This is a genomic window from Gluconobacter sp. Dm-74 (genome assembly GCF_018256135.1).
GTDB lineage: Bacteria > Pseudomonadota > Alphaproteobacteria > Acetobacterales > Acetobacteraceae > Gluconobacter > Gluconobacter cadivus.
The window spans coordinates 1-57,671 of sequence record NZ_JAERLX010000005.1 but is presented as its reverse complement, the minus strand read 5'-3'; the positions used below and the strand labels follow the sequence as shown (position 1 = coordinate 57,671).

Genomic DNA, 57,671 nt, shown 5'->3' with positions numbered 1-57,671 from the left:
GCGTTCCGATGGATCTCATCGAACTTATCCGCGGCAAGAAGGTGATGGTCGGCGCCATCGACGTAGCCACCAGCACCGTTGAAACACCAGAAGACGTCGCCAACACGCTGCGAAAGGCCCTTCAGTTCGTCGATGCGGACAAGCTGTATCCGTCGACCAACTGCGGAATGACCCCGCTGTCCCGCCAGGTCGCAACGGGAAAGCTAAACGCCCTGAGCGCAGGTGCTGCAATCGTTCGGAAAGAACTTCTGGGCTGACCTGTCTGACGGAGTGGAGGTCGGCATAGCGGCCTCCACTCCACGTCCTGTTTTACGGGATCAGAACGTCCTGATCCCCGGGACTGGCCGCAAATTTTATGAAATTGGTGAGATACTGGACATCCTCATCCGTTTCGCGCCGTCCCAGAAAAATCTGCTTGGCAATGCCATGTTTGCCAATCCTGATGGCGTGCAGATCAAATCGTGTGGCGTATTCCTCCACCAGCCATCGGGGAAGAACGGCCACGCCCCGGCCATGCGCGACCATGACCAGCATGATATCCGTCGTTTCGATCTGCTTCTGCTGACGCGGCGCAATCCCGGCGGGCTGTAGAAACTGCGTGTAAATATCCAGTCGTTCCGTCGGCACCGGGTAAGTGATGAGGATCTCATCCGCCAGCTGCTCGGGTGTGACACATTGTACATCCCGCAGCCTGTGGCCGCTTCCAACCACAAGCACGAGTTCATAGTCAAAGACGGGTGTGAACTTCAGTTCCGGCTTGTAGAGCGGATCCGGCGTTACGAGGATATCAATCTCGTTGCCCAGCAGCGCCCCAATCCCCCCGAACTGGAATTTCTGCCTGACGTCCACATCCACTTGCGGCCAGCGTTCCAGATACGGCGAGACAACGTTGAGCAGCCATTGATAACACGGATGGCACTCCATCCCGATCCTCAGCGTGCCGCGCTCTCCATTAGCAAACTGCACCAATCGTTCTTCAGCCAGAGAAAACTGTGGCAGGAGCCGGTTCGCAAGCGAAAGCAGCCACTGCCCCGCCTGCGTCAGAACCAGCGACCGCCCCTCGCGGCGCCAGATCTTCACGCCAAGCTGGATTTCAATCTTGCGGACCGCATGGCTCAGGGCAGGCTGCGTCAGGTTCAGCCGCGCCGCAGCCGCCGTCAGCGACCCCTCCCGGGCGACTTCCTGAATAATGGTCAGATGATTGCGTTCGAGAATGGCCATACCCTGTCAGTCATATGCACAAAACTCATATGCCGACAGGGAAATGTTCTTCCTGAAGCTCTGTGCTTAGTAGAATTTGAGCGTGTCGGCCTGAAGCCACGCGGTCGTTCCCGGAGCACAGGAAAGACCGATCTCCAGATCGGTGATGTCCCGGCCTGTCCAGGCCCTGTGATGCGGATTGTCCACGCTGGTCAGACTGGTGAACGGAACCCGGATCGTCTGCCAGTGCCCAGACAGCGGCAGGGATGCGCTCCAAGACGCTCCGACCGTTCCATTGGCCGTCATGCGCGCATCGCAGGACGATCCACGCACCTCAACGGAAATCCCATGATAGGCCGAGACATCCACGGGCAGGATCGCGCCGGTCGAAAGCGGCACGGAAACACCCGCGTAAGGCGTCTTCTGCTGTGCCATGGTCGCCGTCATGAACAACACATGCCCTTTGCCCGCCTCGCGCGGCATGACTCCGGAGACCTCGACCGTGCGGTCCGGTCCGCGATCCATCGTATCGGTCCGCAGCGTATCCAGCGAGGAACGCCCATCCGTCCGCTCAAAATCATCCACAAGTTTCGCGGCAGGCACCGGCGCAGGCCATCCGGGCCGCCCGTCGGCAGGCGGAGCTTCAAGCCCGTAGAGCGGCTTTCCATCCACCATGGTCATTGCCACATGATGAATGTCGGAAATCGTCTCCCAGGGCCGTCCATCAAAAACCGTGATATCCGCCCGCAGACCCGGCGCGATGACACCGCGGTCTTTGTCCTGCCCGATCAGGACCGCACTGGAATGCGTTGCCGCCGTCAGAGCCTGCGCCGGCGTCAGACCGGCACGGACCAGAAGTTCAAGTTCATGAAGCGTTGAAAGACCATGCGGCGTTGCGGGCATTCCGGCATCCGTGCCCACACCGATCACCACACCGGCGCGGAAGAGCTTGCGGACATTCCGCAGCGCATTGTCGAACAGGACGCTGTTCGCAACGACCTTGTGATCGGAAGAATGAACCCATTTGTTTGGATCGAAAACTGAGAGGGTCGGGATTTCACCCATCCCGCTCTCCCGGATGACGCCGACTTCGCCATCGGTCAGCACCCGGTCCTGAAGACCATGCGCCAGCGAATCAACCTTTGCCCGCGCCGCAATCAGCCCCCGTTCGACGGTCAGGGTATGGGTCATGACTTTGAGACCCTTGACGTGAGCCTCCGCCACGGCCGCCGCCAGCGTGGCTTCGTTCATGCTGGTGTTGTCGGGCATGCGATTATAGCGCCAGCCATCCGAGAAAATCTTAATCAGATCCGGATGATACGCCACCACCGCGTCAATCGCTGCTTTCGCGCTGTCCGGAGAACTGATCCAGCGCGTCGTGTTCTGGTCCGCCCAGTCTGCACCATGGCCGCCCGGCGTGCTGATCCGGGCCGCAAAATTGACATGCGGCGCATCGAGCTTCGCCAGCCACGCCTGCAAGGGCGCATAGGCTTCCGGCGCTTCGTTGAAATCGCTGACCGTCGTCACGCCCGAACGCAGATAGGCGGCGGCGATGGACGGAAAATCAGATGGCTCACCTGCCACGGTCCAGTGCGTGTGAAGATCGAAAAGTCCCGGTGTGACAGCCATGCCGTGCACATCAATGACATGCGCATCGGAAGGAATGGCGATGTCCTTTCCAACCTCCGCAATTCTGCCATCACGGATCACAATGGTCTTCCGCGCCACCGGAGCGCCCGTGCCGTCAAAAACGACGCCTCCTACGATTGCAGTCGTCTCCGCCATCGCCGCCGGAACAGTAGCGCACAGAAACGCTGCTCCAAGGCTCGCGGTCATCAGGGTTCGTTTCATCATCTGCGTTTCTCAGTCCTGGCGTTCAGTCTGGCTCGGAAATGGCCGGTTTCAGATTGGGGCATCTTCCGAAAGCCACCCTCCTTCGCCCCCGCCAATGGGTGTTCCGGGCGGAATATTGGCGGCTGGCCGCGTTGTTTTTAACGCCTCGCGCCCCAGACGTGCCTGATCATGCAGCAGGACACTCATTTCCTGACACCAGACCGCTTCATCCCCCTGCCCTTTGAACGCTGCGAAATTCCCGGCCACCTGCCGGATAGCCCCGGAAAGAGCCAGCGCAACATCCGGCGAGATATGCGGGTCATCGCGCGTCTGGGCCATGCTGAGAATGGTCCGATAGGCAATCCGCCGCTCCAGAGCCGTCTGATGCCGGGACGCGACATCAGCCGTCAGCCTGTTCAGCAGATCTCCAAGACCGGGCAGCGCAGGATCGCGGGCATGTTGCAGAACCATCCGCTCCAGACGGCCCGGCCCGAGCAGGGAATGCAGCGTGATCTCGGCCGCCGTCTCCGCCGCATTGAGCGGATCAAACGTCGAAGATCCGGCCATCCGGAAGACTTCGGTATCGTATTGCGGATCAGAATTGCCATTCACGCCAGACGACAACATGAGCGTCAGCGCTGGCGAGACGCTCAACACTTTCGGAGACAGTGTCTCCAGCAGGGCATCCATCGCCGCATGCTGCCGCTTCGCATCAACCGAGACCGGCAGCGGACTCTGCCCGTCAACAACGGCATAGCGGTAATCCAGCCCGCCGATCAGCTTGCCGACAGCCTCGACGTCATAACGATGCACCAGCCAGAGCGGAACGAATTTGCGACGCAGGTCGGACAGCCGCTCTCCCGGATGCAGGACATGAGGCCCAAAATGCGACAGCGCGATCTCACGCACCTTCAGCATCTGCCGCAGATCGTCCGGCGTATCGCCGCCATCCGTCCACATATTATTGCCAGCGAGTGCGGAATCGCTGTCCCGACCGTCGATATCGGTTCCGAAACGCATGCCCTGCGCCTCAATGGCTTTGGCCTTGAGCGCGGCTGCTTTCTCCGGATCCTCGCCCGGTTTCGGCTGGCCGTACAACCAGTCGATGGCATAGCGGTCCCAGGAGCCGACACCCTTCGCATACGCATCGGAAAAATCGAGCTTATCGCCCGTTATCCCGATCCGGGGGCCGGGATAATCCATGACGGAAGCCCGGTCCTGCGTGCTGGCATAAAAATTATGCACAAGGCCAAGCGTATGACCGACCTCATGAACGCCAAGCTGCCGCAGTCGGTCCAGCGAAATCCGGACAGGATCATCGGCCCGGCCGGTATTCTCGTCCTCAGTCCCCGCCAGCGCCTCGAAGATGATGAGATCCTGCCGAAGCCGAAGCCCTTCCAGCACGACGTTTCCGCGCAGCACTTCGCCCGTCCGCGGATCAATCACACTGATCCCGTAGGAATAGCTGCGGGTCTGACGCTCATTCCAGTTGACAATGTTATAGCGGATATCCTGCGGATCGACGCCCGGCGGCAGAATCTTCACCTGAAACGCGTCAATATACCCCGCAGCATCAAACGCGTTGTTCCACCAGGCGACACCCTCGGCCAGAGCAGTCCGCACAGGCTCGGGCGCAGCATTGTCGATATAATAAACGATCGGTTTTACAACCCGCGAGCGCGCTGCGGATGGATCGGTTTTGACCAGACGGAAACGGTTGGCATACTCGATCAGAACATTCTGTCCCAACGGTGCCCCGAAATCATAAACCGCTGTCCCATGACTGCCCGAGCGGATATCCAGCCTGCGCGGCACATATCCCGGCCCCGGAAGACGCACGAGCGAATGATGGACAATGAAGCTGATCTGATGCGGATCTGGGGAAAGCTGGCTGACTTCCTTTCCCGGAGCGTCGGATGCAAAGGTCAGAACGGATTCCGCCTCGATATTGTCCGGAAACGCCTTGACGCTGGCTGAGTCCACCTGACTGAGGGCGGCAAGCTGATGAAATCCCTTTCCCCCGGCCTCAACCGTATCCGGCAGCTTCATCCCTCCGCCATTGAGCGTTTCGGCAATGGCCATCGTGTCATGGGTATAAAAAGGCGTGAGATCGACCACCGTATGCCCGGCCTGATCCACCGAAACGATATCCAGCATCGCAATCACGCTGAACGGAAAGCTTCTCTTGACCCCTTCCCGAACGTCCGCATCCCCTTGGGACATGAATTTCGGATTTTCAAAAATTACCGCAACCCGCGAGCCGATCCGGCGAAAAGCCAGAATATGCGTCGGCCCGAGCATCCCGTGATCCAGCCGGATATTGGCCGACCCGATCCCTGTCCGCAGCGCACTGGCATAAAGATAGCGTCCATACAGCCCATCACTGTCCGGCGCGGGAAGCGAAACCAGTATTTTTCCGTTATGGGCATCGACACGAACAGCCAGCAGTGGCGCCTCTTTCGCCTCCTGACCAGACGCCGACACCCCGATCCCCAGACCCGCAGTCGCAATGGTGCTCACAAGAAGCAGAAAACGGAAATTTCGTGACGGGTGGAAAAATTTCAAAGGCAACATGAAGACTTCCTGCTTTCTCCGGGAAAGAGCGAAGAAGTTCAGGAGACCATTCCCGAACACAATCCGCCCTTTTCCGGAGGCGATAAACGGCCTGTTTTCAGAAATTCGCAGTAACGGCGACGCGGAAAACCCTTCCCAGATAATTGTAGAGGGACTCATTGGTCTGGGCATAGGCAGGCACGTTGTTTCCGTCAGGCCCGCTCCCGATCAGAACCGGTTTCGAATTGAGCATGTTGTTCATGACGAACGTCGCTCTGACAGGGTGGTTATAGGCCGTGAAATCATAGGCGATGGACGTATCGAAATAGACAGCACCCTTGATGTGGTTGTTGTTGATCGTCCGATGCTGCGGCGTCGAAACCGGGCAGTTCGTGGTGCACTGGACATAGTCGTTGCCATAAACACCCGAGCTGAAACCACGCGCCACAAGATTGAACGTGTAGTTGTCCACCTTATAGAAAGAACTGATCCGGTAATTCCATTTCGGTGCGCTGTAATCGCCCGCCAGACTGCCGCCATTCACGCCAGCATAGTTGATCGGATAGACGTTGTTATCAACCGTATTGGAGATGTAGTGCGTGATTTCGCCATGGACCGAGAATGTCCCCGGCAGCTTCTTCCAGATCTTCGCAAGGCGGAACCTGTAGCTCGCCTCGATATCCAGCCCCCGCTCCTTCTGGCTGGCAAAGTTGAACGGCTGCAACAGGATGCTCTGCAACACGCCATTCGAATAATGAATGTTGTTGCACCAGGCCGTTCCGCCGGAATAGCAGAAATCAACGGCATTCTGGCCCGTGACGGTCCCGATCGCATTACTGATATTGATGCTGTAATAATCAACCGACGCCATGAAACCGGGCAGGAAACGCGGACTGAGAACTGTTCCCACGGTCCAGGTGTTCGAGGTTTCCGGTGAAAGATTGGTATTGCCAGTCCGGATCTGCGTGAAAGGCTGTGAACCTGGATCAGGGGAATTGGCCGGCAGAACCACGGTATTGTTCAGCGATGTTCCCGCAGCATAAAGCTCGTTCAGATTGGGCGCGCGGATATCATGGCTGTACGTCCCACGAAACTTGATGTCCTGAATAGGCGCATAAGTCGCACCCGTCTTCCAGGTCTCGACACTTCCGGATGTGGAATAATCCGTATAACGCCCGGCACCATTGATATCGACGCCCTTCAGAACCGGCAGATCAAGCTCAACATAGCCTTCCTTGACGTTATAGGAGCCTTTGTTGGCCAGGAAGTTCCCGTACTGCCAGCCTGACTGATAGGCGGAGTTCACATAACCCGACACCGACTCACGCCGCCAGTCGCCCCCCATGGCAATGGCTGCATTTCCGCCCGGCAGATGGAACATGTCCCCCCCGATATCGAAGGAGGCGACATGCTGCTGAAGCACCTGCTCACGCGCTGGCTGTCCCGTCTGACCACCATAAATGTAATTCAGCGCGGCGGCAGACGGCCCGCTCGTGCCAAGACGGTCAATCGGCACACAACCATTGCCGGGATTACTGATCGTCGAACGGCACATGATCTGGCCGTTATGCATAACGGCATCCTGAGCCAGAGCCATCCGCGACACATTCCAGGTATTCTTCAGCCGGATATCATCCAGCGTCCGGCCATACTGGTAATACCAGTCCCAGTGCCAGTTATTTCCCGCAAACTTGAACTTCCCGTTCATCCCGCCGACATAACGAAACACCTGACGGCTCACATCGCTTCCCGGCACCGGAAAGCCCGCATTGCTCGTTCCCATATTGAACGAATTCAGACCGGCCGCAGCCATCTGGCTGGCGACCTGTGAATAATCGCGATTCAGATAGGCATTGTCGCGGTTGATCGTAACCCCGGTACTGGGCGTCTGCTGGTAATAGCTGCTCCCGATATACTTGTTCCAGGAAAACTGGCCGAAGATCTCGGTATGCTCGCTGATGTCGTAGGACGTGCGGTTAAAGACGCTGATACGTTCCTCGCTCGGGGTCAGCGAGTTGGTCCCCACATGCCCTTTCAGCGTCTCCTCCGTATCCCCACCAATCATGTAAGGGCTCGAAGCCGAGCTTCTCACACCATATTTGAGCTGCCCGGTCTGACCCGGTGCTCCAAAATACGTTCCCGCAAGCGGCCCCGAACTGATCAGACCACCCGAGGTATAGGTCGAGGGACCAAACCCTGACCCCACAAGCCGCTGGGGCTGACCATTGGTTGCGGTATAGGCCGGGTTGTTGATCTGGAAATATCCGCTGTCGTTCCAGGAACGATCAATCGTATCCACACCGAACTGCTGGTAATACTGCGCATCCAGCAGCACATGGAGCTTCCCGTTCAGGAAAGTCTTTCCCATGGTTGCGTTGAGCGTGTAATTCGGATCATCCGCATAAGTCGTAAAACCGGTATTGGCCGAGAGCTTCACGCCCGAGAACTTCTTGTTCAGAACAAAATTGACGACACCGCCCACCGCATCGGAACCATACTGCGCGGAAGCGCCCCCTGTCACAACTTCCACACGTTCAACAAGGTTCTGCGGAATGGTGTTGACGTCCACCAGCCCCGTGATGGACGACGGCACCGACCGCTGACCATCAATCAGGATCAGCGTCCGGTTGGCCCCCAGACCGCGAAGATTGACGGAGTTGATCCCGGCCAGCCCCGAAGACAGAAAGCCCGAACTGGTCGCAGACGTACTCCCCTGCGTCACCGCAGGAAGCTGGTTCACCAGATCGGAGATATTTGCCGGAACCTGGGCAGCGATATCCTCATGTCCCAGCACCGTCACCGGCGTGGGAGAACTGAAGCCGTTACGGACAATATGGCTCCCCGTAACCGTCACCTGTTCCGCCGCGCTGCTTTTGACAGACGTGACTTTCTGCAATTCCTTCTTTTTTGCAGAAGCCTTTACGCTCGCCCCAGAGGACGATCTATGTTCGGTTCCGGAACGTTCTGAGGAATTTTTTTTGACTTCTGCTGAAGGCGTTGCAGCATCTTTCACATCAGCCGCACACACAGCCGTCATCGGAAAAACACACAGGATCGACGTCGACAGAAGAGAGCGGGAAAAGCGGCCCAGCGGAAACTCTGTTTGTGCCATTCTAAGACATCCTGTGCGGTATTATGAAAAAAACTTTTACGAAAGTTACCCGATTGAAACAAGAAATTTGTCAGATATTCGCGCTTTGTATTATTTAGAACACTACCAGAACGTCTTTTCCCACAGACTGCAGGTCTCCCAGACATTCTGGCAGGTGCCTAAAAAAGGGCCTTAAAGCTGTAGGAGCAACTCGGTCAGCAGGTTCCATCTCACAGGGATACTGGAGATTTCTATATATTCCTGAAGGGTGTGTGCCCCATCTCCCACGATGCCGAGCGCATCAAGGGTCGGAACTCCCATTGCGGCCGAAAAATTTCCGTCCGAGCCGCCACCCGTAGACAGGTCAAAGAGTGTCTGACCGTCCGAAATGGAAATGGCTTGCGCTTTTTCAACCAGCGCGGCAATTCCAGCGCTTTTCACATATCCGGGGCGGTTGATCTCGCCTTCGACAACGAAACCAACATCCGGATTAACCGCTTTGAGGCCTAGAATACGCTCATTCATTTCTATGCCAGTCGCGGCATCCGGAACACGCAGATCAACGACCGCAGACGCATGTTCCGCCACAACATTGGCGCCTGTGCCTCCGGAAATGAGACCAACATTGACAGTGATGCCCCGGCTTTCATCCGTCATGGCTTCAAGAGCCAGAATCTGATGAGCCAGTTCACGGATTGCACTGCGGCCTTCAGCATGCGCCCGACCGGAATGAGCGGGGCGGCCATGACATGACAGGAAGTACCGCCCAACGCCTTTTCGACCGCTCACGATGCCATTTCCCGGACGTCCCGGTTCCGTTACAAGCACATATCTGGCTTTGGAGGCTTCCTCTTCGATCAATTGACGCGATGACGGGCTGCCAATTTCCTCATCCGACACAACCAACATTCGTATGGGCAAAGGCGACTGCCGTGACAGTCTGGCCAGCGCCCGGAACCCCAGAAGAACGCCCGCTTTCATGTCAGCAATACCCGGCCCGTACAGCCTGTCTTCTTCCTGTTTCCAAGGCAGATTATGGGCAAGAGTACCGATGGGATGGACGGTATCGATATGACTGAGCAGCAGAATACCTTTTTCATTCGACATCCGTTCGGGATCGAAAAGAACGAAATGATCCCCTAGCGGAACACCACGGGTGTCCATATTGCCGCTGTGAATTTCAGCCGCCAACCCGACATCGCGGGCGCTGGACATGATCAGTCGCCCCAGTTCGTTTACCTTGTCAGGATTAGTGGTCGGCGTCTCAATACTGACCCATTCTTTAAGTTCCGCAAGAAACGACGACAGGTCTTCAGATGACATCTTCATAAAGAAAACTTTCAGAGAACTGGAAAATCAGGGCGTATTGAGGCCAGTCGCCAAAGAGACAGGCCTATCGCGCAGGCGCTTTCTCATCCACAGAAAAGGAACCGTGGACAGCAGGGCCATGACCACCACATAAAAACACCATGAGACAGAACTGCCTGTCCGGTTGATAATCACGGTGAAAATGGGCTGGGCCGATCCGCCAAACACAGTCACGGCCAAAGAATAGGCACAGCCCACCCCCACGGTTCTGACAGGCATTGGAAACAGCCGCGTGAGAATTCCAGTTCCCGTTCCCGAGGCCGCACCATGGAAAATGGCCAGAAATCCCAGAAGCGAAAAAACGACCGGAAACCCTGCGCCATGAGAAAACAGCATGAAAACCGGAACAATCGTACAGGCCAGAATGACACGGCAGGTCACGACGATCGCCGTCTGCCCGAAAGCTGAAACCAGATACCCACTGGCAATCGCTCCGAATGCCGTACCGGCACCGATCGCAATATTCACCGACAGGGCCGGAAGCGCATGGAAATGCAGGTTTTTCCCGGCAAACAGGGCACAGTAGAGAAAGAAATACTGAAGCACCGTCCCACCCGCCGTAATCAGCATGCCTGACAGAACCTCCACAGGCATTCCGGTGAAAACGGACAGGATATGGGGCGGCTTCTGCTGCCCCGGTTCGGGAACAAGGGTTTCCTCCAACGCACCCCGCAGCCAGAGCCCGATCGGCCCGATCATGGCCCCGATGGCAAACGGAATGCGCCACCCCCAACTGGCAAGCTCATGATGGGTCAGCACAAGGCTGAGCAGGGCTCCCAGAAGTCCGGAAGCGATGGTCGCAAAGGACTGGCTCGCAAGCTGCCAGGACGCCGCTCGCCGCGAGGTTTTCGTATCCGGTGCGGACTCCACCAGAAACGCCGTGGCAGGCCCCATCTCTCCGCCGACTGAAAAACCCTGAAGCAGTCGCGCCACAAGAAGCAGGGCCGGTGCGGCAATCCCGATCGTTCTATAACCCGGCAGAATGGCAATCAGCAGAGACCCGACGCACATAGAAAGCAGCGTCAGGGTCATGGCGGCTTTCCGCCCGCGCGTATCGGCATAATAGCCGATCAGCAGAGCCCCCAGAGGCCGCGCGACGAAACCAAGACCGAACACGGAAACCGCCTGCAAAACGCGGACGTAATCATCCGTACTGCCGAAGAAATAATCCCCGATATAGGCCGCATAAGCCGTAAAGACCGTAAAGTCGAAGAACTCCAGCGCATTGCCGACAGTCGCGGCGGCGATCGTTCGGGCGGTTTTTCTGCCTGTCATACATGCTGTCCCTTTTGGGCTGTAACGACGTTCGGCATCATCAGAAATTATAATTCAAACGGCCACCGACAAAACGGGGCGGCCCTGAAATCGCTGTCTGCACATTCGTGGCCTGAGAGCGCGTCAGATCATATTTCCGGTCGGCCAGATTGGTCGCATAAACCGTAGCGGACCATTTTCTCGAATTGGGCTCAAACGTCAGGAACGAGTTCAGAAGGAAATAGGCAGGGACAGTTCGGTAAGGCGGGTTGCCGGGAATCAGACCTTCTGCACCACGATAGGAATAATCAACATCGAAGAGAAAATGATAATGCGGAAGCACATGAATGGTATAAACAGCAGATCCATTCATTGAAATCTTGGGAATGCCACTGTCAACACCATGATAGTTGCTGTAAAACGCCTGCCAGATACCGGTCTTGGCATAATAGGCGTTCACCTGTGCCGCATTGATCGAATGGAACTGGTCATAAACGCCCCGCTGATATCCCACGACCTGCGTCAGGGTCAGATCCCGCGTGGGATGCGCCTCCATGGAACCTTCAACGCCCCAGATGGTCGAGCGCGGCACGCTGACATAAGACCCCACAGACCCATAACTGGGAACAACAATGTTCCCGAGTACCTGCTGATCACGATAATCATAATAAAAGGCCGCGGCATTCAACCGTAGACGGTGGGCGAAGAAATCGTTCTTCGTCCCGATCTCATAGGCCAGAATTGTTTCCGGCTTGATGGGCTGTGCCTGCTGCGCCACGACTGTATTATTGGCCGTAAACCCTCCGGGCTTCATGCCTTTGCGAATATCCGCGTAAAACAGACTGGTCGGCGTTGCCTGATATTCAATCCCGACCTTCCCGGTAAACTGGTTGGCGAGCGCACCATGCGTTCCGAAATTAAGGTCGTTATGCCCAAAGTGAATTGTCGTGAGATCGACAAGCTGCCGGGAGTCCGATTCATGTGAGATACTGCCAACAAAACGCAGGTTTTTCAGAACCTTGTACCCCAGCGTGACATACTGGTTGAACGTCTCTTGCGGCGAACTGAACCTCGTTTCAGACATGTACCCACGCAGGGCGTAATCCGAGAAATCATAATAGTTGTTCTGCTTCTGCATGATCCGGTTGTAATAAAGACCGGCATCCCAGCTGAATCGGCTCGTACTGTCTTTCAGGTTGTGAAAATTGACTTCCTGCGTGAAGGAATTCGCAACCTGAGTGCGATAATCATCTGCCGTGGCATACGGCATACCGTCCTGATCCTGATATTCATGAAGCTGAACGGCATCGTAGGCGCTTGAAATGTCGAGTTGCCCGAACCGGAACCGATGCGCCATCGCCAGATGGAAGCCCCAGTTCAGATCATTGAACTGGGGCTTGGTGTCATGATAGCCGATCAGCTTCGCAAACGCCGGCTTGATGTCCCAACCCGTCTGGTAATAGCCAAGATCGCGTCCATATTGCCCCGCGAAAGCCGAGAGATTGTTATTGATCCTGAAACCCGGAGCTTCCGAGCGGTTCAGGGACCAGTATCCGGTCAGATTGACGTCCGTCTGTTCATCCGGCTGCCAGGCGAGCTTACCGCGGATCGCCCCGGTATGCTGGTCTCCGAGAGACTGTCCGGTATCGCGATTGGTATAGAAACCGCCGCCTTCAAGAAGTTCGGCCGCCAGACGATACTGGAGGTTATGCGTCATGGAACCAGTGACAAACGCATCGGTTTTGCTTCTATTATAAGATGCGAAGTCTTCAGCAATCCCGGCATGAAACTGTTTTTCCGGCGCCTTGGTCGTAATCCGGACTTCGCCGCCCGTCGTGGTCTGGCCATGCGTAAAGCCGGACGGTCCGGGATCAACCCCAATACTTTCGATATCGAACAAAGGCCCGGATGTCATGGACGAAATCGGATACGCCACGCCATCAATATAAGGCATGACCGAAGGCGTATTGTTCATGGTCAAATCATTGAAACCGACACCGCGAAGATGAAAATTCAGCGCACTCGAACCGTACTGGGTTTCAATCTGCAGGTTTGGCGCCAGTTTCTGAATATCTGTCGTGGTGATGACTGCGCGTTGCTGAAGCGTTTCCGAGCTGATCATTGTCGTTGATGAGCCCACATGCTGCTCCGTATTGAAGCGCGTCGGGAGCTTACGCGTCGTAACCTTGATGGTTTCGGCGTCCGTAGCCATTCGCGATGTTGCATGACCCGCATTCTTATGACGCCCTGACGGACTGCCTACGCCCACCGCATGTTTGACGGAATGGGCAGAATGCGTCGGCGCGGCTTCAGCAGGACCAAGAGTTGCGCCAACCGTACCGAATGCCAGCGCTGTTGTGAGTTTACAGCTCCGGGAAAGAACGCGCAGCACCATGAAAAGCTTCCTTGTAGGGGCCTGTCTATAACGTAAGAGCGAATTGCAGGACGGCCCGAATGACAGCGGGGAGAGCCCTACTCGTTTCTTAAATGAAATATTAAAAAACCAATTGAATCCATGCTGTAACATCGACAAGAATGTTGCGTTCAATGCAACGGAGTAACGAAATGTTTGGGGGGCATGAATTAAGCGAACGAACCCTGCAATACCTGGACGCAGTTGCACGTTTTGGCAGCATCCGCTCCGCAGCCACAGCCATCGGTGTCAATGCGTCCACCATCAGTCGTCAGATTGCGGCCCTTGAAGACCAACTGGCCCTCAGCCTGCTCATGAAGCGCGGTCGCGTCACGGCCCTGACGGAAATGGGGGAGGTCGTCTGCAATTATGGACGCGAACGCGCACGTCTGACCAAGCGCTTCCAAAGCAGTCTTCAGGAATATCGCACGCTGGAACGCGGACATGTCACGATCGGAAGTGGCGAAGGCATTGTCAGCGTTCTGATCAAGGCCGTTCTGCACCGGTTCGTCGCCAGTCATCCCGGCATCACCATTGAAATCCGCACCGCTCCCCTGCCCCAGCTTGTCCAGATGGTGCGTGATGATGAAGTCGATGTCTGTATTTACGCTGGCACAGCGCGCGACCCCATCCTGAACGCCCGCCCGTTCCAGACCGAACCGTTATGCGCGATCCTGCCAGCCACACACCCACTGGCTACGAGAGACACCGTGACCATGGAAGATATCGTGGATAGTCCGCTGATCTTCTTTCAGTCCCACTTTGCCGCACAGACCTATGTCGATGCCATTCTGGAAGATCGGCAGCTTAACTGTTTCCCGGCTTACCGGTGCGATCTGTTCGGAACGGCTTTGTCCCTTGTCGCGCATAATCTGGGTATCGCTTTCATGACCAAAGGTGCCGCACAGGATTATATTGATCTCAATCGCGTCTGCGCCGTTCCTCTAGACCATCCTATTGCGAAATCCTTTGAACGTTATGCCGCCGTGCGCGCCGGCCGACGTCTGATGCCAGCGGCATTCGACCTGTGGCGGGATATTCTGACTGCCAATTCAGGAGTGTTCCAGACTCCTGCCTGACTCGTAATCGTTGCCTCTTAAAAACATTTGGCATCACCATTTTGTCAGAGCGAACAAGAAATAGTCATTTCCATTATTGGCGAAAACTCAGGAAGAAAGCGCATCACACATCACGCTATTCCTTGAGGAGAGCGCCATTGGACACATTCTCTGATCCCAATCCGGTTTCGGCCACGCTCTCTCGCAGGCGGCTTCTGGCCCTTTCCGGTGCCTGTCTGACGGCAGTTGCCATAGGCTCGGCAAAAAAAAGTTCTGCTCAAGAAATAGTGTCCTCAAATCGTGATGGCATTTCCGACTTCATGCAGCTTTCCACCTTTGCAACCGGCCATAAAAACCTGGATCTCGGTGTTGGATCGGCACTTTTCCTGGCTTTTGAGGCTCAGAAACCGGATTTTCCAACGCAGGTCGCAGCCCTTCGTGAGCGTATTGCGAAAAACGGATATCCGGATGTCGAAGCGCTGGAGGCAGCCCTCACCGGTGATCCTCTGCACGCCACGCTCCTCCAGATTATTCGCGGCTGGTATTCTGGCGTCATTGAAAGCGGAACGAATGCCAAGGTTTACGCCTTCGAAAAAGCGCTGATGTATCAGACATCCCGCGATGTCGTCGTCATCCCGACCTATGCTCATAACGGGCCGAATTACTGGGTTGCAGAGCCCGCTTCCGTCGCTGTCATGCCGGAATTCTAAGGGAATTATCTCAGTGATCATGCGATATTTTCGTCCTCTGTCCGGCACAGCCCTGACGACTGTCCTGCTCCTCGCCGGAACGTCCGCTCTGGCGCAACCGACAGAGCCGACACCCGCCTCAGCCCATCGTCCCTCCATCAGCCGCGGTCACTATCTCGCGATCGCAGCGGACTGCGCAGCCTGTCATACCAACGGACGGAATGGTCAGTTTCTGGCTGGCGGATATGCCATTTCCTCCCCAATGGGGAATATTTATTCCACAAACATTACACCATCGAAAAAATATGGCATCGGCAATTACACGCTCGAGCAGTTTTCACAGGCGTTGCGGCACGGTATCCGCGCCGATGGAGCGCAGCTTTATCCGGCCATGCCATATGACGCCTATAACCGCCTGACGGATGAAGACGTCAAATCGCTCTACGCCTACATCATGAATGAGGTGAAGCCTGTAGACGCTCCTTCGCCTAAAACGCAGCTTCCCTTCCCGTTTTCCATCCGCGCCTCTCTGGGGATCTGGAAAATTGCCGCACGGATCGAAGGCAAGCCTTATGTTTTCGACCATACCCATAACGACGACTGGAACCGCGGCCGTTATCTGGTCGATGAACTGGCCCATTGCGGCGAATGCCATACACCTCGTAATTTCCTCCTCGCCCCGGACCAGTCCGCCTATCTCGCCGGTGCGGACATAGGCTCCTGGCGCGCACCCAATATCACCAATGATCCCCAGAGCGGCATCGGCGGCTGGTCGGATCAGGATCTCTCTCAGTATCTGAAAACCGGCCAGACAGCGCATGCCCGTGCGGCTGGTCCAATGGCTGAGGCGGTCGAGCACAGCCTGCAATATCTGCCGGATTCGGACATTTCGGCAATCGTGACCTATCTCCGTTCCGTTCCGCCCAAGACCGAAGCCGGAGAGACCGTCGCCAATTTCGCACATTCCGGCCGTCCATCCAGCTACAGCGTGGCGGACGCCAATGCGCGCCGAAACCACAGCACTCTGGCCCAGACCACAGACGGCGCTGCACTCTATGAAGCGGTTTGCGCGAGTTGCCATCAATCCAACGGCAAAGGATCGCCTGACGGATATTATCCCTCCCTCGTGGGAAACACGACGACGGGTCAGCGCAATCCGAACGACCTGATTGCCAGTATTCTGTATGGCGTGGATCGTACGACGGAAAATCATGAAATCCTGATGCCCGCTTTCGGCCCAGGCTCTCTGGTTCAGCCGCTGACGGATGAACAGATCGCGACAATTGCAGATTACGTTCTCAGCCACTTTGGCAACGCACAGGCCACCGTTTCCGCTGAGGCTGTCAAACAGGTCCGTATGGGCGGCAAGCAGGTTCCGCTCGCCCAGCTCGCAAATCCGGGCGTGATGCTCCTGTTCGGGGCCGGTGGTGTCCTTGGGATCATCATCGTGGTGGGTGGCATCTGGTGGCTGGTCAGCCGTCGCAAACAGCGTGTCGCTCAATAGAATTCAAGGATCATATCATGTCTGGTGAAACGCTTTCGGCTGATGTCGTCATCATTGGTGCAGGAATCTGCGGCTCCCTGCTTGCCCATAAACTCGTCCGCAACGGACTTTCCGTTCTGCTGTTGGATGCCGGTCCGCGCCGCGACCGCTCGCAGATCGTAGAGAACTGGCGGAACATGCCGCCCGACAATAAATCCCAGTACGATTACGCAACGCCTTATCCCAGCGTTCCGTGGGCTCCGCATACCAACTATTTTCCGGACAATAATTACCTGATCGTCAAAGGACCGGACCAGACGGCCTACAAGCAGGGCATCATCAAGGGCGTTGGCGGCACGACATGGCACTGGGCCGCGTCGAGCTGGCGCTACCTGCCCAATGATTTCAAACTGCATTCCACCTATGGCGTCGGACGCGACTACGCCATGAGCTATGACGAACTCGAACCCTATTATTATGAGGCCGAGTGCGAAATGGGCGTCATGGGGCCGAATGATGAAGAAATCATCCCTTCAGCGCCCCGCAAAAACCCCTGGCCCATGACCTCCATGCCTTATGGCTATGGAGACCGCACTTTTACCGAGGTGGTCAGCAAGCTCGGCTTTTCAAACACGCCCGTTCCACAGGCCCGTAACAGCCGCCCCTATGACGGGCGCCCCCAGTGCTGCGGCAACAACAACTGCATGCCGATCTGCCCGATTGGCGCGATGTATAATGGCGTCTATGCCGCCCTGAAGGCTGAAAAGCTCGGCGCGAAGATCATCCCGAACGCCGTCGTCTATGCGATGGAAACGGACGCGAAAAACAAGATCACTGCCATCCGCTTCTACGACCCCGAAAAACAGTCTCATCGTGTCGTTGCCAAAACATTCGTCGTGGCGGCCAACGGAATCGAAACCCCGAAGCTGCTGCTTCTTGCCGCCAACGACCGCAATCCCAACGGCATTGCCAACTCGTCCGACCTCGTCGGCCGGAACATGATGGACCATCCGGGCATCGGAATGAGCTTCCAGTCCGCAGAGCCCATCTGGGCGGGTGGCGGATCGGTCCAGATGAGTTCCATCACCAACTTCCGAGACGGCGACTTCCGTTCGGAGTATGCCGCAACACAGATTGGTTACAACAATACGGCCCAGAATTCGCGCGCAGGCATGAAAGCCCTCTCCATGGGGCTGGTCGGCAAGAAGCTGGATGATGAAATCCGCCGTCGTACGGCGCATGGTGTGGACATCTATGCCAACCATGAAGTTCTGCCCGACCCGAACAACCGCCTCGTTCTTTCGAAGGACCATAAGGACGCTCTGGGTATTCCACACCCCGAAGTGACTTATGATGTGGGCGAATATGTGCGTAAATCGGCTGTTATTTCCCGGCAGCGTCTCATGGACATTGCCAAGGCCCTTGGCGGAACGGAAATTGAGATGAGCCCGTATTTCACGCCCAACAACCACATTACCGGTGGCACCATCATGGGCCACGACCCGCGCGATTCCGTCGTAGACAAGTGGCTCAGAACCCACGATCACGCCAATCTGTTTCTTGCAACAGGTGCCACGATGGCGGCCTCGGGAACGGTGAATTCGACTTTGACAATGGCTGCGCTCTCGCTGCGCGCCGCAGACGCCATTCTCAATGATCTGAAGCAGGGATAGGTCTTTTGAAAACAATGTTCCAACGCAGGACCACGGGCGTCGTCCTCAGTTTTCTCATCGCAACAACAGGCTTTGCATCAGCGAAGGATCTGACAGTGAATCTGACAACTTCCAATACTCTGATCGAGCAGGCCAAGAAGCTGGCTACGGCCAGTCATAACCGCGTGGCCATAGCGATTGTCGATGCAGGCGGAAATCTGGTGGCCTTCCAGAAAATGGACGGCACACAGCTCGGCAGTATCGAACTGGCTATCCGTAAAGCCAAGACAGCCGTGTCTTTCGCTCGCCCCACCGCCGACATGGAACATGCCCTCAACAGCGGCAACTACATGATCAGCACGCTGCCCAACGCGCTTCCCGCAGGTGGCGGTTATCCGATCGTGGTGAACAACGAACTCGTAGGCGCCCTTGGGCTGAGCGGTGGCGAGGGCGAAACCGACGCCCATCTCGCCCAGTCCACAGTCACCACGTTCCTGCAGGCTTCAAAGGCAAAGAGCACTGAATGAAAACCCGACGTCTCCTGCACAGGAAAAAACTCGCCGGGTTTTTCCTGTGCGCGGTTCTGGGGATCATTGGCCCCGGCCGTCAGGCACTCGCACAGAGCGAAACCTCCCAGAACCTTGCGACACCTGACTCCTACAAGTCCCGCGCTTTTGCCATGGAAGGCGTGGGCACATTCACGGTTGGCCCACTCGTGCCATCGCTGTACGGCAACCCTCATCTGTTCGGAGACTGGGGCGGAGCCCAGACATGGCTGACAAAGCACGGCATGTATCTCAATGTCGCGCTCAATGAAGAATACATGGGCAATGTTACCGGCGGCCGGACGCGAGATAACGTGCTGGCCGGTCAGGTAGCGGCCGAACTGGATGTGGACTGGCAGCAACTTGCAGGCGTCAAAGGGCTCTGGACGCATCTTCTCGTGATTAACGGACATGGACGCAGCTTCAGCCACACTCTGGGCGATTCTGTTACAAATCCAGAACAGATTTATGGCGCACGCGGTAACGTCATCGCGCATCTTGTCTCCATGTATGCGGATAAATCCTTCCTGAACGACCGGATCATCCTGTCTCTTGGCGACATTCCGACAGGAAGTTTCTTCGCTTTTGATTACGTCGCCTGTTCCTTCATGAACGTTTCGGTGTGCAGTAACTTTGCTCCCGGTAAATATGTTCCCGGCGGACGTGACTGGCCGTCAGGGAATCTGGGGGGCGTGTTGCGCCTGCGACCGACAGAGCAGACCTATATCATGGCGGGCGTTTTCGCGGTGTCTCCACACAGCTATAACGGCGGCATTTCAGGCTGGGCCCTGGCCCAGAGCGGCCTGGGGAAAGTTTCGTCACAGATCGAAATCGGCTGGATGCCCTCTTTTGGCAAAGACAAATTGCGGGGCAATTACAAGCTGGGAGCCTGGTACGACAACTCGCGCTATCCGAACCTCTACGAAGACATCCACGGCAACTCCTTTCAGGCCACGGGTCTGGAACGCCGTTATGAAGCCGGGATGACATCAGCCTGGTTCATGTTCGACCAGATGCTGGTCCGCAACGGACCAGGCGTGACAGACGGACTGATCGTGATTGGTGGCGTCGGATATGCGCAGGGCAATCTTGTTGCCATGCGCGACCACGAATGGATTGGTTTCGTCGAGAGCGGAACTCCATGGCATCGAAGCGGCGATCAGGCCGGTATCATGTTCCAGCACATGGACATGAGCCATACCGTGACCCTTCAGCAGGAATCGTCACTGGCGCTCGGACTGCCCTATCTGGCCAATCAGTGGGGCCCTGTTTACGGGGTGCAGCACTGGGAAAATGTCTATGAGGCCTTTTACAGCACCCACATCATGCGGGGCACAACCCTGCAGGCTGATTTCCAGTACCTTCAGCGCCCGGGAGCCACAACGACGTTCAAAGACGCCGCCGTCATCGGCGGGCAGTTAACGTCGAATTTCTGAGATCCTCCTGCAAAAGAGGATCTACAGAATTCCCTCAGCGGTCCGTCAGAGTTTTGAGAAACGCAATAATGGCCTCGCGATCATGCGGGGTCATGGCGGGCTGCTCGCCGGGTTTGCGATCGAATGGAGCGTCGGTCGTGTCCAGATTGGCGCGATACTGGGCCGGGAGATCGTTGTACGCCTCGACATCTCCGGTCTTTGAAACCGGATAGAAGCGTTTGGGTTCAAGATCGCGCAGGGCGTAGAAATCAAGTACGTCCTCTAGCGAACGAAAAACCCCGTTATGGAAAAAGACCTTGCGGGTAGCCACGTTGCGCAGCGTCGGCGTGGTGAACATCCCGCAGTAAAGACTCAGAGCCGTTCGTCCGTCAGGCTGACGATCACAGACCCCGAGATCATAGGAAGACGGGTTGTGATTGGCCTTGAGCGCCATGTTGCGCGGCGCTCCCAGAGCTTCGTACTGGTGATCCGTGAACAGTGGCGGCAGGCGCGTGCTGGCGACCGTATCGACATGACATGCCGCGCAATTGCCTTTTGCGAAATCATTGAACGCCAGATATCCCTCCCGTTCCAGAGGGGAGAATTTTTCATGCCCTTCGAGCCATCCATCGAATTTACTGTTGTAGCGATGAAAGGCCGGGTCTTCGATCTGATACCGGGCCATGGCAAAAATCGCCTCGGCCAGCAGGAGCGAAGAGGAGGCGTGGGCGCCAGCACCCGCAAGCTGTTTCAGTGTGTCCGAATAAGGCGCATGGATGACGCGATCCGTCACCTTTTCAGGCGTCGATGCCATTTCGGCGGGATCGTAAAGCGGGCCGAGAGCCTGCTCCTGCAAGGTGTCGGCACGACCATCCCAGAACAGGCCACCCTGCGGTACCATGTTCGCTGATGCAGCGCCCGGATTGGCCGCATTTTTTCCGCCACGCTGCGTAGCCGCCGCATTGGCCACGATGGCGGGCGCGGCTTCGCTGGTCGGATTATCAGGACCGATGCTGAAATTGGGGCTCCGCTCGGCATAGGTCAGGGTCGGAATAGAGCGCCGCCCCTGAAGATCCAGATGCGCACCACCCAGAAAAACAGGTGTTGCAGCCGAGGATGCGTAATGATTTCCGGGTTCATGGCACGACGCACAAGACAGTCGTCCAGACCCGGAAATCAGAGGATCGTGAAAGATCTGTTTCCCGATTTCCGCCATCTGCGAGAGCGGATGAACATCCGGTCGCCGCAACGGCACAGGACAGGGATTGCTGCCATCCTCTGCGGGAAGGCAGGAGCCAGTCTGCTGCGCCAGAGCACTTCCCGTCCAGAGAAGTGCGAGAAGAGTGATGCGACCCAGAACGGGCCGCATCCGATGGTGAAAATCGGGCATAAAGATCAGAGGTAGCGTGAGAACATGGAGAAGATCGAGGACAGCAGGGAGGAGAAATAACCCTGCGCGTTATCGTTGGACGCCGTGTCACCCGAGTGATGGCCGAACGGTGAGTCATCATGCCCGAAAGAATGATGGCCGCCGCCATGATGCGGGTGACGGGTGGCAACGATATCGCCCGTGTTATCGTCGAGTTCAAGCGTTTCCGTGTTGGGGTCGTGACGGAAGTCGAACAGATCGTCGATCTTGCCAGCCGTGGCATCGAAGGACCCCTGCCCCAGACGCTTGCCGCCGAGCCAGTTGTCTTCAATGAAGCGCGCGATGGACGCCTGGGTCGTCAGGGTATGGCTGACGAAGTTCTGCTTGGCCCAGGGCGAAATCACGATCAGCGGGATACGCGTGCCGGGTCCGCAACGACCATTGACCGGCTTTCCGCCAACACCTGTCGGAGCCGTACCGGTACCGCAGATGCCCGCGCCACCCAGCTGGTCCGCAGCAGCATCGAAAGAGCCATGTGTCGGCGCGACATAAGCATGGTCATACCAGCCGTCGGAGTCATCATAAGCGATCAGGATCGCCGTATCCTGCCATTCCGGCAGCTTCTGAACGGCATTGACCACATCAACCACACCAACCTGCTCGTCCAGCGGGTCAGAATAGCCGGCATGACCGTCCTGATAGGCCGGGAGCTTCACGAAAGACACGGCAGGCAGGTTGCCGGCTTTCACGGCGGCGTAGAAATCCTTCAGATCATATTCATGATTTGCCGGTTCCTTTTTCGCGGTCCCCGGAACGTAGCTGTATCCGATGGAGCTGACCGATGCCGGGCGTGCATGGGTCGGATTGGACGTGCTGAGGTAATACTGGAACCAGTTGTGATGAGGGATGTAGTCCGCAACATTTTCGGACACGATGCTGGAATATGTCGTGCGCGAACAACCCGTGGACCCGTCCGTATTGGAGGCGGTAAGGTCAAAGCCTCCCATGAAGCCGCCCCAGGTAATGCCACGCTCGTTCAGCAGATCGCCGATATTACGACCCGTCATCATGCCCTGATTGGTCGTGGAGGAGCAGGCGTCGTAGCCAGGGTCGATGTCGTTGACCATCGTCCAGCCACCCTGTCCGTCAGCCACATACGCGGACGACTTGGCAACGGTGGACGGCTTCTGCGTGGTCGCCAGCAGCTTCAGACCATTCGTCTGACCGGAAACGACTTCAAGCGCACCCGGCGTCGAAGGGCCATAGGTGTCGGTGTAGGAATTGTCGCTCATGGCAAAGCGCTGTGCATAACGCCAGTACGCCGTGACCGTGTTGCCATCGTAATAGCCGAGAACCTGCCCCTTGGTGCCGAAAGCACCAACGCCGCCGGATGTGCCCTTACCCGTGTAGAGCGGGAACAGGTCCGCCTTGCCGTTGTCATAGGCCATCTGTTCGGCCGTATAGGCGTGATTCTGGTCAGCCGTGCTGGCCTGCGTACGATCCAGACGGAACGGAAGCGCTGCGTCAGATCCGTTGGCCGTATTGGTGTTGGGGTTCTGCTCCAGCAGTCCCTGCGAAAGCAGGTTGTTGACTGTCGGCGTACCCGGACGCGCCCTAAAGCCTGGCTCTCCCGTGGGGTTCGCAGCCTTCGGATAGGTGGCGAAGTAATGATCGAAGGAGACGTTCTCCTGATAGATCACCACCAGATGGCGAATGGGCGTCTTTGTTTCGGACCCATGCTGGAATGAACCCTGATTCTGGTTCTGTCCCTGATCGTTCCAGGGATTCCAGCCACGGGCCTGGCTGAGGGCAGGAGCGGCAACGGACAGGGAGAGAAGAACGGACAGTGCAATTTTGGTGCGCTTCGCAGACACGTCGCGGAATCTTTCATGATGCACGGCATGACCGGAGCAGGGTGCCAGAGGTTCGGGCGAACACCATCTTTACCGGCCCACGCCAACACAGTGGATGAGACAGTGCGTTAACTAAATGAAAGCCTTTGAAAGAAGTGTTATGGTTTCGTGAAAAGCGATATCGTTTGACACATCACTGTCACGGAGCCTCTCCCGACGCCGGATCGAAATGAAACGTCGGCTTTGGCTGCCCCGAAATGGGGGGAGCCGACGGAGCGACCGGTGGCGTAACCGGCGCCATTGTCCCCTGCGGCTGGGGCGCAGTCTGAAAAGGATGTTTCGTAAAAACCGGGGCAAGGCGCCGCACACTTTGCCCACGTCTGAGAATCACCCCGGTCGCGCTGATCTCCGCAACACTCCAGTCGCCCACTTTGTCCCCGACAGCCACGACCTTGCCGCGACTGCCAGAAGCGCCGGTCCGGACGATCGCCCGCCATCCTCCCGGATGGCCAGAAATCCCCACAACCTGCGGCTCACCCGCCTGCACAGCGCCTCGTCCCTTTGGCTGGCGGTCAGGCTCGAACAGGGGGCGCGCCAGAATAGAATCGACATCAACCTTCTGCGGCTCCTTTGACGGTTGGGCACAGGCCTGCCCCATCAGCAGGAAGCTCCCGAACAGACCAACCTGAAACCGTCGTACCAACATCATCATGGAACGCCTCTTCCCTGAACAGACCGCATTTTCTGCCCTCATATCCTCACTCTCCCGCCGGAGCGGCGAGCAGCGGGCGCACCAGAATGGCGGGCCAGAGTTCCCGCCCGTCGATGCGCTCCATTCGGATGCGGACCAGCAGGGGAAGCACCCGGCTTTCCCATGTTTTCTGCCAGACATAGTGCCCCTCAACGACGCCGTAATAGGAAAATTCAACGCGCCCCACGTCGCGGGCCAGCGTTTCTTCGTGCGGAACTTCAGGTTGCAGGGCGCAGTCCGCCCGGCGGAACCGCCGCCAGCGCAGAACCAGCCGTTTGCCCGCATCCACGCCAAACGCCACCTGAACCTGCTTGCCGTAACCGCCCTGCTCCGGAAGCCACGACACGAAACCGAGCCGCTCCGAATCTCCTGAAAAAACGGAGCCTCCCCGGACATCGGGAGTCTCCGCGCGCTCGATCAGACGGCGCAGAGAATCCTCCCCCCCCTGAAACGTCGCTTCGTCTGCATAACGTCGCTCCGCCTGCGACCAGCCCCGCGTTCCCACTCCCACACCCTGCCAGAGGGCGACGGACAACAGCCCGAACACGACCGTCACGACCAGAATTTCCAGCAGCGTGAAACCGTCTTCTCCAGAATCTGGATTCATTCCTGCACCGCAGCCCCGACTGCCCTCCCCGACAGGGATACAGACCGCGCCGCGCCGTCTTCCCACACCCGCACCTCGACGGAAAACAGCCCCAGTGGTGACCGCTCCCCCTGTGCGGGAGACGCCGCAATCTGGCGGATGTCCACGCTGGAATGATAATGCGGCGGAACGTCATAGGTCTGCGACCCCGGCCGGAAAGACGGCATGGCCAATGCACCATCCAGTTGCGACCGGGCCACAGAGAGCAGACGCAGACCATGATCCGCCCGTCCCCCACCCGCCAGTCCGGCTTCGATCGAGCCCAGCATGGCCGCCAGAGCAAAACCCGCAATCATCAGGGCAACGATAACTTCCAGCAGCGTAAAACCCTGATCTTGGCGCAAAGTGCGAACCGGCCGTTCAGCGCTCATCGATCTGAATCCGTCCCGTCACGTCACTGAAGCTGACAAGGGCGGCATGATGCCCCAGAACAACCATCAGCGGCGCCCCCGTCACGCGCCCATCCGCCATGAACCGGTAAGACGCCCGCGCCATCATCCCGCCCGAGACCGTCGGAACAAACACCCGCGCAGGCTTGTGAATGCGCGTCGTCCGGAGTGTGTGCCCCTCAACCGTCAGGAACGTTCCCTCCGCGCTGTCCAGCAGAACCGTCACGGTTTCACCGCGGGTTTCAGACAGATCCTGCGCTTGATGCAGAAGATCCACGACCTGCCGCCGCGCCACGGAAAAGGACAGGGCCTCACTGCGCAGCGGTCCCCGCTCCAGCGCAACACCCAGCAGGATTCCGGCAATGGCCAACACCACCATGATTTCCAGAAGGGTAAAACCGGCCTCCCCCCGGCTCTGTGCGTCAATGGGCAAGATCATTGAGGCTCAGCATCGCCAGAAGCAGCGCGGAGACGATCCCGGCGACCAGAACGCCCATGATGATGGTGATCGCCGGGACAAGAATGGCCAGAAGACGCTGGATGATGACGCGGCTTGCATCCTCGTGAATATCTGCGGACCGCAGGGCAATGGCCGAAAGCTGTGCCGTTTCTTCACCCACGCGCAGAAAATGGATCATGGTTTCGGGGAAAACCTTCGTCCGCTCCAGGGAATAGGCCAGGCCCCGCCCCTCGCGCATGTCCCGCGTGGCCTCGCTCACACACGCCGCGCCCACCGTATTGCCAATCACCCCTTCCGTGATTCTCAGAGCCCCCACAATGGGGACACCGTTCTGCATCAGAGTGCCGAGCGTGCGGGTAAACTGGGCGGCCATGATCTCCAGCAGCAGCGATCCGAGGATCGGAACCCGCAGCAGAAAACGGTCAAAGGCAAGCCGCCGCTCAGGCTTCCGAAGTATGGCGTGAATACTGACGCCCGCAATTCCGAAAGCGGCCAGCAGCAGCAGCCCCCAATGCGTCAGGAAACTGCCCGTCGCAATCACGATCCGCGTTGCCAGCGGCAGAGTGGCGCCATTTTCTTCAAACAGAGGCACGAACTGCGGCAGCACCTGCGTCAGCAGAAGCACGATCGAGAACACGGACGCCACGACCAGAACCGCCGGATAGATCATCGCGGACTGGATGGTCGCCCGGAGCTTTCTCTCCCGTTCGAGCAGCTCCGAAAGATGCAGCAAAGCCTCTCCCAGCGCGCCCCCCGCTTCCCCGGCCCGGACCATGCCCACATAGAGTTTTGGAAAGACAGAGGGCATGGTCTCAAGGGCCTCGGCAAAGGCCTCACCATCCCGCACGCGGTCCCGCAACGCGCCGATGACCCGACCATTGCGCGGTCCCACGGCCGTTTCCCCCAGAAACCTGAGAGCACGGTCCAGATCAAGCCCGGCGGCTAGCATAGTTGCCAGTTTGCGAGTAAAATCCGCAACCTCCGCAGGCCGCAGCCGAAGCGTATGGCGTCGCCCCAGCAGCATCCGCACACCGCCCTGCACGGCGCCGCCCCGCGTTGCGGGTGCAACCTGCACGACCATCAGTTTCTGCCGTTGCAGCCGCTGCATCACCTGCTGTTCGGTGCTGGCAAGCATGTCTCCATGCACCAGCCGTCCGTCCGGGCCAACCGCGCTGTAGTGCCACGTCTCGGAAGGACCCGATTCCGCACTCATCCGTCATGCCCAATGATGCGCGAAACCTCTTCAAGGGACGTCTCGCCTTCAAGCGCCAGTCTCAGACCCGCCTGAAACAGCGTTTCCATTCCTGCCGCAACGGCGGCCTGTTCGATCTCGGAATGGTCCGCCCCTGCCATGATGAGGCGAGAAATCTCCCGCGATGTCGGCAGGAATTCCGCCACGGCACTGCGGCCGCTATAGCCGGTCTGACGACACTCCGCACAGCCCACCGGATGCCACAGCGTGTGCGACGCCCCCGGATCAAGACCCAGGCGCTGCGCCAGTGCCGGATCGACAGCTTCGGGACGGCGACAGTGTCCACACAGCCGCCGCACAAGCCTCTGCGCCAGAATACCGCGCAGAACGGCCGTCATGAGATAATCTTCCAGCCCCATGTCCCGCAGTCGCGTCACCGCCGCCGCAGCCGAATTCGTATGCAGCGTGGACAGCACGAGATGCCCGGTCAAAGCCGCCTGAACGGCGATCTGGACGGTCTCGATATCGCGGATCTCACCGACCATGATGACATCCGGATCCTGACGCAGAATGGCGCGGAGCAGACTGGCGAATGTCAGCCCGATGGCCGGTCTGATCTGAAGCTGGTTGATCCCCGAGAGTTGATACTCCACCGGATCCTCGACCGTCATGACATTGCGCTCGGTCGCATTGAGCCCGGCCAGTCCGGTGTAAAGCGTTGTGGTCTTGCCTGAACCCGTCGGCCCCGTCACCAGAACAATCCCGTTGGGCATCTCCAGCGCAGAGCGGAATGCCGCGATGACGGAGGGCGCAAGGCCCAGACGGCTGTAGTCGAAACTGACGGTCGTGCGGTCCAGAACACGCAGGACAACCGTCTCCCCATGCAGCGACGGAACGGTCGAAACCCGGAAATCCACCTCATGCCCGCGCACGGCCAGCTTGATGCGCCCGTCCTGCGGCAACCGGCGCTCCGCAATATCCAGCTTGGCCATGATCTTGATGCGCGACACGATCGCAGCCGCCAGACGCGGGCTCTGGCTATCCACCTCATGCAGCACGCCGTCATAACGATACCGGACCACAAGCCGGTCCTCGAAGGGTTCGATATGAATATCCGACGCCCGCGTTTCCACAGCCTGGAAAATCAACTGGTTCACCAGCCGGATGATCGGTGCTTCGCTGGCGAGATCCTTCAGCCGGTCCGTATCGTCCTCCGCGGCAGACCCTTCCGCGTCGAAAGCACCCTGCCCTCCGGAGCCGTCCGCGCCGTCCTCAGGATAAAGCCGGTTCAAAATCGCTGAAATATCCGACGGCCGCCCCACCTCACGCCGGACCTCACAGCCCGTAGCAAGCTGAACAGCGGCCGAAGTATAATCATCCAGCGGATCCGCCATGGCCAGACGCAGCGTACCCTGCGCATGGTCCAGCGGAACGGCCCGTGCCTGATGTAGGAACCGTGACCCCAGATCGTCAGGCAGGACCGGTTCCTGAACGGCAGCCAGATCCTCCGGCGTCAGAACGGTTCCGTCCAGCATGGCCGCATAGGTTGCGGCCAGATCGCCTTCGCTGACCAGACCGAGCTGGAGCAGAACAAGCGCCAGAGACTGCCCGGTCTCAGTCGCGACGTTCCGCGCACGTTCCAGCGCGCGACCTTCGCAGACGCCACGCTCGCTCAGAGCAGCCTCAAGGCGCGCATCAGCCGAAACCATGCAAAACCCCCGCGGTCTTACGAGACAGACGGACGCTTCTCATGAGCTTGTCGTGCAACTGCAAATCCGCCAGTGTCCCATCGCCATGACCGTTTCCCTGCTTGTTGCCGTTTTCCTTCTGGCCCCGGTTGCGGGGAGTTTCCTGGGCGTGCTCATCCGCCGGATCCCAAGAGGGGAAACCGTGGTCTCCGGCCGCTCCCATTGTGAAAGCTGCCATGTTCCGCTGTCTGCCCGCGACCTGATCCCGATCCTGTCCTATGTGGCGCAGAAGGGGCGGTGCCGTCACTGCAAGAGCCGGATTGCCCCAGAGCATCTGTGGATCGAACTTGCAGCGCTCACCGTGCCCGCCATGGCCCTTCTGGCCCGCGTGATCGCCGGTCATTTTCAGGATCTTCCCTTCCAACTGGCCGACTGGGACGCGCTGCCCTTTGTAGGAGACTGCATCCTTGGCTGGGGGTTGCTGGCCCTGTCCGTGATTGACCTGACCTGCCTGCGGCTTCCCGACATGCTGACGCTGCCGCTGCTTCTGATGGGGCTTGTGGAAGGATATGCCACAGCCGGAACGGACGGCGTGCTCGACCGTGCGCTCGGCAGTGCGGCGGGGTGGCTGATCTTCGCGCTCATTGCCGCCGGATACCGGATGATCCGTCACAGGCAGGGTCTCGGGGGTGGGGACGTCAAACTACTGGCCATGGGCGGAGCCTGGGTCGGGCTGGGCGCGCTGCCTGTCGTCATCGGTGCGGGTTCGGCCTTGGGTATCGTGCTGGCTCTGGCAACGGCCATGCGCTCGGGGCGCTTCAACATGACGATCCTTGTTCCCTTTGGCCCGTGCCTTGCCGCGGCGATCTGGCTGGCGCGTCTCATGCTGTGTCGTTCGTGATCCTGCGATGACTTACCCGATGCGCTTGTGAAGGGACCAGAGAGGTTTTCGAACTGTCATGAATTTATAATATTCCAGCCCTGTCATCGTGCAGGGGTGGAATGATATTGCCTCGCGAAGCTTTTCATTGCCTTTCATGTGGACCGTTTCATCAGGTGGCCCCTCCCCGCTTTTTCCATGTTCTGTCTTAACGCATGATCCTGTCGATACCGGGGCCTGAGGCTGTTTTCCGGTGGTGGGTGAGCCGTATGGCGGAGCTCCTGCCTGCCGCCCTGAGGCGGGACCAGCGGCAGGATGTGCGCCTCCCGGTCCGGCGTGACGGCACCCTCGCGCCCAACAGCCTGTCCCGCCTTCCGCTCCCGGCCTCCCGCAAGAAGAGCCTTCTTTCAGCCCGTCCCGCGCCGGTCTGCCTTGTCCTGCCTGCCGGTGCCATGCTTGCGCGTGAACTCACTTTACCCCGCGCAGCCGTCCCCCATGCGGTGCAGACCATCGGCTACGATCTGGACAGACTGACCCCGTTCCGTCCCGAAGACGTCGTCTGGACTGTCACGCCAACGGGGAAATCCTTTCCCCTGCGCAACGGTCAGGTGGGCTTCCGCCTTCTCGTGGCACCGCATCGTGCCTTTGAAGCGGCGATGCAGGAACTGGTGCAGCATGCCGTCATCCCGACGCATCTGCGGTGCGAAGGTCTGGAGGGCGCCCTGCCACTTGGCACGCCCTCGAAAGTCAGGAAAATCCGGCCTTCCCTGCTCGTCCTGCTGGGTCTTGCCCTGATCGCAGCCCCCTTCATTCGTCAGGAAATCTCGCGTCTGCGGCTCGATCATGCTCTCTCCACGCTGTCCGCAGAAAAGCAGCAGGCCGAGGCGCTGCGACGGGACATCGCTGGTTTCACACAGGGACCAGCCGCCATCCGCCGGGAAGAACACAGGCTGGGATCGTCCCTCCTCGTGTTGCAGACGCTCACGCAGGCCCTGCCGGAAGAGACGTTCCTGACGGAACTGCATCTCCATGAGCGTCATGTTTCGCTGGAAGGACAGTCCGCACAGGCCACGCAACTGATCGGCATTCTGGAGCATCACGCCGCGTTTTCGAACGCAGCTTTCTCGGGGCCGATCACACGCTCCGAAGACCGTCGGCAGGATCTTTTCACCCTTCATGCTGACGCTCCGGGCTGAGCCTGATGTCCGCTTCCGCCTCACCCCCCATGTCCGGTCTGCCCGACGGACGAAAAGGACGCGTTCTCGCCCTCGGCATGACGGTCGTCCTACTTGTACTGGTCGCCTCTGCCGCCTCCCTTCTGCTGAACCAGTATGCCGAGGGACAGGCCGATCTGGCCGAACAGCAGGATATTCTTGCCCATACGCAGATCCTCGTGGACACCTTGCCCGATCTTGAAAAACGGGCCCAAACGGCATCGCTTCAGGCCCGTGACAGCACGCTTCTGATCAGTGAAACCTCGCAGGAAACGGCCCTTGCCCGCCTCCAGCAGATCGTGCACGACACCGCCCTTGAAGGTCAGGCCCTGCCGACGAGCATGGAACCACTCCCCGTTTCCCGGGCCGGAGCGTTCGAGAGGCTCGGCGTGAGGGTTTCCCTCACCACCTCCTATGCCGTGCTGGTCCGTCTTCTGGACGCTCTGAACCACAGTACTGCTCCGCGCCTGCTGGTCGATGATCTCCGGATCGACGTGTCCGGCAACCCGCAGGCGATTGACGAAATGGCTGAAGGGCGCGCCCTGGATGCTTCCTTCACCATCCTCGCATTGCGCGATCCCCACTCCATCGCGGCATCCACCGCCCCCCGGCCATGATCCCTTTCCGCCGACAGAACAGACTGAGAGACAACGTGCCTGCTTCCCTGTCCATTGCCATCTCCGGGATGTCCCGCCGTTTCCTCCTCATGGCAGCACTTCCGCCGCTGGCCCTGCTGGCGGGCTGTTCGTCCACGCCACCACACCTGACACCCCTGCCGGTCTCGAAACATCTGTACGGCCAGACGGCCACGCCCCGCGTTGACGGTCCGGTCGGGAGCATGGAATCCGCTCGGGGCGGCATGCTGAGTTATGGCCGGCCCTCCGGCACTCGTCAGACGGGCGGTGGCGCCTCCGAAAATGGAACCCTGACCCTCAATTTCGTGGACGCCGATATCCAGTCGGTTACGGACGAAATTCTCGGACGGTTGCTTCAGGCCAACTATCTCGTTGATTCAAACGTCCACGGCACCATCACCCTGCGCACGCCGCATCCGCTGCGTCAGGACCAGCTTCTGCCGGTTTTCCGGACCGCGCTCGCAGGCGCGGGCGCAGCGCTGGTTGAGGAGAACGGCATTTATCGCGTGACCACCCTTGCGGGCACGGCGGGAACCGGCGGCGGAACGGCAGGCAACACGATCGTTCCGCTGCGCTACACCTCGGCTGAAAGTCTGGTGAAGGCGCTTCAGCCCATCCTCAAGGGCGGGGACCACATCGTTGCGGCCCCGGCGGGAAATGCCGTCGTGATTTCGGGCGATCCCGCCACGCGGGCCTCTCTGGAAGAGCTGGTCCGGACGTTCGATTCCGATGTGCTGGCCGGGCAGTCCTATGCCCTGTTCCCCGCAACCAGCGGCAATGCCAGCGAAGTCTCGCAGGCCCTTCAGGCTGCTCTGGGCAGTAAAAAGGAACAGGCGCTGGCGGGCCGGATGCAAGTCGTGCCCATGCCGCATATCGAAGCGGTGATGGTCATTGCTGCAACTCCCGCCCTTCTGGATCAGGCCCGTCGTGCCTTTTCGGTCATCGAAGCGCAGCGTCGCAGAACCGTGCGGAAATGGAATGTGTTCTACATCCAGAACAGCCGGGCGAACGACGTGGCCTACGTTCTGCAACAGGCCTTCACCCCCGGCCATGTCACGGCCGTTCCCACGGCAAAAGCCCAGACCTCCTCTTCGGGTTTCCAGAATTCCTCGTCCGGTTCCGGGAGTTCGGGAAGCTTCGGCAGCGGGATGGGCTTCGGGTCTTCCAGTGGCGGAACCTCCCAGCAGGGCAACCAGCTCTCGGGCTCCGGTCAGAACGGTTCCTCTTCGGACGGCCAGGCCGGCCAGACGCAGACCGCACAGGACGGAATTTCGAATAATCCCCTGCTCGGCGGGCTGGGTCTGGGCAGTTCGGGCAATAATTCCGAAACGGCGGAAATCCGCATCATTCCCGATACCCAGAACAACGCCGTTCTGGTCTATGGCACGGCCAATGAGATGGAGACCGTGGCCTCCATGCTCCGCAAGGTGGACATCATGCCCCTTCAGGTCCGGGTGGATGCCACGGTCGCCGAAGTGACGCTGAATGATTCGCTCAATTACGGCACGCAGTTCTTTTTCAAATCGGGCGGAATAAACGGCATTCTCAGCAATGCGTCCCAGTCTCTCGGAAGCGCCAATCTGGTGTCGTCGCAGCTCTCCAGTTCGTTCCCGGGTTTCGTTCTCGGCGGATCGGGACAGGGGGGAGCGCCCTTCGTCATCAACGCGCTTCAGGCCGTCACGAAAGTACGCGTCCTGTCCTCGCCTGAGCTGATGGTCGTGGACAACCAGCCCGCTTCCCTCATGGTGGGCGACATGGTGCCGTATCTGACCGGCTCGACCACCGGGGTTCTGACGTCGAATTCCACCATTACGAATTCGATCAACTATCAGCCCACGGGCGTGATCCTTCAGGTCACCCCCCATGTCAGCAATGGCGGAACGGTCACGCTCGACATTTCCCAGCAGGTCAGTTCCGTGGCTTCCAACACGACGACAACCGGCAGCGGGTCCATCAACAGCCCGACCTTCTCCCAGCGTCAGGTTACGTCACGCGTTGTCATCGCGGACGGTCAGACGGTCGGACTGGCGGGGCTGATCTCAGACACGTCCAACCGCAACAACAGCGGAATGCCTTGGCTGAAGGATATTCCACTCCTTGGGATGCTGGGGGCAAACCAGACCAACACGCGAAACCGCACGGAACTCCTGATCCTCATCACGCCCCATATCATCCACAGCCAGAGCGAAGCCTACGCCCTGACGGAGGATCTGCGCGAACAGCTTCTTCACGCAGCGCTCCTGCCCACCGAAATGAACGGAATGTCCCCGACCGGCTCGGCAGATCCGCAGCACCGCATTCTTAAAGCGGTCGGACTGCACGACTGACATGCCGCCCGGCACCCCGTCGCTCCCCTTGCGTCCACGCGGCCCGCTGCGCGGACCGGAGGCAGGGTTTGCGCTGCTGCTGGTGCTCTGGACGCTCGCTTTTCTGGCCCTGATCGGCACGCAGGCCCTGATGCTGGGCCGGGCGTCGCTGAACCTCGAAAGCACGGCACTCTGGAAAGCACGGCTCCAGACAACGGCAGACGCCGCCATCACGACGGAACTCTACGCCGTCGCCACGAGACGCACGCGCCCAGCGGGTCAATGGTCTTCCAGCCCTGAGGCCACGGAGTTTCAGGTCAGGACGCGCAGTCAGATCCGACGCGATAGGATCAATCCCAACATTGCCAGTCAACCACTGATGGCAGCGCTCCTGATGACGCAGGGTTTTCCATCCGATCAGGCCGCCTCTCTGGCAGCCACGCTTCTAGCGTGGCGCAGTGAAGGATTTCATGTGGCGGACAAGGCCTCGGCCTGTGTGTCACAGGGGCTGCCGTTTCATGATCTGGATGATCTTTCGGCCGTTCCCGGCATGACACCCCTGCTGCTTGGGGGGCTGGAGCCGCATCTGTCCTTTGCCCAGCAGGAGCTGCCCGATCTCCACACCGGCGATCCGTCCGTCCGGCAGGCTCTGCTGAAATCCGGAATTTCAAGTGGGGCGGATCAGACGGATCCGAACAGCGAAGGAAACGGCGTCGTTCTTGTTTCCGTGGACGCCATCGTCTTTCACGGTGCTTTCAGGATGTGGCGTCATGCCGAGGCCATTATGCTTCCTGATGAACGCCCCATTCCCTGGCGTCTAGTCCGTCTGGAAACCATGACGCCAGACAGCAGTCCTTCAGGGATTGCAGATCATTCCTGATCCCGCCTCGCCCCGGCCGTTCGGTCCATGAGAACAGAGGTCATAGTCATGTCCCTCCCGCTCCGATGGGGCGTGATAGACATACGCATGGTTCCAGGGATCGGCAGGAACAACGCCGCCCTTCAGATAGGGGCCGTTCCAGTTCTCCACCGATGACGGACGATGGACCAGCGCGTCCAGACCTTCCTCCGTGGATGGATAATCGCCCGTATCGAGCTTATACATGTCCAGAACCGTACCGATCCGCGCGATCGACTGCTTGACGACGGATTGGCGGGCGCCCCCCAACTGGCGCAGTGCAGCCGGCGCCACAAGCCCGACCAGCAAACCCAAAATGGCCAGAACCACAAGAATTTCCAGAAGGGTAAAACCGGCATCATCGCGATGCTCGGCGCGGGAGACCTGTCTGGGACATGACATTTTGATGACGTACCTTTTTTAACCGTTCGTCAAACGGTACTAAAGCCTTGAACCTTCTCTGCCCAGCGCATGACGAGGCTCACAATGCTGTCTTCATAATTTCTTCATTCGGGACAAAACATCCCGACAGGTCTGCCATGCCCGCTCCCCTTCTGGCCTGTATGCTCGCAGCCGCTATCCGGTATGATCTTCCCCCACGGGTCCTGCCCGCCATCTGGGAAGTCGAACGCGGCGCCATTGGCCTCGTGCATCACAACACGAACGGCTCCGACGATCTGGGGCTGATGCAGATCAACACACAGTGGATCGGCCTCCTTTCCCAGATCACCCGCATGCCCGCTACACAGACGGCTGCGCGTCTTGTCTCGGACGGATGCTTCAATATCGCTGCCTCGGCTCTTATTTTGCGAAGTTACCTCAACGAGACGCATGGAGACCTTCTTCAGGCCGTGGGAAACTATCATTCTCATACGCCCCAGCTGAATTCCGCTTATCAGAAGCGGGTTCTCCAACAGGCCAGACGTCTGTTTGCGGCTGGACACAACCCTCAGGAATGATCTCTGCCTCAACATTCAAGGGTGGAAACCGCGACGCCCCGGTCCTGTCCCTTTGATTGCAATTCAGTGAATATTGACGCGTTTTAACCGGAAATGAGTGTTGGCAGATTTTACGTCAGGTTCCGGTCAGACTGCTCAAATATCTCTTTCTTCAGGCCGAAACGACCATGAGATCTGCAACCGCAGCCGATGGGAAGTTCGGGCAAGAGGGTAAGTAATACCTTTCTCTCTGATCGCAGATTTCCTGATGTGGAGAGCAGTATGTCCACGGTTGACAGTTACAACACAACATTTAGCCCGACGAGCACGGGCGACCTCAACACTTCAGCAACCGGCCAGAACCTGAGCACGGAAACGGCACAGGAAATGGAGCAGGCCCTGATCCAGCTCCTGCAGGAAATGGAAGCCAGCGGCAACGCCTCGGGCACGGGTTCGTCCGACACAGGGTCTTCGACACCTACACCCGTTGGAAACACGGGCCTGTCCCTGACCGGCAATCTCAGCGACGACATGAAAACGCTGAAGACGCTCGTCGACATGAATGGCACGAACGGCAACACCCTGCAGCAGTACGCCCAGGCTGTTTCGTCGGAAGCCAGCCAGCAGGGTAACGGCCTCGACTCTTCCGTTGCGGGCAATATCGGTCGCAGCCTGTCGGATGGTACCTACGACCAGCGCGGCAGCAGCAATGCCATCAAGCAGGCTCTTCAGGGCAACAGCGTCGATGCGCTGAGCAACAACGTCGACACGATTGCGGACGCCCTGCAGTCCGGCAAGTCCGGCTCGGATGAGTTCAACAACCTTAATGCTCTGGCTCGCGAAGCCTCGAACGCCGGCAACAACAACCTTGCCGATGTTGCGAAGATGCTCGCCAGCGAAATTCAGTCCGGCACGTTCAACAGCAACTCTGCTGCATCCGAACTGAAGTCTGCACTGGGTTGACGCCCGGCATTCTGCCCGACGCTTCTTCGGGGCGGCGGGAGAATGCAGAGCGTGTTCAGACGTTCGTTACGAACGTCACGGTTTTCGGGAGTTCATGTGAGCTTCCGAATGGCGCTGAGAGAAAACGGCGCTGTTTTTAGTCACTAACAATGTCATGGAGAACAAAATGAGCGGTTCCATCTCTGCCAGCAGCGACTCAACCATGCAGCAGATCATGCAGGAGTCCGAGGCCATGGAAGACCAGAACCTGCAGAAGCAGGAACAGATGTCTGAAATCTCCAACGCCCAGACATTTGCAAACGACTTTGCCCAGACGATGGAAAGCAACGCGAAGTCCGCCTTCACGAAGGACTGATTTCCGCATCGTCGGACATGGCCTGCATGCCGGGGGCAGACCTCGTCGTGCGGGCCATTTTCCGTTTTTACCATCTGGAGGATCCGTCCTCCCAAGCCGGGATGCATCATGCTGGTTGTTCAGAACGGATTGCACAGCGATGCCGTCATGACGTTCGGCACAGAGCCTGTCATTATCGGCTCAGGCCCAGATGCGAGCATGGCGCTGCTCGATGACGGCATCGCGGCACAACATCTTTCGATCAGGCAACAGTCTGACAGTATCTATCTGCTGCACGCCCTCGCACCGGATGTCGTTGTGAATACGGTGGCGCTTCCGCCTGGTGAGAGCACGACCGTCACAGGTCCTGCAACACTCCGGCTTGGTCCCGTCTCACTTCATCTGGGTTCTGATGGCACCATCGCGGCTTCGCCAGGAACGTTTATCCCCGCAGCCGAAGATATTCCCAATACAAAACGAAAAACCAATCCCACGCTCATGATCGTCGGGGGAATGGCAACAGTTCTAATGCTCGTCGTGATACAGGCATTGTCACACTCCGCGACGCCCGCGCACAAAACAGCCAGCATCTCCGCTTCCCGTGCGCCAGATCTGGAAACAGCCTCTCTGCAGCAGCCGGTCAGCGATGCCGAACTTGGCCGTCTCGTCGTGCAGCAACTAACGAAAAACAATCTTCCCGAACTGAAGGTCAGTGTATCTTCCGGCGTCATCATCATCGATGGAAGCCTCTCGGCTCAGGAGATGAAAACATTCCGGGACATCGAAAAATGGTTCGATGCGTCTTTCGGAACGCAGGCTGTCTGGGTTTCGAATGTCTCAGTTGCGCCAGAGGCGGCGCCGGTTGATGTGCCCATTCAGGCCGTCTGGAGCGGAAAAAATCCCAATATTGTCGTGCATTCGCAGCGCTATCGGGTTGGCACTGAAATTGTCACAGGATTGTCTCTTTCAGAGATACGGAAACATACCGTAATAATGCACAAGGGTTTACGGCCTATTAACTTCAAGTACTGATCTGCCTCACCGGTAGATCAGCCGGAGACAGTACAGATGGTTCAGAGAGTCTGGTCTGAAGGCACTGTTCGTCTCGACCGCGCTCTGCAGGATCTGTCGCTTCAGCATGACGACAGTCTGTTGAACGCTGAAGTTGCTGCCCTTCGCCAGACGCTTGCGCCTGAAAACGCACTGTCCGAAACCATCGACCCACCCACCGTTATCGGCGCGGTGTACGCCCATATCATGCCGCATCTCCGCAACCCGGCGGTTCTTCTGCCATCCCGCCGACAGGAACTGCTGCGACGGCTGGAAGAACAGGCCTCCTCGCGCTCCAGCACAGCACCTGTCGTCCCCGGGGGACTGGAAACGCTCAGGCATGAGCTTGCGGCTCTGGAGCAGTTGCTCAAGGCGTCCAACAGTCTGATCGGCGGCTAGGCATGGAGAGCGATCAACGCGATCTTTTGCTGTCCCTGGCCTATCTCTATATCTGTTGCGGACGGCCCTGGCGGGCTCTGCCTATGCTGCTACTCGTGCTCGCCCAGCGCACGGGAGACCATGAATGTCTGCGGATGCTGGCGCATGTCTATACCGTCATCCGCCGCAGTGAACTCGCCCTCGTCGTGCTCGACTGTCTCGACAGGCTTGAGACTAATCCCGATGCGGGCAATGCCCTTCTGAGAGCGCGGGCGCTGCATCAGCTTGGTCGGCTCGACGAAGCCCGGACCTGTTTTGCGCACTATACACGGCACGCTGCGGCATGAAGCATCTCACGCCCTTTTTCCGGGTCATGAGCCAGCGACAGGATCTGGCCCTCGTTCTGGTGCTGGTCCTGACGATTGGCATGCTCATCATGCCGCTGCCTGCAGCCTTCGCAGACGTGCTGATCGGATGCAATCTCAGCCTGTCAGTTCTGCTTCTGATGGTGGCCGTCTATCTGCGGTCGCCGCTGGATCTGACAGCGCTTCCCGGCATGATCCTCGTCTCGACCGTGTTTCGGCTGGCGCTTGAAGTCACGGTCACGCGGCTGATCCTCACGACGGCGGATGCCGGGGCAATTGTTGAAACGTTCGGCGAATTCGTCATTGGCGGAAACATCGTCGTCGGTCTCGTCGTTTACGCCATCGTCACCACCGTCCAGTTCATTGTCGTCACAAAAGGCACCGAACGTGTTGCCGAAGTGGGTGCGCGCTTTACGCTCGATGCCATGCCCGGCAAGCAGATGAGCATCGACAGCGATCTGCGGTCGGGCGATATCGACGCGATCGAGGCCCGGCGCCGTCGCACGGAACTGGCCAGTGAAAGCGCTCTGCACGGTGCCATGGATGGTGCCCTGAAATTCGTGAAGGGCGATGCGATCGCCGGGCTGATCATCATTGTGGTCAATCTTGTCGGGGGGATCGGCATTGGTGTGGCGCAGCATGGTATGGCGATCGGTCAGGCCATGCAGACCTACACGCTGCTGACGGTTGGCGATGCTCTGATTTCGCAGATTCCGGCCCTTCTGCTGTCCATCACGGCGGCCGTCGTGGTCACGCGCGTGGGCGGTCATGGCATGGATCTGGGCCGCGATATGGCGACCCAGCTTACCGCAAACAGCAGCGCCCTGCGCGTGGCGTCGGTCGTGCTTCTGGCGATGGGACTTATTCCCGGCTTTCCCAAGCCCGTCTTCCTCATTCTGGCGGCAATTTTCTTCTGCGGCAGTCGCCCGGATTGGAAGGGCCTGACGAACCGCGTGTTCCGACGCTCCGCCGAAACGCATCCCGGCACGCAGGACGATGTCTTCTCCGCCGCCTCACCGGCGGGAGAGGCCAGCACGACCCTTCAGGAAAATTTCACCCCCCTGATGGCGATCACACTCAGCCAGAAGCTGAACGCCACTCTGGATCAGGGACGTCTGACCCGCCTTCTGGCGCGCGTCAGCATGGAAATCGGCAACGATCTGGGCTTCCAGTTTCCCCCGCCCACGCTCCGGCAACGCGACGACAGCGGGGATCTGCGGTTTTCGATCGATCTGGAAGACGTTCCCATTGAGGAGCATGAGCTCCGCAAGGACTTCCTTCTGCTGCACGACGATCCGGTTCATCTGGACCTTGCCGGAATAGATGGCGAGGAAGGCGTTGCTCTGCTGACCAATGATCCGTCCCTCTGGGTTCCTTCCGTCAGCGAGGGGCGGCTCCGGGCGGCGGGGATCGGATTTTACGATCATGCCGGGATCATTGCTTTCCGCTTCCGTGCTGCGTTGCGTCGTCATGCCGGGCGTTTCCTTGGGCTTCAGGAAACGCGGCAGATCGTCCAGCGCGTGGAAGCACAATATGCCGATCTGACGCGCGAGGCCACGAAACTGGTGCCCGTCCAGCGTCTCGCCGAAGTTCTCAGGCGTCTCGTGGAAGAGGACGTGTCGCTGCGCAACATGCGCCTTATTTTGGAAACGCTCGTGGAATGGGGCGAGACCGAAAACAAGGTGCCGATGCTGGCCGAACATGTCCGCAATGCCCTGTCCCGTCAGATCTGCCACCGTTATGCGACGAACCACAGGGCGATCCCCGCGATCGTTCTGTCGCAGGCAACGGACCAGCTTCTGCGGCAGTCCGTCCGCGAAACACCAGCCGGCTCGTTTCTGGCGCTGGAAGTGGATGCGTCCCAAAAACTTCTGGAGGCCGTCCGCGAGCGTCTGGCCAACGCGCCCGGAAAATCCGGCGCGGAAGCGGAAACCACCAAACCCATCATCGTGTGTTCGGTCGACACGCGACGCTTCGTCAGGGGATTCCTGATCCGGAACGGCTTCGACAATCCCGTTCTCTCGTATCAGGATCTTGCCGACGAATTCCCGGTCCATCCCATCGCGTCCATCGGAACGAACGTGTTCGGGGCCGATGCAGCCATTGCCAGACAGCAATGACAGATCAACGGATTTTGCAGGAGAAACGCACATGAGACTGATGATCATGTCCCCCGATAGCGGGTATGCCGACGGCCTTGCCAAAACCCTTCAGAGCGCCGGTTTCGGTGCGGATGTTTTCACGACGCTCGACGATGCAAACGAGGCCCTGACGGCTTCGACTTACAGTCTTGTCCTGCTGGATTCCACAAGTGGCGATGGCGTCTACAGCGTCTGGTGGCAGGCGCGCTGTCGCTGCCGGCGACATGACGGCGACGAATTTCTCGTGCTCATCGCCAATTGTCAGGACGAGCGGATCGCGGCCCTCGAAGCGGGCGCGGATGACAGCGTGACGCGCGATGTGAGTTCGCGCGAACTGGTCGCACGTGTTCGCACCATCATGCGTCGCCCGCGCATCCGGTCAGCAGAGCAGCACCAGTTCAGCGATCTCACCCTCTGTACCGCCACACGCGAAGTCCGGGTCGGTAATCTCGAACTCACGCTCCAGCGCCGCGAGACGCTCATTCTGGAATCTCTGATGCGCCGCCGTGGTCACGTCGTGCCCCGAGCCGGACTTGAACATGACGTCTATGGCGCGCAGGCCGAATACTGCCCGAATTCCCTTGAAGTCCGTGTCAGTCGGATCAGACGGCAGCTCGCGAAGGCACGCTCTCTCGTGACGATCGAATCCGTACGCGGCGTGGGTTATCGCCTTGCGGCACGGCTCGATAAGGACATGGGACTTACGGCATGATGGACGGGGACAGTTTTTCAGTATGATTTCAGGCCGTTCAACACACCGCACACGCTTCTGGCAGACCGCCCGCACAGGCGCATTGCAGGGATCTTTTCTGCTCTTCGGCGCCGTATGCGTCGGCGCCATTCCGCAAGACGCAGTCGCACAGGTGCAGCCCGCCCGGCATGGTGGCTCCATGACGCTGTCTGTCGGAGGAGCGCAACTGATCCAGCTTCCCCGCGCGGCAGGCAATGTCATGATTGCCGATCCGACGGTTATGGACGTGCAATATACCGATAATGACGGCCTGTTCATCTTCGGCAAAAAACCCGGCCATACGACACTCATCGTGTTGGACCAGAGCGGTCAGAAAATGATTTCCGGCGATGTGACGGTGACGTTCAACATGGACGCGATGCGTACCATGATCGCCAAGGAAGGCGGCCGGAATGTTCAGGTGCAAATGTCGCCTGAAGGTGTCGTCCTGTCCGGCTCCGTTCCGGATGCCAAAGCCGCCGCACATCTGGAGGCTCTTGCCCGGCAATACGGCGGAAACGGCGCGAAACTGATCAACCGTCTGACAATCGGCGAGCCGGTTCAGGTCAATCTTGTGGTGCGGGTCGCGGAAGTGCAACGGCAGCTCTCGCAGGATCTGGGCTTTAACTGGACAACGGTTTTCAACGGTGTGGGCTCTTTTGCCATCGGTGCCGCGACGGGCGGACTGAGTGGTGTTCCCAGCGCGATCAAGGCGCTGTCGAGCGCAACCAATGCCCTTTCGGGAAGCTATACGAGCGGAGGGTCTTCCGTCACGGGCACACTGGATGCCATGGCGACGGAGGGGCTTGCGACCATGCTCGCAGAGCCCAACCTCACCACCATGTCTGGCGAGACAGCCAAATTCCTGTCCGGCGGGCAGTTCCCCGTTCCGATCCCGCAGGGTCTGGGCACTGTCGGGATTACCTACAAAAATTATGGTGTCAGCGTCGATTTCACGCCAACGGTTCTGTCTGACGGCACCATCAGCATGCATGTCGCACCGGAAGTCAGCTCCGTTTCTACCGAAGCGTCGGAAGGGGCGTATTCCATTTCCGGCAGCAGCGTCGTCCCTGCCATCCGCACCAACCGGGCCGATACGACCATCCAGCTTGCATCGGGTCAGAGTTTCGCCATTGGTGGGCTGATTTCAAACGACGCCAGCAATACCATCTCCAAGGTGCCGGGACTGGCGGATATCCCGGTGCTGGGATCGCTGTTTCGCTCCACGTCGTTCCAGCGCAACGAGAGCGAACTGCTGATCGTCGTCACGGCCTATATCGTTCACCCGTCCGATCGTGTCCCGGCGCTGCCAACCGATTACATCCGTCCGACATCCGCCATCGAGGCGCTGCTGCTCCGACGCTCGGCGGCGGCCGCAACGGATGCGCCCGATCCCACACGCATGCCCCATCTTCAGGGTGCGGCCGGGTTTCTTTACGAATGAGACACGCGCTCCTCGCCCTTCTTGCATTGTCGCTGGCCGGATGCACATTCAGCGGCACCCGTTCGTCTGGCCCTCCGCCGCCGCTTCTTCTGGGCGTCAACCAGCATCGCATTCCTCTGGACGCCGCCAACGCAGACCGTGCGCTCGACGCCGCGCTCACCAAACTGGGCGATCCGCGCGCTGTTCACGCCACGATCAACGGTGCAAATCCGCAGATTACTGCTCTCGTGACGCATGCGCTCGTCCGTGCCGGTGTGGAACCGGCGCGGATCCGCGTGGTCCACGATGCGTCCGACACACTCGTCCTCAGGGCGTATGTCGTAGCCCAACCCGATTGTCGTCAGGCCATCCGACCGACCTGGACCGGGGACACATCCGACAGCCTGTATCCACTTGGACAATGCCTTCAGGCGGCAGCACTCGCCGCGGAAATCGCCAATCCGGGAGATCTGCTGGAGCCCGCCCATCTGCAACCGGCGAATGGCGCGCGGTTTGGGCGCGTTGTGGAATTGTGGGAGGCGGGGATGGATCGCACTTCGCAGAACAGAACGCCCGCGACGTCGAATTTCCCGTCCGCCGTCGGTGGTGGAAGCACGGGGGGAACCAGTTCGTCTGCGACGACTGGAAGCGACAGCCCGGCAACATCCACAAACACCACGACGCAGACTGATGCGTCTCAGTCTCCCGCAGCGGACGAGGCGGCATCCACGCCCTGAGCGGCGTGCAGGAGCGTATAGAACCGCATATTCTGCTGGATCTGTTCGCTGCTGAGGGCCGCTGAGCGTGCGGATTGCCGCGCGTCCGATAATTTGCCCTCAAGAGCGTAAACAATCGCCAGATTTCCATCGATCGTGGAGAGCGACGCCGCTGAAGCCCCGCGCTCCACGGCCTGCGTCCGCAGGGCCAGAAGCTCGGTCAGCGCCTGATGAGGCTGCCCTCCAAGGGCTTCCGAAAGAGCGAGATCATTGGCGGCGGCGATATTGGCGGGGTCGATCCGCAGCGCATCGCGGTAACTCTGGCGCGCACCTTGTGCATCTCCGGAAATTTCATAGGAAATTCCCAGCGCCACCCGCAAAGGAACGGAATTGGGGTTCTGCTGGATCACGGGGAGGAGAACCCCGATCGCTTCCTGTGACCGCTGTGCGGTATTGAGCAACTGGGCAAGCAGCAACGCAAGACGCACACGCTCGGCAGACGTTGCGTTGGCTTCGGCACCATGAATGGCTTCGATCGCCTCGTTCGTGCGCCCCTGATGCATGAGCGCTTCGGCATAAGGCCCGACATAATTCGGCTGTCCGGGGCGCAGTGCAACGGCTCGGCCATAAAAAGCGGCCGCGGTGGTCCAGTCTCCACGCGCGCGCGCACTGTCGCCGACTTTCATCATGGTCTCGGGGTTTCGCGCCGCCTGTCTCTCCCGCGCGACATCCTGTGCGTTATGCGAAGCGTTTGAGACACAGCCGGCAAGAGGCACCGTCAACGCGAAAGCAAGGAACACAGCACGTGACGGAAAAGAAACCCGCATGAAAAAACTTTCTTAACGAAGCGCAGAACACATCTAAGGGGCGCAACCTATCAATCTTATCCGGCGCTGACGATTTCAGACGGCCTTCTGAAATATGGATTTTTTTTGACAGAGCCCAAAAGCCTGATTTTCATCAGATTATTATGGTTCCGTGAAACCGGAACAGGGCTTTGTAAATGTCAAAACCAGATCAGGATAAAGACAGACTGCTCTCTTACAGAATGAAAGCACGCCGATTTGCCCCTCTGCCCCGGTCTTTCAGCATTTCGGTGATGAACGCAATATTGTTGTATGGAGAGAGCCAGAGATGCCCGGTAGAATCGGATCCAGCGAAATTGAACCGCATACGCCTGTAACCCACGCGGGCGGCAGCACCTCCACCCCGCAGAGCGAAATTACGGGGTTCAACGAGACCCTTCACAACACGGCGCCGAGACCCACCAGCTCCGTTTACTCGCAGGATTCGGGAATGCATCCCGCGTCGATAGCGTCTGAACATGCTCCAACTACGCACACCCCTCATACTGAAACCGAGACTGTTACCGCAGAACCGAAAGCAAAACCTGCCAAGTCCAAAAGCGACCAGGCAAAAGATTTCGGTGATAAATTCGACAAGATCCTGAAGCCTCTCACCGTCACGCTGGGCTCTACCGCACAGATTGCCAGCCTGATTTCTTTCGGCCAGGCTCAGGAAGCCAAGAACAAGGACTCTTCCAGCAGTTCCAGCGCAAAGGACACGGGAACGAGCGGCGACGCTTCGGGCACCGATGCTTCCGGCACGACTGGACAGCTGCCGGATCTGGCCCCCATTCCCTCGCAGCAGACGTCCTGAAACCTGCGCGCACTTCTCTTCCCGGTCACAATTTCTGACCGGGAAGAGATTTCATATCCGTTCGTCAAAAATGTCCCGATCTATTTCGAGACTTCCTGAACGGCACTTCCCCGGAAAATTCTGACAGTCCGATGGCCTGCACTTGGCCCGCTGAGGGACTGGATCGTCTGGCTGATGCGATCGCGCAGATCGGGCGGCCCGAAGACACTGACGGAACGCCCGCGATCATCGGTGTGGACCGAATAATGGGGCTCGAGCATTTTCTTCGCGTCCACAGCGTGCATCAATGCCGCATAAGACACACCGCCAAGCGGAAAAGACTGTGTGGTCGTCGCGGATGATGGCGTGACGTGCAGCGTGTTGCCGTCATAGTACCAGTCCAGCCTGTATTCGGCGGACAAGGCATTGAGAAATGCCAACGGCGTCTCGGCGGTAAAACCGGAGCGCACATTCCCCTGAATGGATGGGTCCACGACGACACGCAGATTCACGTCTTCACAGAACTGGGTCAGGACGTCGGGCAAAGTCTGATGGATGACCGTATAGCGTCCCTGATCGGGCATCGGGAGCGGCTCGGCCCGGACGCTGTGCGGCAGTGCCAGCACCCCAGAGCCCCACACCACAGAGCCCAGCAGAACGCCGGAAAGAAATCGCCGGTGTAGCGTCGCCGTCTTTTCTGAACTGCAATTGGAGTTCTGCTTCATCTGTTCTTCTATAGACCGCGCGCAGAGGCCCGACAATTCTTGCCGGACGCCTGAAGGGCACTTTCGGGCAGCCTGTATAAAGGTCAGGTTCAGATCAGCTTTCGCCCCTAGGCTTGATCCCGATAGGTCCGGGCCTGTTGCAGGAAATTGTTCGGGGTCGCAGGTATGACAGGCATTACGGGATTGGATGCGACAGCGCTGGCCCAGCGCTCTCTCACCGACCAGACGAACGGCTTAGCCGCAGGAGCGCCTGCGCCCGGTGACGATCAGATTGCCTTTCTGCAAAGCACACCTGCCCGTCAGACATACGAGACGCAATCCCTTTCCACGACAGACACACTGGGGGACCAGATCCTGTCCGGACTGGGACGGATCAGCAGCGCTTTTTCCACGCTCAATACGCTGGCGCCGACTGTTATTCCGACGACGGGAACGGAACATCTGGCTCTCCCACAGGGCAGCGTCGGAACAGCGGGACTTTCAGGCGCGTCCAATGTCGCTTCCGCAGGCAAGGCGGATGGAAAGACCGCCCCTCTGAACAGTCTGTTCGAGAAAGTCGAGCAGGAGGGGATTGCGATGTATAACGAGGCCCTGACGCGACAGATGGCATTCACCAACTCCGAATTCGAAACCCATATCATCACCGTGTCGTCACAGAACATGACCTCCACGCTGAAGAGCCTCCTCACACAGGGAGGCTGAGACCATGTTCCGTATCCGACGTCTGTTTCTCACCTTTCCCGCCCTGCTCCTTCTCCTCTCCCTCACTGCGTGTCAGACGGTGCTCTACACTGAGCTTTCGGAACGTGATGCGATGGAGATGATCGCCATCCTTCTGCAGCACGGGATTTCCGCCACCCGTCTGATCGCCAAGGACGGCAGTTCCACTGTGGAAGTGTCGGAACGGCATGTGGCGGATGCCGTCTCCATCCTGCGCAGCAGTCATTATCCCCGCAACGGATATGACAGCATGGACAAGATCTTCCAGCAGCAGGGCATGATCAGCACTCCCACGGCCGAGCGCGCCAAGCTGTATTACGGCATCAGTCAGGAGCTTGGGCACACGCTCAATGACATTGATGGCGTGATTGATGCGCGTGTTCATATCGCGCCTGCCGCGAGCGATCCGGTGACGGGTGTGGACAAACCGGCCACGGCATCGGTCGTCATCCGGTACGATTCCGGAACGGCTGTGTCGGGACTGCTCCCCAAGATCAAGCTGATGGTTGCCAATGCCGTTCAGGATCTGGCCTATGACCGGGTGTCCGTCATTCTTCTACCGGTCGCGGTTCCCCATCTTCCGTCGGTTCAGACGGAATGGATGAGTCCGCTCGGCTGGACCGGGTGGTTTTTCGCTTTCGCCTTCCCTGCCGGATATGGCGCCAGCCTCCTGTGGCGGCGCTTTCGCAGGAAACCGGTGCCGACCACGACGGAACTGGCCATCGTGCCGCGTGAGGCTGCGTGACCGTAGCCCACAGCATGAGCACATCTTTGGGGTCAGACTATAGTCAGATGCTGGCGAGTATCCACCCGTCCCATCTGCAACTGCGCCTGCCGATGCTGCACCGCGATACGGTCCAGAAACTCCAGACCTGTTCGAGACTGTCAGAACGTCTGATTGAATTGCTGGATTGTGAGGGACTGCCACCAGCCCACGCTCCACAAGGCCCGCTGGAAGCATTGGCGCTTCAGTCAGAGGATCGTCTTCAGAGCGCAGGACGTCGTATGGGCGCCGTCGTTCACTGGCGCAGTCTGGCCAAACAGGTGGACCGTCAGGCGATTACGGCCCTTGATGCCGCATTGGGCGAAGGCGTCAGGCTGTTTGGTATCCGTAACGGGGCTCACTGGGCGCAGGCCGGTCTGTCAATCCCGTCCGCAGGCACACCAACTGAACCCGACATGGATCTTGCCAGCCTTGCCAGAGCCATCACCGACTGTGGCTGGTCCTGTCTGATCCGTTGGCGCGACAGTCTGGCAGGAGATTACGGGCGTCTCGCTACGCTGAAGCTGCCCGCAAGGACCCTTCTGCCCGCAGCCTCCAGTGCGTACGACCCGATCATCCTGAAAGTCGCGGAAGGGATTGTCACGCATGTCTGAACGGATGTTTTCGCGGATGCGGCCTTCCACGACGGTCTTGCGCCCCGAAGACATGAGCGCCTGGTGCGACGCGTCCCTGGCCTATGACACCGCCATCCGCAACGCCACGATGCTGCTCTCCGCCACGCGGAACGCCTATGATGCGGAATGTCGGCGTGGCTATCAGACGGGTCATGACAAAGCCTCCGCAGAAATGGCGCGTCGTCTTCTCGTAACGGATGAGGCGGTCGCAAAAGTGCTTCGGGATCTGGAAACGAGCCTTCCGGCCATTGTGACGGATGTCGTGACGGATCTGTTCGGGCGACTTGATATCGGGAGCGCCCTTCCCGCCGCCATCAGGCATACGCTGGGGAAAATCCGGCATGGCACGCTCGCCACGCTGCGGGTGGCGTCCGACTGCGCCGACATCCTGCGCCCGGTCGTGGAAGACCTGACGGTCCATAATCCCGGCCTGCGTCTTGAGATCGACCCGATGCTGTCGCCCGGACGGTGTGTGCTGGAGAGCGAACTTGGCGTGGCGGAACTGGGCGTCGACGCCCAGCTTGCCGTGCTTCGGGAGCATCTCAGCGCACAGTGGATGCAGCATGACTGACATCCCGGTCACGTCGCCTTCTCAGGCTCCGGACGACACGGTTTCCATGGACGGGATCATGGATGCCGCGCGCCCGGCTGTGTCTCTCGCCAGTGCGCTGGAAGCGGATTTCGTCCGCTTGCACATGTTTCAGCGGAGGAACGAAACGCAGCCGGAGCAGGACCTGCTCCCCGAAGATCCGGAACAGGCCGTTTCACGTCCCGGTCCCGAAACACAGGACGTCCGGGCCGATCAGTCCGGAGCGTCTCTCATCAAACGCGATCCGGCTTCAGAAAACCCGGAACCGAAAGACACGCCCCGTCTTTCTGGCGCGCCCGTGACGCAGGACCGGAAGGCTGATTCTCTGCCCCGGATGCAGGTGAGCCGCGATCCGTCACAGACAGCCGATCATGTCATCTCGCGGATGAAAACCCTCCTGCCCATGCTGCGCTCACGGGCGGCGGGGATCGACACACATCCGATGCAGGGACGTGTCGTGAGCGCCACTGGAACCATTATCCGCGCCATTCTGCCGAATGTGGCCGTGGGCGATCTGTGCCGGTTGCAGAACCGCGACCGTGACTGGTCTCTGGATGCCGAGGTGGTGGGGCTGGACGGAAACGAAGTCCTCATGACGCCAATGGGCGGTCTCGAAGGCGTCTCAGTGGACACGGAAGTCGTCACGACCGGAGGGCGGCGCAGCTTCCCGGTCGGCGAACGGCTGCTAGGCCGGGTGCTCGATGCGCTTGGCACGCCGATTGATGGTCTGGGACCACTGCCAGCCGGACCATCACGCTCTGTCTATGCCGCCCCCCCTCCCGCGATGGAACGTCAACCAATCGACCGGCCGCTGCCTGTCGGGCTGCGTGCTCTGGACGGATTGCTGACCTGTGGCGAAGGACAGCGGCTCGGGGTGTATGGCGAGGCCGGGGCGGGTAAATCCACGCTGATGTCCGCCATCGTCAAAGGCAGTTCCGCCGATGTCGCGGTCGTGGCGCTGGTGGGCGAACGTGGCCGCGAAGTGCGCGAGTTTGTCGAGCATAATCTGGGGGCGGACGGGCTGAAAAATGCTGTCCTGATCGTCGCGACCTCCGACCGGCCCGCCGCCGAGCGCGTCGTCTGTGCTCAGGCCGCCACGACAGTTGCGGAATATTTCCGCGATCAGGGGCTGAAGGTCCTGCTGTTCGTGGACAATGTCACCCGTTACGCCCGCGCCCTGCGCGAGATCGGACTGGCTGCCGGGGAACCGCCCACGCGGCGTGGTTTTCCTCCTTCGGTTTTCGCGGCCCTACCCCAACTCATGGAACGCGCGGGCATGGGAGTGAGGGGATCGATCACGGCATTTTATACCGTGCTGGTCGAGGACGGGATGGATGATCCGATTGCCGAAGAAACGCGCGGCATTCTGGACGGCCACGTCATTCTGTCGCGCGCACTGGCAGCGGCGGGGCATTATCCGGCCATTGACGTCCTGACCAGCCGGTCGCGCGTGATGTCTCTCGTAACCGATCCTCGGCATCAGGCTGCGGCCACGAAAATTCGGAGCCTGTGGGCGAAATATCAGGAGATCGAATTTCTGTTGCAGGTCGGCGAATACAAGCCCGGCGGTGACGCACTGGCGGATGAGGCGATTGCCAAAATCGGCGCGCTGCGGGGTTTCCTGCGTCAGGGCAACGATGAGCGGACATCCTTTGCGGAGATGCTGGAATGGCTGAACCGTCTTTGCGTTTGAGCCCGCAGGCGGCGGGACAGCTTGTGACGCTGCGCCAGCGCCGTGCCGCAGAGGCGCGTCAGCTTCTGTCGGCGGCAACGTCGCAGGCCGATCAACGTCTGGCGCGTCTCAACCACGCCAGCCAGATCCTGTCCGATCATCAAACACACCAGCTTCGGGTTCAGGCGGAGATCGCCGCACGCGCACAAAATGCGCCGGTCAGCGCCGTTCTGCTGCGTCGGGATCATGAGCATATCGAAGAGCTTGCCCGTCACGAAAATCGTCTGAAAGACGGAATCGCCCAAGCGGAACGGGACGTCGAAAAAGCCCGGCAGCTCGCCGCCGCCACACGGCGCCTCCTGATGCAGTACGAACAGCGCGAAAAACAGGCGCGCGATCTGTTGGAGCGCGTTCTGACAGAACGCCGCACGGCGCAGGAACAGCGTGAGGAGCAGGACATCGCGGAACTTGCCATGATGCGCCAGAGCAGCGGGCGGCTCACCCGCCAACGCAGCACAACGTCGCGGTTCAACGCTCCATGACGCTGTCTCTACCACGCGCGATACATCGCCTTACACCGAGGCCGCTGGGCTATGACGCTTTGGAGGCAGGTCTGCTCGGGCGGCAAGACTTTGCGCTGTCTGTAGGCAAAGAGCGGCTTTCGGTGCGCTTTACGCCGCCGATCCTCCCATCCGCACAGTGGAGCGCGATCTGTTTTCGGATCGGTGACAGGGAGGGGCAATGTGTTCTCCCTCACAAGATTCTTCAAAAGCTGGTTTCGCTGGCGGAGCCGAAGCCTCGTGCGCCGATGGAAGCGCCGGCAGCCCTGCTGCTGCTTGAGATGTTGCTGGATCAAGGCCTGACGACGCTGGAGGCAGCGATAAACGCGCCGATCCGGTTCACGCGGATCGAACCCGCGCAGCAGGCCACATCCCACATGCCCGCATTTGTCGAGATCGGGTTTGAGGCCCGTTTTGATACAACGGGCAGCTTTTGCGGATTGCTTCGTCTGCCTCCGGGATTGATGCCTGTGCTGCACCGTCTGGCACCGCCGCTTGTACGCCGGTTTCTCGATCCGCCCGTAATGCTGTCGCTGAGAGTTGGCAGCGTTCTGATCTCGCCAGAAGACCTCATGGCGCTCGGCCCCGGTTTCGGACTGGTTCTGGGAACGGCAGCGCAAGTCCGACATGTGATTGTTGCGGGCGACATGCTGGGGGCAGCGGTCCGGCATGACGGCAGCAGGATTGTCTTTGAGGGCGGGTTTGTGCCTCTCGCCCGGATTTGGCCAGCAGATTGGAACAGCATGACTGAAACACCCCCGTCCTCCGTGAGCGACCCGCACCCGGCCACGACAGTCGAAGCCTCCGCCATCGAACAGCTTCAGATCCCCCTGACCTTTGAACTGGCGCGGATGCCGGTCTCGCTGGCCGAACTGAGGACGATCGGAGAAGGACATGTGATTGATATCGGCGCGCTTACCGAGCGTTCCGTGTCGATCATGGCCAATGGCCGCCGCATTGGCGAAGGCGAACTCGTGGATCTCGGGTCCTCCGTCGCCATCCGGGTGACGCGGATCATCACCGCATGATCGGCTCGACCAATCTCGTCACGGCTCTCGTCCTGACCCTTGGGTTCGGCGTCCTGATCCTCGCGGTCATCACCACCACGTCGTTCGTGAAAATCTCGGTCGTCCTATTCCTGCTGCGCACCGCTCTCGGCATCCAGCAGTCGCCGCCGAATATCGTGCTCTATGCGATTTCGCTAATCCTCACGCTCTTCATTTCCGCGCCTCTCGGTCACGACATCTACAAAGCGGCCATGGAGAGCGACCAGAAATACGAGACGCTGACGGATTATGTGGATGCCTATGAACGCGTGCAGGCCCCCGTTGCCCAGCATCTGCTCCGCTTCACACAGGCGCCCGAGCGCAATTTCTTCATGAACGCCACCCAGCGCCTGTGGCCCGAGGACATGCGCGACAGTCTGACACCGGAATCTCTCCCGATCCTTCTCCCGTCCTTCCTGACGGGAGAACTCAAACGCGCGTTCGAAATTGGCTTCCTGATCTATCTACCCTTCATCACCATTGACCTCGTCGTCACCACGATCCTGATCGCGATGGGCCTGTCCCAGGTGCAGCCCAACACGATTTCGGTTCCGCTCAAGCTGCTGCTGTTCGTTCTGGCCAGCGGCTGGACACGCCTGCTGCACGGGCTGGTAATGAGCTATGCGTAGGCCCTCGCGGCGCGCACATCTGCGGGAGAACACCGCCTGTGGATGATGCGGCCCTCACGCAGGAACTCTCTTCCGCGCTTTTCCTGTTCGCCTCGATCGCGGGGCCACCGCTGGCCATTGCGCTGGTGGTCGGGCTTCTGATCGGGCTTCTGCAGGCCGTAACGCAGCTTCAGGACCAGACAATGCCGCTGACCTTCAAGGTCGTCGCCGTCTGCGCGACGCTGGTGCTTATGGCCTCGACGCTCTTCCCGCCTCTGCTGGCCTTTACCGAACACGTCCTGACCGATTTTCCGGCCATGACGCGCTTCTGAGCCGTGCCTGCCACTGACGCCCTTGTTGTCCTGCAACAGATGATGCCCTGGCTGAGCGCCATCGCTCTGGCGATGAGCCGTCCGGCGGGGGCGGCCATCGTGCTGCCGGTCTTTACACGCATGCAGCTTGGCGGCCCCATCACGGGGGCTATTGCCTTCGCGTTCGCTATTCCCGCAACCCCCATGATCCATGCAGGACTGCTCACCGATCCCCGCTCCCTGATGGCGCTCGGTATGCTTGGGGCCAAGGAAATGATGATCGGCGTCATCATCGGTTTGCTCATCGGTCTGCCGATCTGGGGCGTGCAGTGCGCGGGCGAACTGCTCGACACCCAGCGTAGCGCAACGCAGGGTCAGGCTGAAGATCCGGGAAGTGGCAATCAGGAGTCCACAACCGCCGGGTTTTTTGCCCTTGCCGTCACGACGCTGTTTGTCCTGTCAGGGGGGCTCAATCTTCTGGCCGCTACGCTGTTGTCGTCCGAAACGCTCTGGCCTCCGCTCGCTCTGGCGCTAGCGCCGCAGCCGGGGTTCGGCATGGTCCTGCTGGGTCTGCTTGACCGGCTGGAAACCGTGAGCCTTTCATTCGGCGCTCCCGTCATGCTGGCGATGCTGCTGTGTGAGGCGAGCGTTATTCTCCTGATGCGCGCCATCCCGAAACTGCACCTCTATGATCTCGCCCCGAACCTGCGCAATCTGGTCTTCATCCTGATGATGTTCGGCTACTGCGCGTGGCTCGTGTCATACATGAGGCATGATCTTGTCGCCTCGCGGGATGTTCTTGGCACTATGCACCAACTGCTGAAGCCATGAGCGGAAGCAGCAGCGAGGAAAAATCGCTCCCGGCCTCTACCAAGAAGCTCGCGGATGAACGTCGCAAAGGCCATATCGCCAAGGCTCCGGATCTTCAGTCCGGAGTGGTGACCATCATCCTGATCGGCTGGCTTCTGCTGCGGCGAAACGCGATTGCCATCCATCTGCAAGCGATGATGGATGCGGTCGGGAATGCTCTCACGATGGATTTCAGATCCGGGATCGCAAGCGTGGGTCAGGCCCTCAGGACCATCTGCCTCGAAGATGCTCTGACCCCTCTCGCTCTGGCCGTCGTCACGGGCATTCTCGTCAGGTTGCTGACCAATGGCGGGTTTATTTTCGCACTCGACCCTGTGATGCCGAAATTCGAGAAGATCAATCCGGTTTCAGGCTTCGCAAACCTCTTCAAGGCCCGGACTTTCGTGGATCTGGGCATGTCTCTGGTCAAAGTTCTGTTTTTCGGCGGAACACTGGCGCTGATTATTCATGGTGCGATTGGCGGCCTCGTCCGTGTGCCCGAAGCCGGGATTACCGAACTGCCCCGCATTCTCTTCACGCTGCTGATGCCGATCTTCGGTGCAGCCTGTGTCTTTTACATGGTTGCCGGCGTGATCGACCTGCTGATCCAGCGGCAGATGTTCCTCAAGGAGATGCGGATGACGCCCACCGAGGCGAAAAACGAACGCAAGGAAAGCCAAGGCAATCCGCTCATCAAGCGCCAACAGCGTCGCCTCCAAAGTCAGGCCCGTCGCAACACCGCGCCGCTTGGTCCGAAGCAGGCCAGCGTCATGATTTGTGGAAACGCTGTTGCCATCGGCCTGCGCTATCAACCGCCGCAGACGCCTCTTCCGCGCATTGTCTGCAGGGCGCATGGAGAACAGGCGGAGATCTATCGCACGATCGCTCAGGAGAGCCGCATTCCTGTCGTCTGGGATTATGAACTTGCGCGAAACCTTGCGGAGAAATTCAAACCCGGAACAACAATCACGCCTGAGTTTTTCCAGCCGGTTGCGCGTATTCTTCAGAACCTTCCCTCGTAACGTCGTCAGGGCTCAAATCAGGCTGACGTCAGCTTCGCATCGTAAACAGACTGTGCAGAAAAACGCGGCCATGAATCCGTTTGCCATGCCCGCTTTCAGCCGCACGATGAGGACGACATGAGCACTTCAATCACGCCCGACACCCAGAGCCTGATCCAGGAACTGATGGCCGCAATGCAGTCCGGAAGCCTGTCTTCCGGGACCGGAAGCGCGACCGGCGCAGGCCAGAGCAGCGGGACCCAGAATTCGCAGGAAGAGGCCAAACTTGCAGAAGTCTTTCAGGAACTTATGGCTCTGCTGAAGCAGGGGAACCAGGAAGGCTCCACAAACCCCGGCTCCGATACGACAAGCCCGGCTATCTCTCCGGCTGCTGGGTCTTCCGCCTCTGCGACACCGGCCGCAGGATCTACGTCGCCCACAACCCCTGCTTCGAATGACGCGTCCAGCCCCGCTGCGACAACGTCTGGCACGTCCAGCACCAGTGCCGGAGACGGCCCCAATACCACCACCATCACGAACACCAGCAATCACGACGAAAAGATCGGCCAGTTTCTCAATGGCGACTCCACGACCCAGCCCACAGCCGAGATCGACCTCAAACCCGGCCAGACCGGCACGCTGAAATACGAGAATGGTCAGGGCGGCTATGACGCCGAAGCAGACTCGTCCGGGAATTTCCAGTCCACCGCCAGCCGTCTGGAATTCTATGCGGATGCTAAGGGCGTCAATAACGACGATGTCAGCTACATCGACGGACGCAACGCCTCCATCAAGGTCTCTGACGGCAACGGCAAAACCGCAGGTGATAGTCAGAGCATTGCTAACAATGCCCCTTCCGACGCAATCACGAAGGACGCAGGTGGTCGTGCGACCGTAACCGGATGGTATGACGGCTCAACGCAGGACATGAAAGACGGCGGCGCCTATATGGAGTCAAAGCTGGGCACCGGGAACGCCTATATCCATCCGGATGACGATCGTAACACGACCAGCTCCAATCCGATGACCATGGCACAGGATACAAGCCAGCATTACACGGCAGACTTCGGAGACGCCTGATCCAGTATCAGACGAAACAACCATGAACCGGGGCAATATTGCCCCGGTTCATGGCTTTTACCTTCACAATATCAAATCAGAGCAACGGCCTGCTTTTCAGGCCTCACCGGTATTTTTGTGCTGCTGCGCCACCGGATCGCCCAGCCCCATGCTGTAAAGATTATAGCCATAATCCGCTGTATCCAGACCAGTCATAAGCCCGTTGCCAACTTTCCCGGCAGCACTTTTGAGAATGTCGCCAATCGAAGATGCTCCCTTCTCCGCACTCTGCGCAACGCCTTCAGCCGCGCGGGCAGCAGCTTCAGCCCCATCAACTTCCGGCGCGATCTCGGGGACAAAAAGCAACGCCGCATCGCTGGCAACCCCTTCGAACATTCCACCAAGATCTTTCAGACCCTGACTTTTGTTTCCCTTGGCAAACTGGTCGATCATGCCGACACCATCCGTCAGCGGAGAGACCATAGAAGACAGGAAGTTGCCCATTCCCGTCTCAAATTTATCCCACCCTTTTGCGGCCTTGGTGCTGCCACGATCAATCGTACCTTCACCAAACTCCGCCTCGAAATTTGCAGCGTCTTTCTTGGAGACCTTGCCTGCCCCCATCTGCCCGATCTGGCTTCCCAGTGCCGCAGCATCCGCATCGGAGAATGCCCCGTCAGAACTGGCCGCCTCTTCGCCAGCAACTTCGAGATCCTGCGCCATGGCATTGCCATTCTCCTTGCTGGCATCCGTCGAAAACTGCTGGGCCAGAGAAGGATCTGTCTGCTCCAGATCAGACATGGCCTGCTGTGTCGCGGTCGACAAAGCACCACTTCCTGCCTGAAGGACCGTTTCCTTACCCGGACCGTCAGACGTCTTGGATTTGATACCCTTCACGATCTGGGCAATCGGGGATGTATCTTCGAGAAATTTGAGAATCGCATGACCGGCACGGGTCTGACCGCCCTTGATATAGCTTCCCCCAAGAACCTCTTTCGCCTCGGCCCGCTCCTGCTTGCTGATCCGTCCGCCACCATTATTGTTTGCCAGTGACTGCGCACCGGAAATCGCCGCAATCGCCTGACTCTTGGTCAGATCGCCATCCTTGTAAGCCTGAAGCTCGTCCTCGACGAGACTATTGCCATTTCCGGACTCTCCGGCTGTCATGATCTTTGAAAACAGGGCCGGATCGCTCTGCTGAAGCGTATCCATTCCCTGTTCGAGATTTTCATTATAGGCAGCGTTTTTGTCGGCTTTCTTTCCCGTCTTGGTACTGTCCGCACCAGCCTGTTCCAGTTCAGTGCCAGCAACCTGCCCCCCGGATGCCGTGCCCCCTGCCGCAATCGACCCAATCAGCATATCCACACCCCATCAAGACAGAGAAAAATCATTCTGTCCCTGACGCTAAAAGCCGATGCTGACGTCAACCTGTCTGTACAGAGCCATACCAAATTTTGAGCTTGTTATTTCGCCATCCTACGGCCTTTTGCAGACAAGAAAAACCCCGCTAAGCTGTTGACTTAGCGGGGTTTCAGAAACTGCAAGTGGTTGCGGGGGCAGGATTTGAACCTGCGGCCTTCAGGTTATGAGCCTGACGAGCTACCGGGCTGCTCCACCCCGCG

At 59.0% G+C, this 57,671-nt stretch carries 54 protein-coding genes and 1 tRNA gene (1 of these 55 running past the window's edge); 35 read left to right on the top strand and 20 right to left on the bottom strand.

Annotation, left to right across the window (positions count from 1 at the left end; all coding sequences use genetic code 11):
* A protein-coding gene (locus JK208_RS09160; RefSeq protein ID WP_194262467.1) for a methionine synthase crosses the window boundary here: on the top strand, nt 1–257 show its 3' end. It extends 772 nt beyond the left edge of the window; the window shows 257 of its 1,029 coding nt (coding positions 773–1,029); its start codon lies off the left edge, out of view; the stop codon is at nt 255–257.
* Between the two features lie 52 nt (nt 258–309).
* On the opposite strand, the gene JK208_RS09155 is transcribed toward JK208_RS09160, so the two are convergent.
* The 7 genes from JK208_RS09155 to JK208_RS09125 form a co-directional block, all read right to left on the bottom strand.
* Nucleotides 310–1,221, bottom strand: a complete 912-nt coding sequence (locus JK208_RS09155) for a LysR family transcriptional regulator (protein ID WP_211575766.1) — start codon at nt 1,219–1,221, stop codon at nt 310–312.
* Nucleotides 1,222–1,287: 66 nt separating this feature from the next.
* Nucleotides 1,288–3,054, bottom strand: a complete 1,767-nt coding sequence (locus tag JK208_RS09150) for an amidohydrolase family protein (protein WP_211575764.1) — start codon at nt 3,052–3,054, stop codon at nt 1,288–1,290.
* 48 nt (nt 3,055–3,102) lie between these two features.
* A complete protein-coding gene (locus JK208_RS09145) occupies nt 3,103–5,607 on the bottom strand; it encodes a zinc-dependent metalloprotease (RefSeq protein ID WP_211575762.1) in 2,505 nt (834 codons plus the stop codon).
* Nucleotides 5,608–5,704: 97 nt separating this feature from the next.
* Nucleotides 5,705–8,482 carry a TonB-dependent siderophore receptor gene (locus tag JK208_RS09140; protein WP_211575761.1) on the bottom strand — a complete coding sequence of 926 codons (2,778 nt, stop codon included), beginning with the start codon at nt 8,480–8,482 and terminating at the stop codon, nt 5,705–5,707.
* 387 nt (nt 8,483–8,869) lie between these two features.
* On the bottom strand, nt 8,870–10,006 hold the full coding sequence (locus tag JK208_RS09135; RefSeq protein WP_211575759.1) for a M20 family metallopeptidase: 1,137 nt from the start codon (nt 10,004–10,006) through the stop codon (nt 8,870–8,872).
* Nucleotides 10,007–10,033: 27 nt separating this feature from the next.
* Nucleotides 10,034–11,320, bottom strand: a complete 1,287-nt coding sequence (locus JK208_RS09130; protein WP_211575757.1) for an MFS transporter — start codon at nt 11,318–11,320, stop codon at nt 10,034–10,036.
* 40 nt (nt 11,321–11,360) lie between these two features.
* Nucleotides 11,361–13,694 (bottom strand): TonB-dependent receptor, encoded by a 2,334-nt coding sequence (locus tag JK208_RS09125; RefSeq protein WP_211575755.1) that lies wholly within the window; start codon nt 13,692–13,694, stop codon nt 11,361–11,363.
* A 170-nt stretch (nt 13,695–13,864) separates the two neighbouring features.
* On the opposite strand from JK208_RS09125, the gene JK208_RS09120 reads away from it, so the two are divergent.
* From JK208_RS09120 to JK208_RS09095, 6 genes are all read left to right on the top strand, one after another.
* Nucleotides 13,865–14,791, top strand: coding sequence for a LysR family transcriptional regulator (locus JK208_RS09120; RefSeq protein WP_249202059.1), 927 nt, complete (start codon nt 13,865–13,867; stop codon nt 14,789–14,791).
* Nucleotides 14,792–14,928: 137 nt separating this feature from the next.
* Nucleotides 14,929–15,480: a sorbitol dehydrogenase family protein gene (locus JK208_RS09115; protein ID WP_211575752.1), complete on the top strand. Its 552-nt coding sequence runs from the start codon at nt 14,929–14,931 to the stop codon at nt 15,478–15,480.
* Between the two features lie 19 nt (nt 15,481–15,499).
* Nucleotides 15,500–16,963 carry a cytochrome c gene (locus tag JK208_RS09110; protein ID WP_211575750.1) on the top strand — a complete coding sequence of 488 codons (1,464 nt, stop codon included), beginning with the start codon at nt 15,500–15,502 and terminating at the stop codon, nt 16,961–16,963.
* Nucleotides 16,964–16,980: 17 nt separating this feature from the next.
* Nucleotides 16,981–18,615 (top strand): GMC family oxidoreductase, encoded by a 1,635-nt coding sequence (locus tag JK208_RS09105; protein ID WP_249202058.1) that lies wholly within the window; start codon nt 16,981–16,983, stop codon nt 18,613–18,615.
* Nucleotides 18,616–18,710: 95 nt separating this feature from the next.
* Nucleotides 18,711–19,121 (top strand): heme-binding protein, encoded by a 411-nt coding sequence (locus JK208_RS09100; protein WP_194268225.1) that lies wholly within the window; start codon nt 18,711–18,713, stop codon nt 19,119–19,121.
* The gene (locus JK208_RS09095) at nt 19,118–20,575 is read left to right on the top strand and encodes a carbohydrate porin (protein ID WP_194262458.1); all 1,458 of its coding nucleotides are present in this window, start codon (nt 19,118–19,120) and stop codon (nt 20,573–20,575) included. Before JK208_RS09100 ends, JK208_RS09095 begins: the two co-directional genes overlap by 4 nt.
* Before the next feature lie 34 nt (nt 20,576–20,609).
* Here JK208_RS09095 and JK208_RS09090 read toward each other — a convergent pair whose 3' ends face one another.
* The 8 genes from JK208_RS09090 to JK208_RS09055 form a co-directional block, all read right to left on the bottom strand.
* Nucleotides 20,610–21,944, bottom strand: a complete 1,335-nt coding sequence (locus tag JK208_RS09090; RefSeq protein ID WP_249202057.1) for a cytochrome-c peroxidase — start codon at nt 21,942–21,944, stop codon at nt 20,610–20,612.
* A 5-nt stretch (nt 21,945–21,949) separates the two neighbouring features.
* Nucleotides 21,950–23,626, bottom strand: coding sequence for a phospholipase C (locus tag JK208_RS09085; protein ID WP_408870686.1), 1,677 nt, complete (start codon nt 23,624–23,626; stop codon nt 21,950–21,952).
* A gap of 349 nt (nt 23,627–23,975) precedes the next feature.
* Nucleotides 23,976–24,488, bottom strand: coding sequence for a hypothetical protein (locus tag JK208_RS09080; RefSeq protein ID WP_211575747.1), 513 nt, complete (start codon nt 24,486–24,488; stop codon nt 23,976–23,978).
* 46 nt (nt 24,489–24,534) lie between these two features.
* Nucleotides 24,535–25,134: a prepilin-type N-terminal cleavage/methylation domain-containing protein gene (locus JK208_RS09075; protein ID WP_211575745.1), complete on the bottom strand. Its 600-nt coding sequence runs from the start codon at nt 25,132–25,134 to the stop codon at nt 24,535–24,537.
* Complete coding sequence (locus JK208_RS09070; protein WP_211575743.1) at nt 25,131–25,544, bottom strand: prepilin-type N-terminal cleavage/methylation domain-containing protein; 414 nt, start codon at nt 25,542–25,544, stop codon at nt 25,131–25,133. Before JK208_RS09070 ends, JK208_RS09075 begins: the two co-directional genes overlap by 4 nt.
* On the bottom strand, nt 25,534–26,001 hold the full coding sequence (locus JK208_RS09065) for a Tfp pilus assembly protein FimT/FimU (protein WP_211575742.1): 468 nt from the start codon (nt 25,999–26,001) through the stop codon (nt 25,534–25,536). The genes JK208_RS09070 and JK208_RS09065 overlap by 11 nt, the downstream gene beginning before the upstream one ends.
* On the bottom strand, nt 25,985–27,235 hold the full coding sequence (locus tag JK208_RS09060; RefSeq protein ID WP_211575740.1) for a type II secretion system F family protein: 1,251 nt from the start codon (nt 27,233–27,235) through the stop codon (nt 25,985–25,987). The genes JK208_RS09065 and JK208_RS09060 overlap by 17 nt, the downstream gene beginning before the upstream one ends.
* Nucleotides 27,232–28,923: a GspE/PulE family protein gene (locus JK208_RS09055; protein WP_211575738.1), complete on the bottom strand. Its 1,692-nt coding sequence runs from the start codon at nt 28,921–28,923 to the stop codon at nt 27,232–27,234. The genes JK208_RS09060 and JK208_RS09055 overlap by 4 nt, the downstream gene beginning before the upstream one ends.
* Before the next feature lie 52 nt (nt 28,924–28,975).
* Between JK208_RS09055 and JK208_RS09050 the strand changes: the two genes are divergently transcribed.
* The 5 genes from JK208_RS09050 (at nt 28,976) to JK208_RS09030 (ending at nt 34,817) form a co-directional block, all read left to right on the top strand.
* Entirely contained in the window at nt 28,976–29,803 is an 828-nt protein-coding gene (locus tag JK208_RS09050) for a prepilin peptidase (RefSeq protein WP_349291974.1), read from the top strand.
* A 248-nt stretch (nt 29,804–30,051) separates the two neighbouring features.
* Complete coding sequence (locus JK208_RS09045; RefSeq protein WP_211575736.1) at nt 30,052–30,978, top strand: PilN domain-containing protein; 927 nt, start codon at nt 30,052–30,054, stop codon at nt 30,976–30,978.
* A 5-nt stretch (nt 30,979–30,983) separates the two neighbouring features.
* A complete protein-coding gene (gene gspM, locus JK208_RS09040) occupies nt 30,984–31,613 on the top strand; it encodes a type II secretion system protein GspM (RefSeq protein WP_211575731.1) in 630 nt (209 codons plus the stop codon).
* A gap of 35 nt (nt 31,614–31,648) precedes the next feature.
* Nucleotides 31,649–33,958 carry a type II secretion system secretin GspD gene (gspD, locus tag JK208_RS09035; protein ID WP_211575729.1) on the top strand — a complete coding sequence of 770 codons (2,310 nt, stop codon included), beginning with the start codon at nt 31,649–31,651 and terminating at the stop codon, nt 33,956–33,958.
* A gap of 1 nt (nt 33,959) precedes the next feature.
* Nucleotides 33,960–34,817 carry a type II secretion system protein GspK gene (locus JK208_RS09030; protein WP_249202056.1) on the top strand — a complete coding sequence of 286 codons (858 nt, stop codon included), beginning with the start codon at nt 33,960–33,962 and terminating at the stop codon, nt 34,815–34,817.
* Here JK208_RS09030 and gspG read toward each other — a convergent pair.
* Nucleotides 34,794–35,237, bottom strand: a complete 444-nt coding sequence (gene gspG / locus JK208_RS09025) for a type II secretion system major pseudopilin GspG (RefSeq protein ID WP_211575725.1) — start codon at nt 35,235–35,237, stop codon at nt 34,794–34,796. The genes JK208_RS09030 and gspG overlap by 24 nt on opposite strands.
* 137 nt (nt 35,238–35,374) lie before the next feature.
* On the opposite strand from gspG, the gene JK208_RS09020 reads away from it, so the two are divergent.
* From JK208_RS09020 to JK208_RS08975, 10 genes are all read left to right on the top strand, one after another.
* Nucleotides 35,375–35,794 (top strand): lytic transglycosylase domain-containing protein, encoded by a 420-nt coding sequence (locus JK208_RS09020; protein WP_211575721.1) that lies wholly within the window; start codon nt 35,375–35,377, stop codon nt 35,792–35,794.
* Nucleotides 35,795–36,055: 261 nt separating this feature from the next.
* Entirely contained in the window at nt 36,056–36,736 is a 681-nt protein-coding gene (locus JK208_RS09015) for a hypothetical protein (RefSeq protein WP_211575718.1), read from the top strand.
* A gap of 166 nt (nt 36,737–36,902) precedes the next feature.
* Complete coding sequence (locus JK208_RS09010; protein WP_141306867.1) at nt 36,903–37,091, top strand: hypothetical protein; 189 nt, start codon at nt 36,903–36,905, stop codon at nt 37,089–37,091.
* Between the two features lie 108 nt (nt 37,092–37,199).
* On the top strand, nt 37,200–38,102 hold the full coding sequence (locus JK208_RS09005; protein ID WP_211575713.1) for an EscD/YscD/HrpQ family type III secretion system periplasmic domain-containing protein: 903 nt from the start codon (nt 37,200–37,202) through the stop codon (nt 38,100–38,102).
* 36 nt (nt 38,103–38,138) lie between these two features.
* The gene (locus JK208_RS09000; RefSeq protein WP_099285616.1) at nt 38,139–38,519 is read left to right on the top strand and encodes a hypothetical protein; all 381 of its coding nucleotides are present in this window, start codon (nt 38,139–38,141) and stop codon (nt 38,517–38,519) included.
* A 2-nt stretch (nt 38,520–38,521) separates the two neighbouring features.
* The gene (locus JK208_RS08995) at nt 38,522–38,845 is read left to right on the top strand and encodes a hypothetical protein (RefSeq protein WP_211575710.1); all 324 of its coding nucleotides are present in this window, start codon (nt 38,522–38,524) and stop codon (nt 38,843–38,845) included.
* A complete protein-coding gene (gene sctV, locus JK208_RS08990) occupies nt 38,842–40,983 on the top strand; it encodes a type III secretion system export apparatus subunit SctV (protein ID WP_211575706.1) in 2,142 nt (713 codons plus the stop codon). The genes JK208_RS08995 and sctV overlap by 4 nt, the downstream gene beginning before the upstream one ends.
* Before the next feature lie 31 nt (nt 40,984–41,014).
* Nucleotides 41,015–41,716 carry a response regulator transcription factor gene (locus JK208_RS08985; RefSeq protein WP_211575702.1) on the top strand — a complete coding sequence of 234 codons (702 nt, stop codon included), beginning with the start codon at nt 41,015–41,017 and terminating at the stop codon, nt 41,714–41,716.
* A gap of 22 nt (nt 41,717–41,738) precedes the next feature.
* Nucleotides 41,739–43,178, top strand: coding sequence for a type II and III secretion system protein family protein (locus tag JK208_RS08980; protein ID WP_211575700.1), 1,440 nt, complete (start codon nt 41,739–41,741; stop codon nt 43,176–43,178).
* Complete coding sequence (locus tag JK208_RS08975) at nt 43,175–43,894, top strand: hypothetical protein (protein WP_211575698.1); 720 nt, start codon at nt 43,175–43,177, stop codon at nt 43,892–43,894. The genes JK208_RS08980 and JK208_RS08975 overlap by 4 nt, the downstream gene beginning before the upstream one ends.
* Here the strand turns inward: JK208_RS08975 and JK208_RS08970 are convergent.
* The gene (locus JK208_RS08970) at nt 43,855–44,700 is read right to left on the bottom strand and encodes a lipopolysaccharide assembly protein LapB (RefSeq protein WP_211575695.1); all 846 of its coding nucleotides are present in this window, start codon (nt 44,698–44,700) and stop codon (nt 43,855–43,857) included. The two genes, JK208_RS08975 and JK208_RS08970, sit on opposite strands and share 40 nt — an antisense overlap.
* 307 nt (nt 44,701–45,007) lie before the next feature.
* Here JK208_RS08970 and JK208_RS08965 point away from each other — a divergent pair, with 307 nt between their 5' ends.
* Nucleotides 45,008–45,532: a hypothetical protein gene (locus tag JK208_RS08965; protein ID WP_194262438.1), complete on the top strand. Its 525-nt coding sequence runs from the start codon at nt 45,008–45,010 to the stop codon at nt 45,530–45,532.
* 80 nt (nt 45,533–45,612) lie between these two features.
* Here JK208_RS08965 and JK208_RS08960 read toward each other — a convergent pair whose 3' ends face one another.
* Nucleotides 45,613–46,236 (bottom strand): hypothetical protein, encoded by a 624-nt coding sequence (locus JK208_RS08960; RefSeq protein WP_211575693.1) that lies wholly within the window; start codon nt 46,234–46,236, stop codon nt 45,613–45,615.
* Nucleotides 46,237–46,401: 165 nt separating this feature from the next.
* On the opposite strand from JK208_RS08960, the gene JK208_RS08955 reads away from it, so the two are divergent.
* From JK208_RS08955 to JK208_RS08900, 12 genes are all read left to right on the top strand, one after another.
* On the top strand, nt 46,402–46,938 hold the full coding sequence (locus JK208_RS08955) for a hypothetical protein (RefSeq protein ID WP_211575691.1): 537 nt from the start codon (nt 46,402–46,404) through the stop codon (nt 46,936–46,938).
* A gap of 4 nt (nt 46,939–46,942) precedes the next feature.
* The gene (gene sctJ / locus JK208_RS08950; RefSeq protein WP_194262435.1) at nt 46,943–47,701 is read left to right on the top strand and encodes a type III secretion system inner membrane ring lipoprotein SctJ; all 759 of its coding nucleotides are present in this window, start codon (nt 46,943–46,945) and stop codon (nt 47,699–47,701) included.
* Between the two features lie 14 nt (nt 47,702–47,715).
* Entirely contained in the window at nt 47,716–48,333 is a 618-nt protein-coding gene (locus tag JK208_RS08945) for a hypothetical protein (RefSeq protein ID WP_211575689.1), read from the top strand.
* On the top strand, nt 48,326–48,925 hold the full coding sequence (locus tag JK208_RS08940) for a hypothetical protein (RefSeq protein WP_099285604.1): 600 nt from the start codon (nt 48,326–48,328) through the stop codon (nt 48,923–48,925). Before JK208_RS08945 ends, JK208_RS08940 begins: the two co-directional genes overlap by 8 nt.
* Entirely contained in the window at nt 48,918–50,636 is a 1,719-nt protein-coding gene (locus JK208_RS08935; RefSeq protein WP_249202055.1) for a FliI/YscN family ATPase, read from the top strand. Before JK208_RS08940 ends, JK208_RS08935 begins: the two co-directional genes overlap by 8 nt.
* Entirely contained in the window at nt 50,612–51,157 is a 546-nt protein-coding gene (locus JK208_RS08930) for a hypothetical protein (protein WP_211575686.1), read from the top strand. Before JK208_RS08935 ends, JK208_RS08930 begins: the two co-directional genes overlap by 25 nt.
* Nucleotides 51,154–52,203 carry a FliM/FliN family flagellar motor switch protein gene (locus tag JK208_RS08925; protein WP_211575684.1) on the top strand — a complete coding sequence of 350 codons (1,050 nt, stop codon included), beginning with the start codon at nt 51,154–51,156 and terminating at the stop codon, nt 52,201–52,203. Before JK208_RS08930 ends, JK208_RS08925 begins: the two co-directional genes overlap by 4 nt.
* A complete protein-coding gene (sctR, locus tag JK208_RS08920) occupies nt 52,200–52,850 on the top strand; it encodes a type III secretion system export apparatus subunit SctR (protein ID WP_062029803.1) in 651 nt (216 codons plus the stop codon). Before JK208_RS08925 ends, sctR begins: the two co-directional genes overlap by 4 nt.
* Nucleotides 52,851–52,888: 38 nt before the next feature.
* The gene (locus JK208_RS16075; protein ID WP_062029805.1) at nt 52,889–53,161 is read left to right on the top strand and encodes an EscS/YscS/HrcS family type III secretion system export apparatus protein; all 273 of its coding nucleotides are present in this window, start codon (nt 52,889–52,891) and stop codon (nt 53,159–53,161) included.
* A 3-nt stretch (nt 53,162–53,164) separates the two neighbouring features.
* Complete coding sequence (sctT, locus tag JK208_RS08910; protein ID WP_211575682.1) at nt 53,165–53,971, top strand: type III secretion system export apparatus subunit SctT; 807 nt, start codon at nt 53,165–53,167, stop codon at nt 53,969–53,971.
* Nucleotides 53,968–55,011, top strand: coding sequence for an EscU/YscU/HrcU family type III secretion system export apparatus switch protein (locus JK208_RS08905; protein ID WP_211575680.1), 1,044 nt, complete (start codon nt 53,968–53,970; stop codon nt 55,009–55,011). The genes sctT and JK208_RS08905 overlap by 4 nt, the downstream gene beginning before the upstream one ends.
* 117 nt (nt 55,012–55,128) lie before the next feature.
* The gene (locus JK208_RS08900; protein ID WP_211575675.1) at nt 55,129–56,070 is read left to right on the top strand and encodes a hypothetical protein; all 942 of its coding nucleotides are present in this window, start codon (nt 55,129–55,131) and stop codon (nt 56,068–56,070) included.
* Nucleotides 56,071–56,166: 96 nt separating this feature from the next.
* Here the strand turns inward: JK208_RS08900 and JK208_RS08895 are convergent, their stop codons facing one another.
* Nucleotides 56,167–57,414: a hypothetical protein gene (locus JK208_RS08895; RefSeq protein ID WP_211575674.1), complete on the bottom strand. Its 1,248-nt coding sequence runs from the start codon at nt 57,412–57,414 to the stop codon at nt 56,167–56,169.
* 180 nt (nt 57,415–57,594) lie between these two features.
* Nucleotides 57,595–57,671: transfer RNA gene (locus JK208_RS08890), tRNA-Met, on the bottom strand.

Excerpts from the sequence above, each read along its gene's own strand:
- JK208_RS08970 (WP_211575695.1), bottom strand. The coding sequence starts at position 44,700 with ATGCGGGTTTCTTTTCCGTCACGTGCTGTGTTCCTTGCTTTCGCGTTG.
- JK208_RS09125 (WP_211575755.1), bottom strand. The coding sequence starts at position 13,694 with ATGGTGCTGCGCGTTCTTTCCCGGAGCTGTAAACTCACAACAGCGCTG.
- JK208_RS08925 (WP_211575684.1), top strand. The coding sequence starts at position 51,154 with ATGACGCTGTCTCTACCACGCGCGATACATCGCCTTACACCGAGGCCG.
- sctR (WP_062029803.1), top strand. The coding sequence starts at position 52,200 with ATGATCGGCTCGACCAATCTCGTCACGGCTCTCGTCCTGACCCTTGGG.
- gspG (WP_211575725.1), bottom strand. The coding sequence starts at position 35,237 with ATGTCATGTCCCAGACAGGTCTCCCGCGCCGAGCATCGCGATGATGCC.
- JK208_RS09120 (WP_249202059.1), top strand. The coding sequence starts at position 13,865 with ATGTTTGGGGGGCATGAATTAAGCGAACGAACCCTGCAATACCTGGAC.
- JK208_RS09030 (WP_249202056.1), top strand. The coding sequence starts at position 33,960 with ATGCCGCCCGGCACCCCGTCGCTCCCCTTGCGTCCACGCGGCCCGCTG.
- JK208_RS09095 (WP_194262458.1), top strand. The coding sequence starts at position 19,118 with ATGAAAACCCGACGTCTCCTGCACAGGAAAAAACTCGCCGGGTTTTTC.
- sctJ (WP_194262435.1), top strand. The coding sequence starts at position 46,943 with ATGTTCCGTATCCGACGTCTGTTTCTCACCTTTCCCGCCCTGCTCCTT.
- JK208_RS08995 (WP_211575710.1), top strand. The coding sequence starts at position 38,522 with ATGGAGAGCGATCAACGCGATCTTTTGCTGTCCCTGGCCTATCTCTAT.
- gspM (WP_211575731.1), top strand. The coding sequence starts at position 30,984 with ATGTCCGCTTCCGCCTCACCCCCCATGTCCGGTCTGCCCGACGGACGA.
- JK208_RS09010 (WP_141306867.1), top strand. The coding sequence starts at position 36,903 with ATGAGCGGTTCCATCTCTGCCAGCAGCGACTCAACCATGCAGCAGATC.
- JK208_RS09080 (WP_211575747.1), bottom strand. The coding sequence starts at position 24,488 with ATGATGATGTTGGTACGACGGTTTCAGGTTGGTCTGTTCGGGAGCTTC.
- JK208_RS09045 (WP_211575736.1), top strand. The coding sequence starts at position 30,052 with ATGGCGGAGCTCCTGCCTGCCGCCCTGAGGCGGGACCAGCGGCAGGAT.
- JK208_RS09155 (WP_211575766.1), bottom strand. The coding sequence starts at position 1,221 with ATGGCCATTCTCGAACGCAATCATCTGACCATTATTCAGGAAGTCGCC.
- JK208_RS08935 (WP_249202055.1), top strand. The coding sequence starts at position 48,918 with ATGACTGACATCCCGGTCACGTCGCCTTCTCAGGCTCCGGACGACACG.
- JK208_RS09135 (WP_211575759.1), bottom strand. The coding sequence starts at position 10,006 with ATGAAGATGTCATCTGAAGACCTGTCGTCGTTTCTTGCGGAACTTAAA.
- JK208_RS08975 (WP_211575698.1), top strand. The coding sequence starts at position 43,175 with ATGAGACACGCGCTCCTCGCCCTTCTTGCATTGTCGCTGGCCGGATGC.
- JK208_RS09145 (WP_211575762.1), bottom strand. The coding sequence starts at position 5,607 with ATGTTGCCTTTGAAATTTTTCCACCCGTCACGAAATTTCCGTTTTCTG.
- JK208_RS09130 (WP_211575757.1), bottom strand. The coding sequence starts at position 11,320 with ATGACAGGCAGAAAAACCGCCCGAACGATCGCCGCCGCGACTGTCGGC.
- sctV (WP_211575706.1), top strand. The coding sequence starts at position 38,842 with ATGAAGCATCTCACGCCCTTTTTCCGGGTCATGAGCCAGCGACAGGAT.
- JK208_RS08965 (WP_194262438.1), top strand. The coding sequence starts at position 45,008 with ATGCCCGGTAGAATCGGATCCAGCGAAATTGAACCGCATACGCCTGTA.
- JK208_RS08905 (WP_211575680.1), top strand. The coding sequence starts at position 53,968 with ATGAGCGGAAGCAGCAGCGAGGAAAAATCGCTCCCGGCCTCTACCAAG.
- JK208_RS09020 (WP_211575721.1), top strand. The coding sequence starts at position 35,375 with ATGCCCGCTCCCCTTCTGGCCTGTATGCTCGCAGCCGCTATCCGGTAT.
- JK208_RS09055 (WP_211575738.1), bottom strand. The coding sequence starts at position 28,923 with ATGGTTTCGGCTGATGCGCGCCTTGAGGCTGCTCTGAGCGAGCGTGGC.
- JK208_RS09075 (WP_211575745.1), bottom strand. The coding sequence starts at position 25,134 with ATGAATCCAGATTCTGGAGAAGACGGTTTCACGCTGCTGGAAATTCTG.
- JK208_RS09005 (WP_211575713.1), top strand. The coding sequence starts at position 37,200 with ATGCTGGTTGTTCAGAACGGATTGCACAGCGATGCCGTCATGACGTTC.
- JK208_RS08945 (WP_211575689.1), top strand. The coding sequence starts at position 47,716 with ATGAGCACATCTTTGGGGTCAGACTATAGTCAGATGCTGGCGAGTATC.
- JK208_RS09105 (WP_249202058.1), top strand. The coding sequence starts at position 16,981 with ATGTCTGGTGAAACGCTTTCGGCTGATGTCGTCATCATTGGTGCAGGA.
- JK208_RS08955 (WP_211575691.1), top strand. The coding sequence starts at position 46,402 with ATGACAGGCATTACGGGATTGGATGCGACAGCGCTGGCCCAGCGCTCT.
- JK208_RS08960 (WP_211575693.1), bottom strand. The coding sequence starts at position 46,236 with ATGAAGCAGAACTCCAATTGCAGTTCAGAAAAGACGGCGACGCTACAC.
- JK208_RS09065 (WP_211575742.1), bottom strand. The coding sequence starts at position 26,001 with ATGATCTTGCCCATTGACGCACAGAGCCGGGGGGAGGCCGGTTTTACC.
- JK208_RS08980 (WP_211575700.1), top strand. The coding sequence starts at position 41,739 with ATGATTTCAGGCCGTTCAACACACCGCACACGCTTCTGGCAGACCGCC.
- JK208_RS09090 (WP_249202057.1), bottom strand. The coding sequence starts at position 21,944 with ATGCCCGATTTTCACCATCGGATGCGGCCCGTTCTGGGTCGCATCACT.
- JK208_RS08940 (WP_099285604.1), top strand. The coding sequence starts at position 48,326 with ATGTCTGAACGGATGTTTTCGCGGATGCGGCCTTCCACGACGGTCTTG.
- JK208_RS09150 (WP_211575764.1), bottom strand. The coding sequence starts at position 3,054 with ATGATGAAACGAACCCTGATGACCGCGAGCCTTGGAGCAGCGTTTCTG.
- JK208_RS08900 (WP_211575675.1), top strand. The coding sequence starts at position 55,129 with ATGAGCACTTCAATCACGCCCGACACCCAGAGCCTGATCCAGGAACTG.
- JK208_RS08985 (WP_211575702.1), top strand. The coding sequence starts at position 41,015 with ATGAGACTGATGATCATGTCCCCCGATAGCGGGTATGCCGACGGCCTT.
- JK208_RS08930 (WP_211575686.1), top strand. The coding sequence starts at position 50,612 with ATGGCTGAACCGTCTTTGCGTTTGAGCCCGCAGGCGGCGGGACAGCTT.
- JK208_RS09000 (WP_099285616.1), top strand. The coding sequence starts at position 38,139 with ATGGTTCAGAGAGTCTGGTCTGAAGGCACTGTTCGTCTCGACCGCGCT.
- JK208_RS09015 (WP_211575718.1), top strand. The coding sequence starts at position 36,056 with ATGTCCACGGTTGACAGTTACAACACAACATTTAGCCCGACGAGCACG.
- JK208_RS09110 (WP_211575750.1), top strand. The coding sequence starts at position 15,500 with ATGCGATATTTTCGTCCTCTGTCCGGCACAGCCCTGACGACTGTCCTG.
- JK208_RS09070 (WP_211575743.1), bottom strand. The coding sequence starts at position 25,544 with ATGAGCGCTGAACGGCCGGTTCGCACTTTGCGCCAAGATCAGGGTTTT.
- JK208_RS09060 (WP_211575740.1), bottom strand. The coding sequence starts at position 27,235 with ATGAGTGCGGAATCGGGTCCTTCCGAGACGTGGCACTACAGCGCGGTT.